This is a genomic window from Streptomyces sp. MUSC 14 (assembly GCF_001866675.1).
Taxonomy (GTDB): Bacteria; Actinomycetota; Actinomycetes; order Streptomycetales; family Streptomycetaceae; genus Streptomyces.
Genome location: NZ_MLYN01000042.1, coordinates 57,672 through 115,342, shown reverse-complemented (window position 1 = coordinate 115,342; position 57,671 = coordinate 57,672). Strand labels below are relative to the sequence as shown.

Sequence of the window (57,671 nt, the reverse complement as noted above, 5' to 3'; positions counted from 1 at the left end):
AAGATCACCCTCACCGGTGACAACACCGCCAAGAAGGCCGGCACACTGATCGTGGTCGCGCTGATCTTCGGTCTGGTCAACTGGCTGGTCAAGCCCATCGTGAAGGTGCTCACCTTCCCGCTGTTCATCCTCACCCTGGGCCTGATCACCCTGGTCGTGAACGCGCTGATGCTGCTGTTGACCTCGTGGGTGTGCGGCAAGCTCTCGCTGAGCTTCCATGTGGAGGGCTTCTGGACGGCCGTTCTCGGCGGCCTGATCATCTCCGTCGTCTCCTGGGCCCTGCACATGGTCCTGCCGGACGAGGACTGAGCACACCATGACCTACCGCGTCTGCTTCGTGTGCACCGGCAACATCTGCCGCTCCCCGATGGCCGAATCCGTCTTCCGAGCACGGGTGGCCGAGGCCGGGCTGGAGGACCGGGTCGAGGTCGACAGCGCCGGTACCGGCGGCTGGCACGAGGGCGATCCCGCCGACCCGCGCACCGTCTCGGTGCTCGAGGAGCACGGCTACGACGGCGAGCACGTCGCGCGGCAGTTCCAGCCGTCGTGGTTCGCCCGCCTCGACCTCGTGATCGCCCTCGACAGCGGCCACCTCAAGGCCCTGCGCCGCCTCGCCCCCACCGAGGAGGACGCCCTGAAGGTGCGCCTGCTGCGCTCGTACGACCCCGTCGCGGGCGATGACCTCGACGTACCCGATCCGTACTACGGACACGGCGACGGCTTCGAGGAATGTCTTGACATGGTGGAGGCGGCGAGCACCGGGCTGCTCGCCGCGGTACGGGAGCGCCTGGAAGGGCGAGCCGCATGAGTGAGGCCGCCGAGGACCTGGGCCGGGCCGGCGAGAGCACACGCGCGGTGCGCGCGGGACTGCCCGAGCCGGTCAAGCACGAACCGACCCTGCCCGGGCCGGTGTTCGCGGCGCACTTCCACCTGCCCGGCGAGGCGACGGGCCCGTACCGGTACGGCCGTGACGAGAACCCGACGTGGACGCTGCTGGAGCGGGCCGTCGGCGAGCTGGAGGCGCCCGGGCGGGACGACGTCGAGACGCTCGTCTTCGCCTCCGGCATGGCGGCGATCTCCTCCGTGCTGTTCTCCCAGCTGCGCGCCGGGGACGCGGTGGTGCTGCCCTCCGACGGCTACCAGGTGCTGCCGCTGGTCCGCGCCCAGCTGGAGGCGTACGGCATCGAGGTGCGCACGGCGCCCACCGGCGGGGACCGCCAGCTGGAGGTGCTCGACGGCGCCCGGCTGCTGTGGATCGAGTCCCCGTCGAACCCGGGGCTGGACGTGTGCGACATCCGGCGGCTGGTGGCGGCGGCCCACGCACAGGGCACCCTGGTGGCCGTCGACAACACCCTCGCCACCCCCCTCGGCCAGCGCCCGCTGGAGCTGGGCGCCGACTTCTCCGTGGCCAGCGGCACCAAGCAGCTCACCGGGCACGGTGACGTGCTGCTCGGCTACGTCGCCGGCCGGGACGCCGGGGCCATGGCTGCCGTACGCCGCTGGCGCAAGATCGTCGGGGCGATCTCCGGGCCCATGGAGGCCTGGCTCGCGCACCGGTCCATCGCCACGCTGGCCTTGCGTGTCGAGCGGCAGAACACCACCGCCCTCGCGCTCGCCGAGGCTCTGAAGCAGCGAGCCGAGGTGTCCGGCCTGCGCCATCCCGGGCTGGCCGACGACCCGGCGCACGAGGTCGCCGCGCGACAGATGCGCCGCTACGGCTGCGTGGTCTCCTTCACGCTGCCCACGCGCACGCGTGCCGAGCGTTTCCTCGAATCCCTGCGGCTGGTGGAGGACGCGACGAGCTTCGGCGGGGTGCGCTCGACGGCCGAGCGGCGGCGCCGCTGGGGCGGAGACGACGTGCCGGAGGGCTTCATCCGGATGTCCGTCGGCGCCGAGGACCCCGAGGACCTGATCGCGGACGTGCTGCGGGCCCTGGACGAGTCCGCCGAGTGAGGCGCCCGCCCCGCATCCCCTGGACCGCACGACGGTCCGAGCCTCCCCCCTCGTGGCTCGGACCGTCTACGGTTCTCCGCGCGAAGAACCGCGCGAACAAGGCTAGTTGACTCTCTGTCAGTGTCCAATCACGCTAGCGACAGCGGCGTATCGACATATTTATAGTTGGTGCCTGCCTGGGCGCCGGAGGAGGGCAGGGACAGGAGAGGGGAAACCGTGGATCTGGCCTTGCTGCGCACCTTCGTCACCGTGCACCGAGCCGGCTCCTTCACCCGCGCCGCGGCACTGCTCGGCCTCTCCCAGCCCGCCGTCACCTCACAGATCCGCACGCTGGAACGCCAGCTGGGCAAGCCGCTCTTCCTGCGGCAGGCCCGCGGGGTGACCCCGACGACCATCGGCGAGGAACTCGCGCACAAGGCCGCGCCCCACCTCGACGCCCTGGTGGAGATAGCCGAGAGCGGCCTGGACGACGACTCCTCGCTGAGAACCCTGCATCTCGCCGGCCCGCCCGAGTTCACCGCTGAACGCGCTCTGCCCGCCCTCACCGAGCTGACCGGCGACGACGGCCAGGGCTTCGCGCTGCGCGCCTCCTTCGGCACGGCCGAGGAAACCCTGGAGGGGCTGGCCGCGGGGCACCATGATCTGGCCATCAGCACGGCCCGGCCGCGCGGCGCTCTGCTCACCGCGACTCCGCTCTGCGACGAGGAACACGTGCTGGTCGCCGCTCCTCGCTGGGCGGAGCGGATCGGTGCGGAGGAGCTGCGCCTGAAGGGGTCGGCGGCGCTGGAGGATCTGCCCGTCGTCGAGGTCCATGAGTCGCTGCCCCTGGTCTCGCGCTACTGGGCCACTGTCTTCGACTCCCGCCCCGCCGCCTCGGGCGCGGTCGTCGTCCCGGATCTGCGGGCCGTGCTCGCCTGCGCGGTCGCCGGTGCCGGGCTGGCGGTGCTGCCCCTCTATCTGTGCGCACCAGCGCTGGCCGAGGGCACGATCGTGACACTTTACGACCCGGCGGTGCCGCCCCTGCGCACGTACTTCCTGGCAGCGCGCACCGGGACCCTCGCCCTGCCCCATGTGGCACGAGCCCACGAGTGGCTCCAGCGGGCGGCAACGCGCTGGGGCTGACCTGTGCGCCAAGGCTTTCGCGCGGTCAGAGGTTTCACGTGGAAGCCGGATGTTTCACGTGGAACCAGCTGGGCCACATTTCTCCCATGACCGTCCGACCCGTGGTCAAGCGCACCGCCCGTGCCGTCCTCCTCGACGGTGACGACCTGATCCTGATCAAGCGCACCAAGCCCGGTATCGATCCCTACTGGGTCACTCCCGGTGGCGGCGTCGAGCCCGGGGATCCGACCGTCGTGGACGCCTTGCACCGCGAGGTGTACGAGGAACTCGGCGCCAAGATCGCCGATGTCGTGCCGTGTTTCGTGGACACGGTGGAACACATCGGCGAGGACGGCGGCGCGACCGGCGTGAAGGTGCAGCACTTCTTCGTCTGCCGCCTGGAGTCCATGGATCCGTCCCTGCGGCACGGCCCCGAAGTGGACGAGCCCGCCGGCGAGTACGAGATCGTGCGCGTCCCGTTCACCCGCGTCGGCATCGCCTCCGTCCATCTCGTCCCGCTGTCGCTGCGCCACTACCTGGACGGCAATATCGAGGGCGTACGGGCCATGCACGCTCCCGACCTCGGCTAGCGCACCCGACTCCTCAGCTCCCGGCGGTGAGTAGTTCCTCGACGGAGTCGTACCGTATGCGGCTCGACGGGACGCCGATGTCCCGCAGTACGTCGACGCCGCTGCGGATCATTCCGGGCGGTCCCGAGAGATAGGCCTCGTACCCGTTCCAGGGTCCGTAATCCCGGACGGCGTCGGGGAACCGAAGAGGGGTCTGCTGGTCGGTGACGGTCCGGACAGCGAGCCAGGGGTGGGTCTGCCGGAGGCCGAGCAGGGTGTCGACGGCGTACAGGTCGTGGCCGGTGCGGGCGCCGTAGAACACTTCCACCGGCCGCCGCACCCCGTGCTCGACGACGTCCTCGACCAGAGCTTTGATGGGCGCAATGCCGGTGCCGCCGCCCAGGCAGAGCAGTCCACTGTCGGTCGTGTGGTCGACAGTCATCGAGCCGACCGGGGCGCCGAGCCGTAGGACGTCTCCGGGCCGGGCGCGGTGCACCAGCGCGTTGGAGACCCAGCCGGCCGGCACGGCCTTCACATGAAACGTCAGCAGTCCGTCCGAACGGGGCGCCGAGGCGAAGGAGTAGTGCCGCCATACCCGCGGCCACCAAGGTGTCTCCACGCTCGTGTACTGGCCCGCCAGGAAAGGGTAGGGCTGGTCGGGGCGGACGGTGAGGACCGCGACGTCGGAGGTCCTGAGGTCGTGTGACACCACCTCGGCATGCCACCAGGCCGGGGCCCGCAGCTCGTCCATCGCGGCTGCGTCGATCATGGCCTGGGAAATCTTCGTGTACGCCCGCACCCAGGCAGCCTCGGTCTCGGGGTTCCAGACGGGGGCGGCGTACGCGCTCAGCGCACCGAGGAGGCATTCCCCCAGGGCCGGGTAGTGCTCCGCGCGCGTCCCGTACTTGCGGTGGCCTAGGCCCAGGTTCCGCAGATAGCCGGTGAGGATCGCGGTGTCGTCCACGTGATCGGCCACCTTGAGCAGGGACTTCAGCAGGCGTTCCCGCTGGACGTCCATCGCGGCCGGGAACATCTCACGGAGCTCGGGGTGGCGGACGAAGAGCAGAGCGTAGAAGTAGGAGGTGACCTCGTCGGCGATCGGGGCTATCTCGGCCATCGTGCGCCGTATGAGCAGGGCGTCCGGAGAACCCTGCTCCGCCGTTGGCCCCGACCTCCGCACCGGCGCCCGCTCGGCGTCCGTCGACGGCCAGGCGCGTACGTCCGCATCCGGCATGGCCGCTGCCGGCCCGACAAGTGGCTCCGCGGCTCGCCCGGCCGGTACCTCCGCCGAGCCTCGGGCAAGGCCGTCCCCGATGTTGCCGTCAGCGACCGGATCCCGGGCGCCGTCCTGCGGCTGAGCCGAGGATATCTTGCGCGGCGTGAACCAGCCGTCCCCGTCCGACGTGCCATTCTCCCCCGGCGTGGTGGTCGGAGCGTCCATGGTGTGCCCTCGCCTCGAACGTCTTGCGGTCGGTCTGCGCACCTCCCCTGGGAAGATGCATGTTCCCCCGGCGGGCGGCCAGCCGTAGCACCCGCCCCGACCCTACCGGCCGACGTCCCCCAGACAAATCCCCCCTTCCGCCCGCACGTACCAGGCAGGACGGGAGATCCAGTGGGGCCGACAACTACCGTGCGGCAGCGACCAGTTCATAGGCGTCCCACAGATCCCGCCCCGTGTAGCGGTGGGTCGCGAGGCCGGCCAGGCAGGCGTCGGCGTTGACCGCCACGGAGACCGGTACGGCGGCGAACAGGTCTCTGTCCGAGGATGAGTCGCCGTATGCCACGCAGTCCGTCCTCGCCAGCCCGAACTCCGCACAGAGCCGGTCCGCGACGGTGACCTTGGCCGCCGCACTGAGTACCCCGGCCGGGTCGACCGGCTCGGTGAACGGCACGGCGGGGAAACGCGACCCGTGAGCCGCATGAGCGCCCCAGTCGAGCAGGCGCTCCACGAAGAAGGACGGCGAGAGGGACACCACCGCGCAGTACTCGCCCGCGTTTCGGATCTCCGCCCAGACCTCGCGGATCCGGGTCAGCCAAGGCGCCGCCCGGAACGCGGCATCGACATGCGCGTCGGTCAGATCACCCCACAGCTCGTACACCCGCGCCGCATACTCCGGCGGGCCGATCCGCCCCGCGGAGATTGCCCGGTCCAGCGCCACCGTCTCCGCCTCCCACCCCAGCTGGCGGGAAATCTCCACCGGGGCGGTCGTGCCGTGTAGCAACGTGCCGTCAAGATCGAAGAGATGCAGTCTCGCCATGGCCCGAGGCTAACGGGCTGCCGATGTTTCACGTGAAACACTCCCTGGCCGCCCACCAGCGGTACGCGGGCTCGTGCCATGGCCAAAAGCACGTACGTCTCCGTCGAAACGGGTGGACGTCAGGGGTGCCCGTCGGACAGCCTGACCTGCGTGCCGACTCCTTCCCTCGCCGCTCTGCCCATTCGCCGTCTGACGCTTCGCGATCTCACCGCCTGCGCCGACTTGTCCGAAGACCGGGGGTGGCCACGCGAGGAACACAAGTGGGGTTTTCTCCTCACGGCCGGAAACGGCTTCGGCATCGACGACCCACAGGGCGGTCTCGTCGCCGCGTGCGTCGTCACGCAGTACGGCTCGTGGGGGCGTCCGGACCTCGGCGCCATCGGCATGGTCCTGGTCGCCCAACGGCATGCGCGCCGGGGCGTCGGGCGCCGCTTGATGCGCCATGTCGTGTCGACCATGGGGGCCACTCCGCTGACTCTGCACGCCACGGAGAACGGTCGTCCCCTGTACGAGGAACTGGGCTTCAAGGTGACGGGCCGGGCCGAGATGCTGAGAGGCCGCTTCGCTCCCGACGGGCTGGAGTCCGGGGTCCTCACCCGGGCCGCCACTGCGGAAGACCTCCCCTCGATCCTGCGGCTCGACGAGGAGGTGTTCGGCAGCGACCGCACTCCTCTCCTCGCCCGGCTGCCCGCCTTCGCCGACCAGCTCCGGGTGGCGGAGGAGGACGGCACGCTCACCGGTTACGCGGCCGCGTGGCCCAACATGGATACGCATGTGGTCGGCCCGCTGATCGCCCGCGACACCGAGACTGCCAAGGCACTCATCGCCTCACTGGCGGATGGTACCGACCGGCCGCTGCGTACTGACATCGACGTACGCCACGAAGAGCTACTGGCCTGGGCGAAGACGCACGGGCTGACCCCCGTGGCGTTCAACTCCGTGATGACGTACGGCATCCCGGACCTCCCGGGTGACTGGACCCGGCGGTTCGCCCCGCTGACCGTGGCGGCGGGCTGAGACCCATAGCTCGGGCAGGTCTGAAGCTCGGTCGTGGAACACGCCGACACACGGCGGACGCCGGCCCCGCCGATGATGTGGCGGGGCCGGCGTCCGTGTGTCGGGGGACGGTGCGTGCGGGCCGTGATCAGACGAGCGTCCGCGCAGCTTCCGTGGCGAAACCGTGGTCCTGCTCCGGGGCGCCACCACCGACACCGATGGCACCGATCAACCGGCCGTCCCGGTGCACGGGCACACCGCCTGCGATGAACAGCAGCGGCCGGTCGAGGGCGGTGGGAAGGGTGTGGAAGAGGGCGCCCGGCTGGACGGCGTCGACCAGGTCGGCGGTGGGCGCGTTCAGCTGAAGCGCGGTGTAGGCCTTGCGCGTACTGGTCTCACCGGAGATCAGCACGGCCCGGTCGTCCCGGCGGAAGGCGAGCAGGTGCCCGCCGGCGTCCAGAACGGACACGCTGACCGTTACTCCGGCCGCCTCGGCCGCACGACGGGCCGTGGCGACGAGCAGCTCGGCGTCCTCGATGGACAGAGGGGCGACGGAGGTGGTGCTCATGGACGTTCTCCTCGGGGGTGCTGGGACCTCGGGACGTACTGAGGTCCTGGATGTAGCTGCGGTTCTTGGTGGTCATGGGTCCGGCCGCCGGTGCGGTCCGGCAGGCGGGCCCATGGTCCGGGGTGCTCAGTGACGGACGGGGGTCTGCTGCCCGGCGGACGTTCCGGAGGCGATCACGATGCTCTGCGTGCCGCCGCGGCGCTCCAGGGCCGACGAGAGGACGGCGAGGACCAGGGCGGCCGCGGCAAGGGTGGCGCCGACCCAGTTCGGGGCCGTGTAGCCGAAGCCGGCCGCGATCACGATGCCGCCGAGCCAGGCGGACAGGGCGTTGCCCAGGTTGAAGGCGCCGATGTTCACGGCCGACGCCAGGGTCGGGGCGCCGTGGGCCTGGTCGAGGACGCGCTTCTGCAGCGGCGGGACGGTCGCGAAGCCGAGGGCACCGATCAGGGCGATGGTCACGGCTGCCGCGATCTTGTTGTGCGCGGTGAGCGTGAAGAGAGCCAGGACGACGGCCAGGGCGCCGAGGGAGACATACAGCATCGGCATCAGGGCGCGGTCGGCGAACTTGCCGCCGATGAGGTTGCCCCCGACCATGCCGAGGCCGAACAGGACCAGCAGCCAGGTGACCGAGCCGTCGGCGAAGCCCGCGATGTGGGTCATCATCGGTGCGATATAGGTGATGGCCGCGAAGACACCACCGAAACCGAGCACCGTCATCGCCATGGCGAGGAGGACCTGGGCGTTCTTGAAGGCGGCCAGTTCGTGCCGCAGGTGCACTCCCTCCGGCTTCGGCAGCTCGGGCACCAGCTTCGCGATGCCCGCGAGGCCGACGACACCGAGGGCGGCGACGACACCGAAGGTGACGCGCCAGCCGACGTGCTGGCCGATGAGGGTACCCAGCGGGACGCCGACGACATTGGCGACGGTCAGGCCGGTGAACATCATGGCGATGGCCCCGGCCTTCTTGTGGGGCGCCACCAGTTCGGCCGCGACGACGGAGCCGATGCCGAAGAAGGCACCGTGGGCGAGCGAGGCGATCACCCGCCCGATCACCATGACGGCGAAGACGGGGGCCATCGCAGAGACCAGGTTTCCGACGATGAAGAGGCCCATCAGCAGCATCAGCATCCGCTTGCGCGGGATCTTGGTGCCGAGCACGGTCATCAGCGGCGCGCCGATGACCACGCCGAGAGCGTAGCCGGTCACGAGCAGGCCCGCCGTGGGGATGGAGACCCCGAAGTCGCTCGCGACCTCGGGCAACAGTCCCATGATCACGAACTCGGTCGTTCCGATTCCGAAGGCCCCGATCGCGAGGGCCAGAAGCGCGAGAGGCATGAGGAGGTGAACCTTCCCAGACGATTGCAGGAGCGCTTTGCGTGCGTTCACAATAATTGCAGACGCGGGTTAATTGCAACCGCAGACTATTGCGATGCTGCTCTATCCTTGACGCAGCTGCTCCGGGACGGAGGAAACCCCAATGACAGCGACGGATCCCGCGCTCACCGCTCTTGCCCAGGGCTGGTGCGCCCTCTCTGCTCTGCACGGCAGGATCGAGGCGCACATCGAACGCGCCCTCCAGGCAGAGCACGATCTGAGCGTGCGCGAGTACTCCCTGCTGGATGTACTCAGCCGACAGCACGACGGAGAGGGCGGCCATCTTCAGATGAAGCAGGTCGCCGACGCGGTCGTCCTCAGCCAGAGCGCCACCACCCGCCTGGTGACCCGGCTTGAGGACCGCGGGCTGCTGGAGCGCTATCTGTGCCCCACCGACCGACGCGGCATCTACACCAACGTCACCGAGGCAGGCCTGCGCCTGCTGGAGGAGGCGCGGCCCACCAACGACGCCGCCCTGCGCGAGGCTCTGGACGACGCCGCCAAGAACCCCGAACTGACACCCCTGGTCCAGGTCGTGGAGTCCCTGAACGTGCCCGCATAGGGTGCGGACATGGGAGATCTTGAGATACGCCACGCGACCGCCGAGGACCTTCCGGCGATCGTCGCAATGCTCGCCGACGACCCGCTGGGTGCCCAGCGGGAATCACCGGACGACCTGACCCCGTATCTGGCTGCGCTGGAACGCCTCACGGCCGATCCGAACCAGCACCTGGTCGTCGCCGTACGTGACGACCGCGTGATCGGCACTCTCCAGCTCACGGTCGTCCCCGGTCTCTCCCACAAAGGGTCGACCCGCGCGCTCATCGAGGCCGTACGCATCCACGCCGACGAGCGGGGCAGCGGGCTGGGCACCGTCCTGATCCAGTGGGCGATCGACACCTCCCGGCAACTCGGGTGCGCGATGGTGCAGCTGACGTCCGACAAGAGCCGCACCGACGCCCACCGCTTCTACGCCCGGCTGGGCTTCAGCGCCTCGCACGAAGGCTTCAAGCTGAAGCTCTGACAGCAGAGGACGACCAGACGGGGCGGGGGGTGTGTTTCACGTGAAACACACCCCCCGCCCCGTCTGGTCGCCTAGCCGATGCCCCGCCAGCCGTCGGGGTCCACTCCGCCCGGCACCGGTGCCTCCGTGTCGTACGGCTGCCGTGTGAAGACGAACGATCCGAGGTCGAGGTGGCTCACGGATCCGTCCGGGCGTCGCACGGGCCGCAATAGCTCTCCGGCGAAGTAGCCTTCCAGGCCCGTCCAGGTGCCGTCACCATTGGACCGGAAGCGAGCTCGGCGCCCGGTGCCGGTCAGCGGACCCAGGGCGATTCGGCCGTCGGCGGTCACCCGCAGGCCGTAGGCGTAGGTTCCCCAGTACCACTGCCCCGCGAGGTCCAAGAGCGCCGGATCGACCTCGCGCAGCGGCCGCCAGGGCTCGGGGATCCGCGGTTCCGCCTCGGCGACGATACGGACGAGATCGGCTCCTACCGCTCCCAGCAGCGGCCCACTGGTGCAGTTCGCCAGCACCACTGCGGCCACATCGTCCTCCACGCCGATGGTGAGGTTCGCCAAGAAGCCCGGGAGCGATCCGGAGTGACCGACGAGGAACCGACCGTCTCGGGACTGGAGCTGCATCCCGAGGCCGTAGGTGACCCTGTCCAGTACGTCCGAGACCTCTGCGGGCGCCGCCGGGGTCCGCATCTCGCGAACCGACTCCGCGCTCAGGACCCGGTCGTCCCCTACGGTCAGAAACGCGGCGAACCGCGCGAGGTCCCCCGTGGTCGACCACAGCTGCCCGGCCGGCGCCATCCGGCCCAGGTCCTCCATCGGCTCCGGCAGCAGCGCGTCCACCCACGGATGCACCGCCCATCCGCCCGCGTGCGGGGGCTGCGGTTGTGCGGACGTGCGGTGCAGGCCGAGCGGCTCGAGGATCTCGCCACGCAGCACCTCCTCCCACGCAGCGCCGCGCAACTCCTCCACCAGCGCACCGAGCAGGGTGTAGCCGGGGTTGGAGTAGTGGTGCCGACGGCCCGCAGGGTGCAGCAGCGGGCGCTCGCCCAGCACATCGCTCAGCTCGGGACGCAGCGACCCACGAGTCCGCTCCCACCAGGGCGCGGGTGACTCGGCCGCCAACCCGGCACTGTGCGCGAGCAGTTCCGCGATCGTCGCCTCGCCCACCCCGGTACCCGGCAGATGCTTCTCCAGCGGATCACCGAGACCGAGCAAACCCTCGTCGCGCAGTCGCATCACCAGCACTGCGGTGAAGGTCTTGGTGATGGACCCGATCCGGTACTGCACGGTCTCGTCCGGGGCATGCCCGTCCACCGACGTCCGCGTCCCGTGCCACACGGTTCGCCCGCCCCGTACGACGGCCGCGACCAGCGACGGTGCCCGCCCTTCCGCCTGCGCGACGGCGATCCGGTGCAGCAGGGCTCGCCGGGTTGCGGGGAGCAGGTCTTCCTGAGGTGTCGTCATGGGGTCAGTCCACCCGGTCCCGTGGCGGGCGTCGAATCCATTCCCCGCCTTCCCCGCCTACCTGTCTTCCCGGCCTTCGTCCGGACAAGGACCGATGGCCGATGGCCTCACGATGATCGGGCCCGAGAGGCCGGGTCTGAACGACTTCCACCACCCGCGGAGGCCGATGACCTGCTGTGGCCGACACCGGTTGCCAGCAACGCCGTCACCCTGTCCGAGTCCTAGCCGCCCGTTCCGCGATAGCGGCCTGCGTGTTCTTGGTGTGTCGCATCCAGGGACCAGGGCAACTTGCCTCAGGGTCTTGTCCCTTGCTGGCGTCCGCCTCGGCTCGGTTCAGGTATGACTCCAGGGCGTGCGAGCCGGTACGTTGCTCAGGGCAACCGCAATTGCCTGGTCGTAGGTGTGCGCCAGCGTGATTAGGGAGGCGTGAGGAACCGGTTCGCGGGCAGCTGTTCGTCATGCTCGGTGCGGGTGTGGCGGCGGGGTTCTCGGCAAGGGACTCCACGGGGCCTGGGAAGTCCACAGCGCAACGTGCCATCACCTCGATGAGCTCGCTAAAGGCGGACGCCTTCGCCCGGAGGCGGCCCTTCCGCCTTGGCGTGAACCCTCTTCTGCTGCCGGGCTTGTGGCGTCTGCGCGGGCGGGGGCCGAATTGCTCGTCGGGGTGGTGCGAGAAACGGATCGACGGGCCGTTTCGGCGCTCGTGGCCGGCGGCCTACAAGAAGGGCAAGGGTGGGGTGGGATGGGTGAGCACGGTCGGTGGCGGCGTCATCGTACGGTGGACCGGGTCGTGTGGATCCTGGAGGCTGCCGCGCGGGCGCCGGGCGGGGTGAGGGTGGCCGAGTTGGCGCGGACGGTCGGGGCGCCGGCGAGTTCGGTGCAGGATCTGGTCAACGGTCTTGTCGTGACGGGTTTTCTGCTGGAGCAGCAGGGGCGCTTCCGGCTCGGTCCGGCTCCGCACGTCCTCAACCTGATCGCCGGCCGGGTCGTGCCGCGGATCAGTCAGGCCGAGCTCAACGAGCTGAGCCGTGTCGCGGGTACCCCGGTGCTGCTCACGGTGCGGGTCGGGCTCGACGCCGTGCACGTGGCGCGTGGTGGTGAGGACGAGATTCCGCGTCTTGTGCCGCTTGCCGACGAGCACGTGGCCCGGCCGCTGCTGCGGACCGCCGCGGGCCGTCTGCTGCTGGCCTTCACCGACGAGGCGGAGCGCCGTGGGCTGCTCGACGAGCTCGCCCGCCACGATCCCGAGGCCGTCGCGGAGTTCCGTCACGCTCTTGCGGCGATCCGCGCGTCGCGGATCAGCCGCAGCGAGGGTCTGGCCGATCCCGAGGTCAGCGCGCTCGCGATCCCTGTCACCGACGGCTCCCTCGTCACGGGTGCTCTGGTGCTGATGCACCGGCGCCGTGGCCGCTCGGAGCGGCTGTCCCTGGACCGGGCGGCGGCCCGGCTCCTCGCGCACATCCAGGAGACACGGATGTGACGTCCGCATCGATTCACGGATATCCGTGAATCCGGGCGCTCGTGCGGTGCCGGGAACGAGCATCTGGGCATGACCTCGCACACGCTGACCACGACCGAGCCGACACCTCCGATGCCCACCGGCGAGATCGTCTCCCGGCTGCTGCACACCCTCGGCGACCCCGATCCGGCCCGGGGCGCGGAGGACATCACCGTCGTCGGGGCCGATCCCCTGGTGCCCTCGGTGCACCGCCTCGCCGATGCCATGTCCGCCGCGATCGGTGTCTTCGGACGCCAGACGGCGGCGGTCGGCGAACAGCGCGGCCACCCGCACCAGAGGGTGGAGGTGCCGGCCGGGGCCGCGATCGACCAGCTCATGGCCACGTACCACACGACGCTGTCGGGGCGCCCGCTCGGCGCGCTCCTCGACGATCCGACGCTGCTCGGCAACAACGACTTCTACCGGGCTCAGGGCGGCCGGTGGATCTTCATCATCACCACCTATCCGCATCTGCGCGACGCGGTCTGCTCCGTGCTGGGGTGCGGGCCCGACAAGGTGGGGATCGCGCGGGCCGCCGCCGGCTGGGACGCCTTCACGCTGGAGGAGGCCATCTGCGCGCGCGGCGGCGTCGCCTGCGCGGTGCGCAGCCGCGACGAGTGGCTCGCACACCCCGCCGGGCGACACGTGGCGCGGCGTCCGGTCGTCGAGATCGAACGCGTCGGTGACGGACCGGCCCGGCCTCTGGAGCCGATCAGCGAGGCCGACGAGGCCCTCACGGGCGTACGGGTGCTCGATCTGACCCATGTCGTCGCAGGCCCCGTCGGGGCGCGGCTCCTCGCCCAGTTCGGCGCCGACGTGCTGCACCTGTCGCGTCCCGACCGCCCCGACCCGATCCCGATGATCGCGATGACCGGCGGCGGCAAGCGCAACGCCTACTGCGACCTGCGCGACGCCCACGACCGCGCGGCCTTCCACGACGCGCTCCACGACGCGGACGTCTTCGTGCACTCCTACCGGGGACTCGCCCGGCACGGCGCGTCGACCGAGGAACTCGTCCGGCGCCGCCCCGGACTCATCACCCTCGAATACCACGCCTGGGGCGCCGACGGACCCTGGGGCGAACGCGGCGGATTCGACCAACTCGCCTGCTCCGCCACCGGATTCGCCGTCGAGGAATGGACCGACCGGCCATCACTGCCGCCGACATACCTGCTCAACGACTACCTCGCCGCCTACCTCGGAGCCGCCGCCGTCGCAACCGTCCTGCGCCGGCGCGCGACCCAGGGCGGCTCATGGCGGATCCGCGTGACCCTGGCCGGGGTGTGCCACTGGGTACAGGAACTCGGACTGCTGGCACAGGAGAACGTCATCGGCCTGCCCCGCCCCGGACACACACCCCTCGCCGCGCTGTCGACCACCGACACCGACTTCGGCCCGCTCACCGAACCGGCGACACCGTTCACCTACAGCGAGCGCCACGTCCCCCAGCCCGGCCCGCGTTCCCCACTCGGCTCCGCCCCGCTCCAGTGGCGCTGAGCACTCCACGCAAATGCCGTACGCCATCCGCGAGCCGCCCGGGGGGCTGGCCGCACCCCCCGGCGGAACCGCATATCGACACAACCCCCCCATCCCTTCGAAGCACGACCCCGTAACACATCACCCCGTTCACCCACCCCACCCCACCACCCAGGAGGCACCGGAAGATGTCCGACAAGCCGAGCGGCCCGCCCAGCCGGGGACTCCTCGCCGGAGTCCGCGTCGTCGAACTGGCCAGCGTGATCATGGGTCCGTACGCAGCACAACAGCTCGGCGACTTGGGCGCGGACGTGATCAAGGTCGAGCCGCCCACCGGTGACATGACGCGCCACTACCCGCCGCTGCGCCACCCCGGCATGGGCGGCCCGACCCTCAACCTGAACCGCAACAAGCGCAGCGCCTCCATCGACCTCAAGGCCCCGCACGGCCGCGACGCCCTGCTCGCCCTGCTGCGCACCGCCGACGTCTTCATCACCAACCTGCGCCCGCAGGCCCTGGAGAAGCTCCGCCTCGGCTACGGCGACGTCGCGGTCGTCAGCCCGGGCCTGATCTACGCGAGCGCCCACGGCTTCCGCAGCGACAGCCGCTACGGCACCCACGCCGCCTATGACGACATCATCCAGGCGGCCAGCGGCCTGGTCTGGCTCAACCACCAGGTCTCCGGCCAACCGCACTACGTTCCCACCGTACTGGCCGACAAGATCTGCGGCATGCAGATCGCCCAGTCGGTCCTGGCCGCGCTGCACTACCGGGAGCACGGCGGCACCGGACAGCACATCGAGGTCCCGATGGCCGACACCATGCTCGCCTTCAACCTGGTCGAGCACCTGGGAGCGGCCGCTCTGGAGGCCGACGGGAAGTTCGGCTCGGCCCGCTCGCTCAGCCCGCAGCGCCGCGCCCTGCGCACCGCCGACGGCTGGATGTGCATCCTGCCGCACAGCGACCGCAACTGGCGGGACTTCACCGACTTCGTGGGCCGCCCCGAACTGGCCGCCGACCCGCGCTTTGTCACCGGCCCCGACCGGGCTCGTAACGCCGACGCGTTCTATCCACTGCTCGCGGAGCTGACCCCGCGGCACAGCAGCGCCGAGTGGCAGGAGTTCTGCGACCGGGCGGGCATCGCCGCCGCCCCGGTGTTCGACCTGGAAGCCGCCGCCACCACCGCCTACGCCCAAGAGGGCGGCCTGCTGCACGAGGCCGAACACCCCACCGAGGGCCGCTACCGGGTCATCGGCCGCCCGGTGCGCTACTCGGCCGACCCGGAGCCGGAGCTACGGCCCTGCCCGGGCATCGGCCAGCACACCGACGAGGTGCTCCGCGAAGCCGGCTTCGACCCCTCCCTGCTGCACCCCGCGAACTGACCGCGAATTCTCGTACCGAAAAGAAATGCACCGCCCATTCACCAACCCCGGGAGCGAATGAGCCATGTCTCCTTCGACGCTTTCGCCGATCGCATTTCCCGACGTCGTCCTGCCCGAATCAGCCCGTCGGCTCCGCGCCGAGGTCCGAGCCTTCCTCGACGAGGAACGCGCTCGCGGCACCGTGCTCGGCCGCCCCGACTCCTGGCTGGCCGGCTGGGACGACGGCTTCAGCCGCCGCCTCGCCGAGCGCGGCTGGGTCGGCATGGCCCTGCCCACCGAGTACGGCGGTGCCGGCCGCGGCTTCCTGGAGCGCTATGTGGTGATCGAGGAACTGCTCGCCGCCGGCGCCCCGGTCAGCGCCCACTGGGTCTCCGACCGGCAGGCAGGACCGTCCATCCTCCAGCACGGCACCGAGGAGCAGCGCCGCTTCTTCCTGCCCGAGATCGCCGCCGGGCAGTGTTTCTTCTCCATCGGCATGAGCGAGAAGAGCAGCGGCTCCGACCTCGCCTCGGTCTCCACCCGCGCCCAACGCACCACCCATGGCTGGCGGTTGACCGGTACCAAGATGTGGACCGGCGGCGCCCACGTCAACGACTACGCCATCGTGCTGGCCCGCACCGACGACGCCGAGGACAGGCACGCGGGCCTGAGCCAGTTCATCGTCGACCTGCGCGCCCCGGGCGTACGGATCGAACCGATCCACTTGATGAGCGGCGAGCACCGCTTCAACGCCGTCCACCTCGAAGGCGTCGACGTCCCCGACGGCATGCTGCTCGGACGGCAGGGCGATGGCTGGAAGCAGGTCACCGGCGAACTCGCCTTCGAACGCAGCGGCCCGGAACGCTACCTCTCCACCTTCCCCCTGCTCATCTCCCTGCTACGCGAACTGGAGCAGCGCCCGCCCACGGCCGAACAGCTCACCCGGCTCGGCGTCCTGACGGCCCGCCTGCACAGCATCCGCCGACTGTCCCTCGGCGTGGCCGCGGCGCTGGACGCCGGAGCCGCCCCCGACACCCAGGCCGCCCTGGTCAAGGACCTCGGCACCCGCCTTGAGGGCACGCTGACCGACACCGTCCGCAGCATCCTGCCGACCCCGGCCGACCCGCACGCCACCCCCGGAACCCACCCCGAACTGCTCGCCTTCGCCCTGCTGCACAGCCCCGGCTACACCCTGCGCGGCGGCACCAACGAAATCCTTCGCGGCATCATCACTCGCGGTCTGGAGCAGTACCGATGAACACCCACACGATCGACACCAGCACCCCGGTCATCCCCGCCGACGTCTACGACACCACCGTCTTCTACGCCGATGCGGACACCATCGCCACCGTCACCAACACCACCGCCCCCGACGCCGTCGCCCTCCCCTCCCAGGACGCCTCCACCGCCGAACTCCTGGCCGCCGCCAAGGAAGCAGGACACCGCCCCGTCCCCGCCCCCCTCGCGGAGACCGCACTGGTCGCCCGCCCGCTGCTGCGCCGCGCCGGGCTCCCCGTCCCCGACGGCCCGCTCAGCTACGCCATCGCCCCCGAGCTGACGATCCGCTACGCCCACCCGGCCGCCTCCGCCGTCGGCTCGGCCGGCTGCCTGGGCGACGACGACACCCTGCTGGTCACCGGCACCCTGCGCCGCGTCCCGTGGGCCCGCGCCGCCACCGCGGTGGTCGTCCTGGCCACCGCCCCCTCCGGCCCCGTCCTGTTCACCCTCACCCCCGACCAGGCCGTCCTCACTCCCGGCGGCAACCTCGCCGAGGAGCCCCGCGACGACCTCCACCTCGCCGCCCTCGAGATCCCCGCCGCACAGGTCCGCCGGATCTCCCCCGAACTGCTCGACGAGGCCCGTCTCCGCGCGGCCCTGGCCCGCTCCGCCCTGATCGCCGGTGCCGCCGAACGCTGCGTCGAGCTGACGGTCGCCCACACCACCGCCCGCACCCAGTTCGGCCGTCCACTCAGCCGCTTCCAGGCCGTCAAGCAGGAAGAGGCACGGCTGATCGAGGAGGCCGCCCTGGTCCGCGCCGCCGTCCAGGCCGCCGCCGCGCCGCTGGACACCGGCGGCGCGGCCGCCCACTTCGCCGTCGCCGCCGCCAAGACCCAGGCATCCGCTTCGGCCACCGAGGTCACCCGCATCGCCCACCAACTCCACGGCGCCATCGGCATCACCCGGCTCAACCCCCTCCACCTCGCCACCACCCGCCTGTGGTCCTGGCGCGACGAAGACGGCGACGAAACCTACTGGGCGCACCGCCTGGCCCGCCCCCTCACCGCCACCGTCCTCTGGCCCACCCTCACCACCACACCCTGACCCCTCGCCCCCGCCCTGCCCCGCCGCCGACCGGCCCAGCCCGGTCGGCGGCTCAGCAGCTCTCCCCTGGCTTGGGGTGGTGTCACCGGGTTCGGAGACATCGGCGGACCGCTGATCAGGGCATAACCAACCCACTCTTTTTGATACCCCCCAGGGCTCTGGCGGGCTTACCGTCCGCACGACAGAGGCTCGTCGGGACTTCGCCGACCACACGCGACATACCCCACCCCCGAGCGGCAAGAACTGGGAGCAGAAACCCAGGTCTCGATCAGCTGCGGCGTTTCCACCATCAGGTTGGAGAGAGCCGCTGCATGGATCGAGACCGGGATCAGCGCTATCACGAACCAACGATCAGACGGGAGTTCGTCTCATCCCGCCATCCCTTGGGCCGGACAAAGGCCACGGTCAATGAGAAAGGGACAGGAGAAATGCGAGCCTTCAACATCGCTGATCAGGTCTGGGCCATGTCCACGAAGCGGGAGTAGTGGCCCTGGAAAGCGACCGTGATCGTGGCCGTCGGGCCGTTTCGGTGCTTGGCCACGATCAGGTCGGCCTCGCCCGCGCGCGGGGACTCCTTCTCGTAGGCGTCCTCGCGATGGAGCAGGATGACCATGTCGGCGTCCTGCTCGATGGAGCCGGACTCACGCAGGTCGGAGACCATCGGCTTCTTGTCGGTGCGCTGCTCGGGACCACGGTTCAGCTGCGACAACGCGATGACCGGGATCTCCAGCTCCTTGGCGAGCAGCTTGAGGTTACGGGACATGTCCGAGACCTCCTGCTGACGGCTCTCGGCACGCTTGGAACCTCCGGACTGCATCAGCTGGAGGTAGTCGATGACGACCAGTCGGATGTCGTTGCGCTGTTTGAGACGGCGGCACTTGGCACGGATCTCCATCATCGACAGGTTCGGCGAGTCGTCGATGAACAGCGGCGCGGCCGAGACGTCCGGCATGCGGCGGGCGAGCCGGGTCCAGTCCTCGTCGGTCATCGTGCCGGAGCGCATGTGGTGCAGCGCGACGCGCGCCTCTGCGGACAGCAGACGCATCGCGATCTCGTTGCGGCCCATTTCGAGGGAGAAGATGACGCTCGGCAGATTGTGCTTGATCGAGGCTGCCCGCGCGAAGTCCAGCGCGAGCGTCGACTTACCCATGGCGGGGCGAGCCGCGATGACGATCATCTGGCCCGGGTGCAGGCCGTTCGTCAGCGAGTCGAAGTCGGTGAACCCGGTCGGCACGCCGGTCATCTCGCCGCTGCGCGAGCCGATCGCCTCGATCTCGTCGAGGGCGCCCTCCATGATGTCGCCGAGCGGCAGGTAGTCCTCGCTGGTGCGCTGCTCGGTGACGGCGTAGATCTCGGCCTGGGCGCGGTTGACGATCTCGTCGACGTCGTCGTCGGCCGCATATCCCATCTGCGTGATACGGGTGCCGGCCTCGACCAGGCGGCGCAGGACCGCGCGCTCATGGACGATCTCCGCGTAGTACTCGGCGTTCGCCGCCGTCGGTACCGTCTGGACGAGCGTGTGCAGATACGACGCCCCGCCGACCTTGTTGATCTCGCCACGCTTGGTGAGCTCGGCGGCGATGGTGATCGGGTCCGCCGGCTCGCCCTTGGCGTAGATGTCCAGGATCGCCTGGTAGATCGTCTCGTGCGCGGGCTTGTAGAAGTCGTGGCCCTTGAGGATCTCGACGACATCGGCGATGGCGTCCTTGGACAGCAGCATGCCGCCCAGCACCGACTGCTCGGCGTCCAGATCCTGCGGCGGCACCCGCTCGAAGGACGATCCGCCACCGTCCCAGTCGCCGTTCTCCCGGCCCCGGTCGTGTTGTTCGCCACGACCCCGGCCTCCGTCGCCGCGGCGGCGCGAGGCAGGCAGACGATCACTGGGCCCGCTGTCGGCCCACGGATCGTCCAAGGGCTCGGAAATGCTCACCGAGCCACCTCCTCCCGTCCGCAGGGCGGACCTCGCCGTGTCCTCTTTTGTACGGCACGACACTGACAAATGAGAGGCCCAACTCCGGTTCTGATGCGTCGGGTTTGTGACGATTCCAAGGCCGCGGGAAAGACGCTTCCCAGGCCGAGAGAAGGAGCGGGCGCCGGACCACGGTAGGCCCCTCGGCACCGTCAGCCAATCTGGTTATCCACAGGCCATGTGGACGACAGCCCCGATGCTGTGGAGAACTCCCCGAAACCTGTGCACGACACGGTGGACAGCTCTGTGAAAAAGCCCTCTAGCCTCTCGGACACAGGGCTGTGACCTGCTCGTTTAGCGTCCACCGGCTGTGCAGAAGAAAAACTTCCCCGGTCGGACCAAGATCGCTTCGAACACCGCACGAAAGGACACGCCCCACCACGACAAGTAAGGGGCATAACTAGATTGCATCTCTTACCTGTGGACGATTAGATTGGTGCTCATGACACAGGCTCTCCCGATACCCCGGGCCACCCGCCGCCGGCACGACCGAGAGATCGTCGCGCTGGCCGTACCGGCCTTCGGTGCACTCGTCGCCGAGCCTCTGTTCGTCATGGCGGACAGTACGATCGTCGGCCACCTCGGCACCGCCCAGCTCGCCGGTCTCGGCGTCGCCTCCGCCCTCCTCACCACCGCCGTGAGCGTTTTCGTCTTCCTCGCGTACGCCACCACAGCCGCCGTGTCCCGACGCGTCGGCTCGGGCGATCTGCCGGCGGCCATCCGGCAGGGCATGGACGGCATCTGGCTGGCACTGCTGCTCGGCATCGGCGTCATCGTCGTCGTCCTTCCCCTGGCACCCGGCATCGTGGACCTTTTCGGCGCTTCCGCTACGGCGGCCCCGTACGCCACGACATATCTGCGTATCTCCGCACTGGGCATACCGGCCATGCTCATCGTCCTCGCCGCCACGGGTGTGCTCCGCGGCCTCCAGGACACCAGGACCCCGCTCTACGTCGCCGTCTCCGGCTTCGTCGCCAACGGCGGCCTCAACGCGGGGCTCGTCTATGGCGCCGGGCTCGGCATCGCCGGTTCGGCCTGGGGAACCGTCATCGCCCAGTGTGGGATGGCGGCCGTCTATCTGACCGTCGTCGTACGCGGGGCTCACCGGCAGGGCGCATCTCTCCGCCCGGACACCGCCGGTATCCGGGCCTCGGCCCAGGCCGGCGTTCCTCTCCTCGTCCGCACGCTGTCCCTGCGGGCGATTCTCATGATCGCCACGGCGGTCGCAGCGCGCCTGGGCGACGCCGACATCGCCGCGCATCAGATCGTCCTGTCCCTGTGGAGCCTGCTCGCCTTCGCTCTGGACGCGATAGCGATCGCGGGGCAGGCGATCATCGGCCGCTATCTCGGCGCGGACGATGCCCAAGGAGCGCGTGAGGCCTGTCGCCGCATGATGCAGTGGGGCATCGCGACCGGTGTCGTGCTCGGTGCCCTCGTGGTGGCCGCCCGTCCGCTCTTCCTCCCGCTGTTCACCGGCGACTCCGTGGTCAAGGACGCGGCACTGCCCGCGCTGTTGATGGTGGCGCTCTCGCAGCCGATCTGCGGGCTGGTCTTCGTCCTGGACGGTGTCCTGATGGGCGCGGGCGATGGGCCGTATCTGGCAGGGGCCATGGTCGTCACCCTCACCGTGTTCGCTCCGGTGGCCCTGCTGGTCCCGGTGTTCGGCGGCGGTCTCACCGCGCTGTGGACGGCGATGACGCTGATGATGACGATCCGCCTACTGACCCTGTGGCTGCGCTCTCGTTCCGGCCGCTGGATCGTGACGGGCGCAACCCGCTGACCTCGGGCCGCTGGCCTCGAAGCAGCGGTGGTTTCACGTGAAACATGACCCGGTGAACGTTCCGGACAGCGGAAAGGGGCCGCACCCTTGCGGGGGTGCGGCCCCTTTCACCGGCTCGAACGAGCGCGGCGATCACTCGGCGATCAGGCCGAGACGACCTCGATGTTGACCTTGGCGGCAACCTCGGGGTGCAGACGCACGGACGTCTCGTGAGCGCCCAGGGTCTTGATCGGGGTGGTCAGCTCGATGCGACGCTTGTCGACCTCGGGGCCACCGGACGCCTTGATCGCGGAAGCGATGTCGGCCGGGGTGACGGAACCGAAGAGACGACCGGAGTCGCCGGAGCGGACGGCCAGGCGGACCTTGACGCCCTCGAGCTGGCCCTTGACCTGGTTGGCCTGCTCGATGGTCTGGATCTCGTGGATCTTGCGGGCGCGGCGGATCTGCTCGACGTCCTTCTCGCCACCCTTGGTCCAGCGGATCGCGAAGTTCCGCGGGATCAGGTAGTTGCGAGCGTAACCGTCCTTGACGTCGACGACGTCGCCGGCGGCACCGAGGCCAGAGACCTCGTGGGTGAGGATGATCTTCATGTGTCGGTCACCCTTCCCTTAGCGCGCGGTGGACGTGTAGGGCAGCAGCGCCATCTCACGGCTGTTCTTCACGGCCGTGGCGACGTCACGCTGGTGCTGAGTGCAGTTGCCGGTCACGCGGCGGGCACGGATCTTGCCGCGGTCGGAAATGAACTTCCGCAGCATGTTCGTGTCCTTGTAGTCCACGTACGTGACCTTGTCCTTGCAGAAAGCGCAGACCTTCTTCTTCGGCTTGCGCACAGGCGGCTTCGCCATGGTGTTTCTCCTGTGTGATCAAGAAGTGTGGATACGAGCCCTTTAGAAGGGGGGCTCGTCCGAGTAGCCGCCACCGCCGCCGGAGCCGGAGCCGGAGCCACCGCCCCAGCCGCTGCCACCCTGCTGGTTGCCACCAGCGGGAGCGCCGGACGCCCACGGGTCGTCGGCCGGAGCGCCGCCGCCCTGCTGAGCGCCACCGGAGCCACCGCCCCAGCCGCCGCCCTGCTGGCCGCCACCGCCGCCGTAACCGCCCTGGCCACCGCGCCCGCCACCGCCGGAGGTCTTGGTGACCTTGGCCGTCGCGTTGCGCAGGCTGGGGCCGACTTCCTCGACGTCCAGCTCGTAGACCGTGCGCTTGACGCCGTCCCGGTCCTCGTAGGACCGCTGCTTCAGCCGGCCCTGCACGAGCACGCGCATGCCTCGCTGGAGCGACTCGGCGACGTTCTCCGCCGCCTGACGCCAGACCGAGCAGGTCAGGAAGAGGCTCTCGCCGTCCTTCCACTCGTTCGTCTGGCGGTCGAAGGTGCGGGGAGTGGACGCGACACGGAACTTCGCGACGGCCGCACCGGACGGGGTGAAGCGCAGCTCGGGGTCGTCGACAAGATTGCCGATGACCGTGATGACGGTCTCGCCTGCCATGGGGGAACCTCTCGGCGGGTTTGCTGCTCTGGCTGCTTGCTTGCTACTCGGATCCCGAGATCAGCTGAGCGGAAGGGCTCAGTGGGTCTCGGGGCGGAGGACCTTGGTCCGGAGGACCGACTCGTTCAGGTTCATCTGGCGGTCGAGCTCCTTGACGACCGCAGGCTCGGCCTGAAGGTCGATGACCGAGTAGATGCCCTCGGGCTTCTTCTTGATCTCGTACGAGAGACGACGACGGCCCCAGGTGTCGACCTTCTCCACCTTGCCGTTGCCCTCACGGACGACGGAGAGGAAGTTCTCGATCAGGGGGGCGACAGCGCGCTCCTCCAGATCGGGGTCGAGGATGACCATCACCTCGTAGTGACGCATGTGGAACCCACCTCCTTTGGACTCAGCGGCCACGGTCGTTCCGTGGCAGGAGGGTTGTGATGCGTACGCAACGGTATCGGCGGCCACTGACAATCGGAGGCGCTGAGGCTTCCGCAGTGTTACCTGAACAGGCAGTGGGCAGACACCGGTGCAGACGGTACAGACTACCCGCACACCCGCTTCCGGTTGAAATCCGGGCGTGGAGGCCGTCACTCTGTACACGTCGGGTGTGTACGGCGCTACTATGCGCCGCCTTCCGCAGGAGGTGCCCATGGCACAGGTAATGCATCCCAACGTCGCCGGTTCCCTCTTCGCCACGGACGGCAAGGCCCGTCCGCTCCAGGACGCACTGGCGGCGACCACGCTCGTCCTGGGTCTGCTGTCCTTCATCACGTCCTTCTTCCACAGCCTCCATCTGCTGACGTCGTGGGCGGGTCTCGTGGGCCTGCTCGTCGGCATCTACGGACAGTGGATCTCCGTGACCACGCGTGAGCGCTTCGCCCTGATCCTGGGACTCGGCGCCTCCGGGATCGGCTTCCTGATCGGCATGGCACACGGCGGTCTCTTCGGCGGAGTCATCGGCAGCTGAGGCGGCCCGCCGGGATTAAGGCCCGTACGCCCAGTCGGGGCGCTCGCACGGCGCAGTAGGCTTCGGCGCGAGAGCCGGAGCCCCTGTACCCATGGGGACACACCAGCCCGAGGAGCGCCCCGAATGAGCCTGACCCTGAGGACCATCAGCCGCGAGCAGCATCTGGCATACATCCAGAGCCTGCCGGCGGCGAGCCACATGCAGGTCCCGGCCTGGGCCGACGTCAAGGCGGAGTGGCGCTCGGAGAACCTCGGCTGGTTCGACGAGCGCACGGGCGAGATGGTCGGCGCGGGCCTGGTCCTGTACCGACAGCTCCCCAAGATCAAGCGCTACCTCGCCTACCTGCCCGAGGGTCCGGTCATCAACTGGTTCGCGCCGAATCTGGACGACTGGATCCAGCCGATGCTGGCGCATCTGAAGCAGCAGGGCGCGTTCTCGGTGAAGATGGGCCCGCCGGTGATCATCCGCCGCTGGAACGCGGAGACCATCAAGAAGGGCATCCAGGACCAGGACGTCAAGCGGCTGCGCGACATGGAGGCCGACTTCATCGAGCCGCGCGCCTTCGAGGTGGCCGACAAGCTGCGCCGTATGGGCTGGCAGCAGGGCGAGGACGGCGGCGCCGGCTTCGGTGACGTCCAGCCCCGCTACGTCTTCCAGGTGCCGCTGGCGAATCGTTCCCTGGAGGAGGTCCACAAGAACTTCAACCAGCTGTGGCGCCGCAACATCAAGAAGGCCGAGAAGGCCGGTGTCGAGGTGGTCCAGGGCGGCTACCAGGACCTGGCCGAGTGGCAGCGGCTGTACGAGATCACGGCCGTGCGCGACCACTTCCGGCCGCGCCCGCTGTCGTACTTCCAGCGCATGTGGTCGGCCCTCAACACCGAGGACCCGAACCGGATGCGGCTGTACTTCGCCCGGCACAACGGCGTGAACCTCTCCGCCGCGACGATGCTGATCGTCGGCGGGCACGTCTGGTACTCCTACGGTGCCTCCGACAACATCGGCCGTGAGGTCCGGCCCTCGAACGCGATGCAGTGGACGATGCTGCGCGACGCCTACGCGCTCGGCGCCACCGTCTACGACCTGCGCGGCATCTCGGACTCGCTGGACGAGACGGACCACCTGTTCGGCCTGATCCAGTTCAAGGTCGGCACGGGCGGGCAGGCCGCCGAGTACCTCGGCGAGTGGGACTTCCCGCTGAACAAGCTGCTTCACAAGGCGCTCGACATCTACATGTCGCGCCGTTGAGCCGCGGCCGTCTGATTCCATAGCCTTCACAGCTCAGACACCTCTGATCCACCGCAGCCACGAGAAAGGTCCCAGGTCCGGCCATGGCGCTCACGCTCTACGTCGACACCGCGCGCTGGCGGGCGCACCACAAGCACGTGCAGGAGCAGTTCCCGGGACTCGTCCCGGTCTGCAAGGGCAACGGCTACGGCTTCGGGCACGAGCGGCTGTCCGAGGAGGCCACGCGGCTGGGCTCCGACCTGCTCGCGGTCGGCACGACCTACGAGGCCGCACGCATCAAGGACTTCTTCGGCGGGGACCTGCTGGTGCTGACGCCGTACCGGCGCGGCGAGGAGCCGGTGCCGCTGCCCGACCGGGTGGTGCGCTCGGTGTCGTCGATCGACGGCGTGTACGGCCTCGTCGGCGCCCGTGTCGTCATCGAGGTGATGTCCTCGATGAAACGGCACGGCATCAGCGAGCAGGACCTGCCGCAGCTGCACCAGGCCATAGAGAACGTCCGGCTGGAGGGCTTCGCCATCCATCTGCCGCTGGACCGCACCGACGGCTCGGACGCCGTCGAGGAGGTCATCGGCTGGATGGACCGGCTGCGCGCGGCCCGGCTGCCGTTGCACACGATGTTCGTCAGCCACCTGAAGGCCGACGAACTCGTCCGGCTCCAGCAGCAGTTCCCGCAGACCCGGTTCCGCGCCCGTATCGGCACGCGGCTGTGGCTGGGGGACCACGAGGCCACCGAGTACCGCGGTGCCGTCCTGGACGTCACGCGCGTGGCCAAGGGCGACCGGTTCGGCTACCGCCAGCAGAAGGCGGCCTCGGACGGCTACCTGGTGGTCGTGGCGGGCGGTACGTCGCACGGGGTGGGCCTGGAGGCCCCGAAGGCGCTGCACGGCGTCATGCCACGCGCCAAGGGCGTCGCACGGGCCGGCCTCGCCACCGTCAACCGGAACCTTTCTCCGTTCGTCTGGGGCGGCAAGCAGCGCTGGTTCGCCGAGCCGCCGCACATGCAGGTGTCGATCCTGTTCGTGCCCTCGGACGCCCCGGAGCCGAAGGTCGGGGACGAACTGGTGGCCCATCTGCGGCACACCACGACCCAGTTCGACCGCATCATGGACCGCTGAGCCCGGTCCCGGGGCACCGGGTCCCTTCCAGGACAGCGAGAAGGCCGTACCCGAAGCACTCGGGTACGGCCTTCTGCGTCAGCTCTGACGGGAGTTCGCTCAGAGCGAACGGCTCTCGGGGGAGGGCCGCACCGGCCTTCCCCAGTCCACCTGGGGCCCCTCGAAGTGAGCGGCGTGACGTGGCTCGTAGGCCGCCGCTCCGAGCACGAAGACGTCCTCCGCGCCGTCGAGCACACCGCCCGAGGGATCGTCGTCGCCGGACCTGCGCACCACGTCCCGCTCCGGCATGAGGATGTCCCGTACGACGACGGCGCACAGGTACAGCGTGCCCGCCAGGTGCAGCACGATCGCCCAGTGGTAGCCGAGCGTCGGCAGTCCCTTGTGGGCGTCTCCGCTGGTCGTGTACGCGAGGTACATCCAGATGCCCAGGAAGTACGCCATCTCGCACGCCTGCCAGATCAGGAAGTCGCGCCACTTGGGCCGGGCAAGGACCGCCAGCGGCACCAGCCACAGGACGTACTGCGGGGAGTAGACCTTGTTGGTGACGATGAACACCGCCACCACCAGGAAGGCCAGTTGCGCGAAGCGCGGCCGGCGCGGGGCGGTGAACGTCAGCACGGCGATACCGAGGCAGCACAGCACCACCAGCACGGTGGCGGCGGTGTTGACGAAACCCGTGGAGGGCGGGTTGCTGGAGTTCTGCGCCCAGATGAGCCAGAAGGAACCGAAGTCGACGCCCCGTTCCTGGCTGAACGTGTAGAACTTCGACCAGCCCTCGAACGCGAACAGCATCACCGGCAGGTTCACCACGAACCAGGCGAGCACCGTGCTGATCGTGGCCTGGACGAACTCCCGCCACTTGCCGGCCCGCCAGCACAGCACGAACAGGGGGCCGAGCAGGAAGACCGGATAGAGCTTGGCGGCCGTGGCGAGGCCCAGGAGGACACCGAAGGCGACGGGCCGACTGCGGGACCACATCAGCATCGCGGCTGCCGTGAGCGCCACCGCCAGCAGGTCCCAGTTGACGGTGGCGGTCAGCAGGACGGCGGGCGCCAGGGCGACCAGAAGGCCGTCCCAGGGCCGCCGGCGGTGGGTGCGGGTCACGCAGACTGCGATGACGACCGCGCACACCAGCAGCATCCCGGCGTTGACGAACCAGTACCACTGCTCCTGGTACTGGATGGTGCCGCTGTGCGGGGTGAGCCAGGAGGCAACCTCCATGAACACGCCCGTCAGCACCGGGTACTCGAGGTAGCCCATGCCGCCGGACATGTCGTCCGGGAGCTTGTCGAAGTACGGCACGAGATGGTCGGCGAACCCGCGCCCCTGGTAGAGGTGCGGGATGTCCGAGTAGCAGGCCTTCGTGTACTGGCTGCTCGCGCCGAAGAACCAGGCACTGTGGTAGCAGGGCGCCTTCTGGACCAGGCCGAGGGCGAACATGCCGATCGCCACGAGCGCGATGACTCGTACGGGCGTCCACCAGGACGTGCCGAGCAGGGCCCGCCGTCCGATGGGGCCGCCGATCAGCTCGCTGCCGGCCGCGGCGACCTCGTCCTCCCTGGTCGGCGGCACCGGTTCCGCCGTGGCGGGCCGCACGGGGTCGGGCTCGTGCACGCCCGCGGGCGTCATCTCTGCACTGGGCATGGGGCACATCCTGCCGTACCTGCCTAGGAAAAAGCCGAGGGCCGCCGCACCTCGTGGGTGCGGCGGCCCATGTTTCACGTGAAACACCCGTGGTGGACGAAATGGTCGCCAACCGGTCCGGGTCGACTGCTAGCCGTTGGGGCCGGCGAAGATGCCTCCGTTGCCGTTGCCTCGCGTGTTGCCGTTGCCGGTCGTATCGGTGGGTGTGGGGGACGGGGAGGTTCCTCCGGTGGTGCCACCCGTGTCCGTGCCGCCGGTGCCGTTGCCATTGCCGTCACAGGGGTTGCCCCAGTTCCACTGGCAGGTGTCGCTCGCCGACGGGGACGGGGAGGTGTTCGTCGCGCTCGGCGTCGGGCTCGGCGACTGGCTCGCGCTCGGGCTCGGCGTGATGCTCGGGCTCGGGGTGGGAGTCGGGGCGCCCGCCTCGTCCTGGACCTTGCCGATCTCGGTGGCGTTCGGGAAGCCGTTGTCGTTGGCGTTCTTCAGCGCGACCTTCATGTACTCGGTCCACACCGACGTCGGGATGTCACCACCGTGGATCGACTCGACGCCGGCCGTGCCGTTCATGGACAGCAGCTCATGGTCCTTCGGGTTCTCACGGAACATCGCCACCGAGGTGGACAGCTGCTGGGTGTAGCCGACGAACCAGGCCGACTTGTTGCTGTCGGTGGTACCGGTCTTGCCTGCCGCCGTCCGGCCCAGGGCCTTGGCGTTCACACCCGTACCGTTCTGGATCACGTTCTGGAGGACGTCCGTGACGTTGTTCGCCACGTTCTCGGACATCGCCGTGCTGACCTTCGGCTTGCTGAAGCCCTGCAGCTCCTGGCCGTCCTTCTTCACGGCGGTCACCGAGTACGGATCAGCGTGCTGACCCGAGGCGGCGAACGTCGAGTAGGCGTCGGCCATGCGGATCGCACTCGGGGTCGACGTACCGATGGAGAAGGACGGGTTGAGCGTCGAGAAGCTGTCCCTGAGGATGCCGGACGCCTGTGCGACGTCCCGGACATGCGTCAGCCCCACATCCATACCGAGCTGGACGAACGGAGTGTTGACGGACTGCTCCATCGCCTTACGCAGCGAGATGTAGCCCCACTTGTAGTCACTCTCGTTGCGCTGGTAGAAGACCGAGTTGTCCTTTGTCAGCACCGGAGTGCCGTCGTTGTTGAGCACCTTGAGATGGTCGTTGCCGTTGTACTTGCTCAGCGGCGACAGACCCTCCCCACTGGTCCGGTACGTGCCGTACTGCATCGCCGCGGCGAGCACGAACGGCTTCCATGTCGATCCGACCGGGACGCCGGCAGTGTCGGCGTTGTTCGTGAAGTGGCCGTTCTCGTAGCCGTCACCGCCGTACAAAGCGACGATCGCGCCGTCCTTGGGCTTCACCGACGCCGCACCGAACTGGACGTACTTGTCCAGATCACGCTTCTTCGGATCGATGCGCTCCTGCTGGACCTTCTTCACGGCCGCTGCCAGCGCGTTGACCTTGTCCTTCTCGAAGGTCGTCTGGATCTGGTAGCCGCCCTGGTCGAACTGCGTCTCGGTGATGTCGGAGTGCGCGAGGACGTACTTCTTCGCCGTGTCCACCAGATAGCTGATCTGGCCGGTCATGCCCTTGGTCGCCTTGCGGCCGTCGGGCACGGGGTACTGCTTGGTGGCCTGCTGGAACTGCGCGTCGGTGAGGTGGTGGTCGTTGTGCATCTGCTCGAGGATCCACCCCCAGCGGTCCTTCGAGCGCTGCGTGTTCGCCTGCTGGGTCGCCGACGGGTCGAGGTCCGCGTTGCCGGCCGGGTCGAAGTACGTCGGGCCCTTCAGCAGCGCCGCGAGCACCGCGCACTCGCTCGGCGTGAGGTCTTTCGCGTCCTTGCCGTAGTACGTCTGCGCCGCCGCCTGGATGCCGTAGGCGCCACGGCCGAAGTACGAGGTGTTCAGATAGCCCTGAAGGATCTGCTGCTTGGAGAGCTTCGTCCCCACCTTGATGGAGATGAACATCTCCTTGAACTTGCGGGTGAGGGTCTGCTGCTGGCTCAGGTAGGTGTTCTTCACGAACTGCTGGGTGATCGTCGAGCCGCCCTGGGTCTGGCCGCCCCGCGCCATGTTGACCACCGCGCGCAGGAGTCCCTGGGGGTCGACGCCCGAGTCCTGGTAGAAACTCTTGTTCTCGGCTGAGATCACGGCCCACTGCATCGCTTCGGGAATCTGGCCGATGTTGACGTTCTGCCGGTTGACGCCGGTACCCGTGGCCACCATCTGCGTGCCGTCGGCCCAGTAGTAGACGTTGTTCTGGGACTTGGCCGCCGCGTTCTCGTCAGGCACGGAGACCATCGCGTAGCCGACGCCGACCAGCGCGACCAGGCTGCCGACGAAGCCGATGAACATCCCGGTGACAAGCTTCCAGGAGGGCATCCAGCGACGCCATCCGTACTTGCCGGACCGGGGGTAGTCGATGAACCTCTTCTTGCCGGGTGCGGTCGACGCGCGGCCCCTGCCGCGCCCGGGGCCGCTGGGACCGCCGGGGCCGCCGCCCCGGCCGCCCGGACCTGTGTTGTCGGCGCCTCTGCGGCGGCTGCCTCTCTGCGCCGCGCGACGGGCCTCGGCCCGGCCGCCGTAGGAACGCTCCTCGCCTCCCGGGCCGCTGTCCGACCCATGGGAACTGGACTCGTAGGAGTCGGCAGGAGACCCCGTGGCGCCACGCGGTGCCGCACGGCGGCCGGAGGACGAGCCGGACTGACCACGTCGGGCCGCGGCACGTCCGCCTCCCTGCGGCTGCGGCGGTTTGCGACGGTGCTCGCTCATCGAACGATTACTCCTCGGGCAGGCGCACCCGTGCGCGCCTGGAACGGCGGCTGGTTTCCGGTCCCCCCGGAGTACGGATGTGGTCGGTCCTGCATTCACCCGTACCGCACCGGGGACGACGACGCTCCCCAGACGTCACTCGGTTCCCGGCGATGTGCATGCCGCACAGACTACGCACCGCCAAAACGCGCTGAGCCCTGAAGTTCACCCCAAAACAGGCAACCCGCATCGTATGAATCGGCGATGTGATCCCGTTCACCGTCGTCCCTCTTGTCGCCTGCCGAAGGCCGTTCTATCGTGCTGATGTATCGAGTCGATACATCAGCACGAGATAAAGACGCTGAGAGGCACTGAGAGACCCGCGGGAGCGAGCTGCGGGACCGAGAGGAGGCGACGATGAGCCGACGTTCCGGCATCCTCGAGTTCGCCGTGCTCGGCCTGCTGCGTGAGTCCCCCATGCACGGCTACGAGCTGCGCAAACGCCTCAACACGTCCCTGGGGGTGTTCCGTGCGTTCAGCTACGGGACCCTGTATCCGTGCCTCAAGACGCTGGTCGCGAGCGGCTGGTTGATCGAGGAACCGGGCAACACCCATGAGGACGCGCTCGCCGCTCCGCTCGCCGGACGCCGCGCCAAGATCGTCTACCGGCTGACGGCGGAGGGGAAGGAGCACTTCGAGGAGCTGCTCTCGCAGACCGGCCCCGACGCCTACGAGGACGAGCACTTCGCCGCACGGTTCGCCTTCTTCGGGCAGACGTCGCGCGATGTGCGCATGCGCGTGCTGGAGGGCCGGCGCAGCCGCCTGGAGGAGCGCCTGGAGAAGATGCGCGCCTCCCTGGCGCGCACGCGGGAACGCCTCGACGACTACACACTTGAGCTCCAGCGCCACGGGATGGAGTCCGTGGAGCGCGAAGTGCGCTGGCTGAACGAGCTCATCGAGAGCGAGCGGGCGGGGCGGGACCTGAAGGGTTCCACGTCCCGGGGAGCCGCTCCGCAGGACACCACCACTGGATCGACGGGCGGCCTGCCCCGTACCGGGGACATCCCCCGGACGGATACGCCCGGCGACACCGCCACGTGAGTCCCAGTCAGGGCCTCACTCGTACACACAGGGAGCAACCGGAATGGGTTCGGTTCGCGTAGCCGTCGTCGGCGTGGGCAACTGCGCCGCGTCGCTGGTGCAGGGAGTCGAGTACTACAAGGACGCCGACGCGGCGTCCAAGGCGCCCGGCCTGATGCATGTGCAGTTCGGTGACTACCACGTGCGTGACATCGAGTTCGTCGCCGCGTTCGACGTCGACGCCAAGAAGGTCGGCCTCGACCTCGCGGACGCGATCGGCGCCTCCGAGAACAACACCATCAAGATCTGCGACGTGCCCACGTCCGGTGTCACCGTCCAGCGCGGCCACACCCTCGACGGCCTCGGCAAGTACTACCGCCAGACCATCGAGGAGTCCGAGGCTGAGCCGGTCGACGTCGTCCAGATCCTGAAGGACAAGCAGGTCGACGTCCTGGTCTGCTACCTGCCCGTGGGCTCCGAGGACGCGGCGAAGTTCTACGCCCAGTGCGCCATCGACGCCAAGGTCGCCTTCGTCAACGCCCTCCCGGTCTTCATCGCCGGCACCAAGGAGTGGGCGGACAAGTTCACCGAGGCCGGTGTGCCGATCGTCGGTGACGACATCAAGTCCCAGGTCGGCGCCACCATCACGCACCGCGTCATGGCGAAGCTGTTCGAGGACCGCGGTGTCATCCTGGACCGCACCATGCAGCTGAACGTCGGCGGCAACATGGACTTCAAGAACATGCTCGAGCGCGAGCGCCTGGAGTCCAAGAAGATCTCCAAGACGCAGGCCGTCACCTCCCAGATCCCCGACCGGGACCTCGGCGAGAAGAACGTCCACATCGGCCCGTCCGACTACGTGGCCTGGCTGGACGACCGCAAGTGGGCCTACGTCCGCCTCGAAGGCCGCGCCTTCGGTGACGTCCCGCTGAACCTGGAGTACAAGCTCGAGGTCTGGGACTCCCCGAACTCCGCGGGTGTCATCATCGACGCCCTGCGCGCCGCGAAGATCGCCAAGGACCGCGGCATCGGCGGCCCGATCCTGTCGGCGTCCTCGTACTTCATGAAGTCCCCGCCGGTCCAGTACTTCGACGACGAGGCCCGCGAGAACGTCGAGAAGTTCATCCGCGGCGAGGTCGAGCGCTAAAGCGCCGACGCGACCGCTCGTACGCAAACGCTCCTGCCAGGGCTGTGAAGGTCCCCGGGTTTACCGACCCGGGGACCTTCCGCATATGTGAGGCTGGGCAGCATGCCCGTCGTGCGTGACCTGCGCGTCCTGCTGCGTCTTCGGTACTTCCGACGCCTGCTGTACGTCCGCCTGCTCTCCCAGGGTGCCGACGGCGTCTATCAGGTGGCGCTCGCCGCGTACGTCGTCTTCTCGCCGGAGAAACAGACCTCGGCCACGGCGATCGCCTCGGCGATGGCCGTGCTGCTGCTCCCCTATTCGCTGGTCGGCCCGTTCGCGGGTGTCCTGCTGGACCGCTGGCGACGCCGGCAGGTCTTCGCGTACGGCAATCTGCTGCGCTCGCTGCTGGCCGCGGTCACCGCCGTGCTGATGCTCGGCCATGTCCCGGACTGGCTCTTCTACGTCTCCGCGCTGTGCGTCACGGCCGTCAACCGCTTCGTCCTCGCGGGGCTGTCCGCGTCCCTGCCCCGCGTGGTGGACACCGAGCGCCTGGTGCTGGCCAACTCCATCTCCCCGACGGCCGGAACGCTCGCCGCGACGGCAGGCGCCGGCCTGGCCTTCGCCGTACGGCTCGTGGCATCGGACTCCGACGCCGCAGTGGTCCTGCTGGGCGCACTCCTCTATCTGTGTGCGGGCCTGACCTCCCTGAGCCTGCCCAGGGCGCTGCTCGGACCCGACCGGCATCCGGCGCGGCCACGGCTGCGCAGCGCGCTGGCCGACACGGCGCGGGATCTGGTGGCGGCCGTCCGGCACCTCGCCGCACCCCGGCGCAGAGAAGCCGCCTGGGCACTGGCCGCGATGACGCTGATGCGCTTCTGCTACGGCGCCCTGCTGGTCCTGCTGCTCATGCTCTGCCGGTACGCCCTCTCCAGCAGTCCGGAAGAGGGACTGCGGCTGCTCGGGCTGGTGCTCGCGGTTTCCGGGGCGGGATTCTTCGCGGCGGCCGTGGTCACTCCCGTGGCGGCGGGACGACTCGGCCCCGGTCGCTGGATCGTGGCCTGCTCCGCCGCGGCAGCGGTGTTGGTACCCGCCCTCGGCCTCCCCTTCGCCATCGGGCCGCTCCTGGTCGCCGCCTTCATGCTGGGCCTGATCACCCAGGGAGCCAAGATCGCCACGGACACGATCGTGCAGTCCTCGGTGGACGACGGTTTCCGCGGACGCGTGTTCTCCGTGTACGACGTGCTGTTCAACGTGGCCTTCGTCGGGGCGGCCGGAGCGGCCGCCCTGATGCTGCCCCCGGACGGCCGCTCGGCGACGCTGGTCGTCACCGTCGCTCTTCTCTACGGAGCGGTTGCTGTCGCTATGGGGCGCTTTGAGCGCCGGTGAGTGTCACATCAGGGCCACAGAGTTCCCCTGGGCTACAGGAGTGTCAGTGCGGCCCGGTAGCTTACGTGCGTCTTACGCGCCACTTATGTGCGCTGCTCACCCATCTCTTTCTTCACAGGGGGACCCACACGTGACGACTCCGCCGCCCCAGGGCCAGAACCCGTTCGCTCAGGGCCAGCAGGCGTACGGCCAGCCCCAGGCGCCGTACCCCCCGCAGGGCGGCCAGCCTCAGGCGCCGTACCCCCCGCAGGGCGGCTACCCGCAGCAGCCGGGCCAGCCCGGATTCCCTCAGCAGGGCATGGCGCCGTACGCACCGGTGCCTCCTCAGCGGCCGAAGCGAGGCATCCGGCAGTACATCCGCATTATCGGCGCCGTCGTCGGCCTCATCGTCATCGTCGCCGGCTGGTACTACAACAAGACCGACGACACCCAGAAGCTGGCTGTCGGTGACTGCCTGACGAACAACGGAAGCAGCAAGGACCCGAAGATCGAGAAGCTGGGCTGCAGCGACCCGAAGGCGGACTACAAGGTGCTCAAGAAGGACGGCAGCACCAGCATGGCCATGCTCGCCTGCCAGTCGGTTCAGGGGACGACCGCGGCCATCGAGTGGAAGGAAGGCAGCGACTCCTTCGTTCTCTGCCTGGGAAACAACAAGTAGCGCTTGAACATGGGAAGGGGGCGGTGTTTCACGTGAAACACCGCCCCACGTTGTTCTCCGAAGGCCGTACGGGGTCATGTTTCACGTGAAACACGACCCCGCTCCGCTCCCTCAGCCCTGCTCGGCCCACCACCCCTTGAGCGCCGCCACGGCCGCGTCATGTTCCATCGGGCCGTTGTCCAGGCGCAGCTCCAGCAGGTACTTGTACGCCTTGCCGATGGCCGGGCCGGGGCCCACGCCAAGGATCTCCATGATCTGGTTGCCATCGAGGTCCGGGCGGATCGCGTCCAGCTCCTCCTGCTTCTGAAGCTGGGCGATGCGCTCCTCCAGACCGTCGTAGGCCCGGGACAGCGCGGACGCCTTCCGCTTGTTGCGGGTGGTGCAGTCCGAGCGGGTCAGCTTGTGCAGACGGTCCAGCAGCGGCCCGGCGTCACGGACATAGCGGCGGACCGCGGAATCCGTCCACTCGCCGGTGCCGTAGCCGTGGAAGCGCAGGTGCAGCTCGACCAGCCGCGAGACGTCCTTCACCAGCTCATTGGAGTACTTCAGAGCGGTCATGCGCTTCTTGGTCATCTTGGCACCGACCACCTCGTGGTGGTGGAACGAGACCCGGCCGTCCTTCTCGAAGCGGCGAGTGCGCGGCTTGCCGATGTCGTGCAGCAGCGCGGCCAGCCGGAGCGTGAGATCCGGACCCTCCTGCTCCAGCGCGATCGCCTGCTCCAGGACGATCAACGTGTGCTCGTAGACGTCCTTGTGCCGGTGGTGCTCGTCCCGCTCCAGGCGCAGCGCCGGCAGCTCGGGCAGCACATGGTCGGCCAGCCCGGTCTCGACGAGCAGGGCCAGGCCCTCACGGGGGTGCGAGGAGAGGATCAGCTTGTTCAGCTCGTCCCGGACCCGCTCGGCCGAGACGATCTCGATACGCACAGCCATGTCCGTCATCGCGGCGACGACCTCAGGGGCGACCGCGAAGTCCAGTTGGGCGGCGAAGCGGGCGGCCCGCATCATCCGCAGCGGATCGTCCGAGAATGACTCCTCGGGCGTACCCGGCGTCCGCAGCACCCGTGCGGCCAGGTCCTCCAGGCCGCCGTGCGGGTCGACGAACTCCTTCTGCGGCAGCGCCACGGCCATCGCGTTGACTGTGAAGTCCCGGCGGACCAGGTCCTCCTCGATGGAGTCGCCGTACGACACCTCGGGCTTGCGCGAGGTGCGGTCGTACGCCTCCGACCGGTAGGTGGTCACCTCGATCTGGTAACCGTCCTTCTGCGCGCCGACCGTGCCGAAGGCGATGCCCACCTCCCAGACGGCGTCCGCCCAGGGCCGGACGATCTTCAGTACGTCCTCGGGGCGGGCGTCCGTGGTGAAGTCCAGGTCGTTGCCGAGCCGGCCGAGCAGCGCGTCCCGCACCGACCCGCCGACCAGGGCGAGGGAGAAACCCGCCTCCTGGAATCGGCGGGCGAGATCGTCGGCGACGGGGGCCACCCGCAGCAGCTCGGCGACCGCGCGCTGCTGCGCCTGGCTCAGGGCGGAGGGAGTGTCTTCGTTGGGGTTCGGCACAACAGAAGAGGGTACGTGCCCCGGGGACCAGGGGTGTCCCCGATTTCATCCGGGGGCGGCCCGGTGAAGATCGCAGGACCGCCCGGTGAAAGCGGCTCGGGCAGCTTCCGGCATAACCCCGCAAGGACCACTCTTGCGGCGTTCAGCAGCTCTCCACTCGATACTGGATATAGAGGACAGGTCGCCGGAGTTCTTCGATCTTGTGACGGGCACCGCGGCACTTCCGCTCTCCGCGCCTCGTTACCATGCGTGGACGCACATTCCGACGACCACTGACGACGAGGGACGGGCGAGCGTGGCCGAGGCGGCTGACTTCCAGGCAACCAGTGCCTCCCCTGCCCGCCGCTGGGTGCGGCGCGCCGGAGCGCTGCTCGCCGGAGCGCCACTGCTGGCCGGTCTGCTCCAGCTGCCCGCCGCTGCGCCCGCCCAGGCCGCCTCCTCGGGCGCGGTGTCCGTCGCCCTGGACACGCTCACCCCGAGCGCCCCCACCGAAGGCGACACACTGACCGTGTCCGGCACGGTCACCAACAACGGCAAGCAGCCTGTCACCGGTGCCCACGTGGGCCTGCGGGTGGGCCCCATGGTGACCACCCGCTCGGAGATCGACAGCATCGCCCAGCACTCCACCGACCCGCTGAGCGCCACCGGGGCCGAGGTCGGCGGGAAGTACGTGGAGAAGTTCGCCAAGCTGGACCCGGGCGTCGCCGAGCACTTCAGCATCTCCGTCCCGGTGAACAAGCTCGACCTCGGCGCCGACGGTGTCTACGAATTCGGGGTCTCCCTGTCCGGCCAGACCCCCGCCCAGCCCTGGGACCAGGTGCTCGGCATCCAGCAGACGTTCCTGCCGTGGCAGCCGTCCGACGCCGACACCAAGACGAAGACTGCGTTCCTGTGGCCGCTGATCTCCACGGTCCACATGACGGCCAAGACGGGCGCCGGCGAACTGCAGACGCCGGTGTTCCTCAACGACGACCTGGTCAAGGAGCTGGCTCCGGGCGGCCGGCTGGCCCAGATGGTGGATCTCGGCAAGGACCTCGACGTCACCTGGGTGATCGACCCGGACCTGCTGGCCTCCGTGGACGCGATGGCGACCGGCAACTACCGGCTCCCCGGTGACAACGACACGACCACACCCGGCCCGAAGGCACACCAGGCGGTCGCCAAGCAATGGCTGGCGGACCTCCAGAACGCGGTGGCGGGCAAGGAGGTCGTCGCGCTGCCGTTCGGCGACCCGGACCTGGCATCCCTCGCGCACAACGGCACCAGCGTCACCGGCTCGCTCAGCCACCTCAAGGACGCCACCGACGTGGCCGCCATCACCGTCAAGACTGTGCTCCACGTCACCCCGAGCACGGACTTCGCCTGGCCGGTGGAGGGCGCCGTGGACCCGTCGATCATGAAGGTCGCGACGTCCGCGGGAGCCGACCGGGTGATCGCCCGCAGCGACAGCCTCCAGGAGACCGCCGCGCTGTCGTACACGCCCTCCGCCGCCCGCCCGGTCGGCGGGGGCACCACCGCGGTGGTCTCCGACGCGCGGCTGTCCACGGCCTTCGAGGGTGACCTGACCAAGGCCGACACCTCGACGCTCGCCGTGCAGCAGTTCCTGGCCCAGAGCCTTGAGGTGAACGCCCAGACCGACGACCAGCGCAGCATCGTCGTCGCCCCGCAGCGGATGCCCACGGCGAGCCAGGCCCAGGCGATGGCGGCGGCGCTGAAGGCGCTCGACGGTGCGACCTGGTCACAGTCCCAGGACCTCACCTCGGCCGCCAAGGCCAAACCGGACCCGAACGCCACCACGCAGATCCCCTCCACACAGTCCTACCCGTCCTCGCTGCGCAAGCAGGAACTGCCTGTGTCGGCGTTCCAGCAGATCGCGCGCACCCAGGACAAGCTCGACAACTTCCAGGTGATCCTCACTGACCGCTCCCGCGTCGTCACGCCGTTCGGGCGGGCCATAAACCGTGAGATGTCCACGTCGTGGCGTGGCAGGAGCGGAGACGCGGACAGCTTCCGCGACGGCGTGGAGGGGTGGCTCGATGATCTGGCCGCCCAGGTCAAGCTGATCGACAAGTCGGAGACCAAGCTCTCCGGCCGCAGCGCCACGATCCCGGTGACCGTCCAGAACAACCTCGTCCAGCCCGTCGGCCACCTGATCCTGCGCCTCACCTCGTCCAACCCGACGCGTCTGAAGATCGGCGGCAAGGCCTACTCCGAGCAGCCGGTGGAGATCTCCGGCGGGCACAGCCAGTCCGTGAAGTTCGCCACCGCGGCCAACGCCAACGGCCGGGTCACGGTCGTCGCCCAGCTGTACACCGAGGACGGCCAGGAGTACGGCGACGCCGTCAGCTTCGACGTGAAGGTCACCGAGGTCACGCCCACCGTGATGCTGGTCATCGGCGGCGGCGTGCTGCTCCTCGTCCTCGCGGGATTCCGTATGTACACCCAGCGCAAGCGCGCGGCCGCCCGGCAGGCCGACGAGGACGGGCCCGACGCGGCAGGGGAGACCGGCGACGCGCCCGGGAACCCCGACGCACCCGCGGATCGTCTCCCGCAGGAACCCGGTGATTCCGGCCCTGCCACGGGGACGGACGACCCGGAGCAGCCGAGTGACCCTGCGCCGGACACCGCTCCGGAAAACGCCGACCCGTCCGGGACGGGTGAGAGAGTGGACCGTTGAGCGATGTCGTGGCCGGTGGGCCCGGGACGATGAGGTGGGGTAAGCATGAACGCGCCGTACGACGGTGATCGCGGCCAGGGCGCGGCCGGCTCGGGCTACCCCGAGACGCCGCCGGAGCCCGGCCAGGTACCGCCGCAGCACGCGGCGGACATGTACCTCCAGGACGCCTACGACCAGGACCCCTACCGGGCTCAGGACCTGACCGCCCAGGACCCGGTCGCCGAGGCGCTCTACGACCGTGCCGCACACCCGCCGCCCCCGCCGGGCAGCTACGGCCAGCAGCAGATGCACGCCGCGCCCAACCAGTCGCCGCCGGCCCCCGACCCTCGGGTATGGGCGCAGACCCCGGCGCCGGAGCCGGAGGGCGCGGGCCCCTACCTGCCCTACGGCGACGACCCGCGCACGAGCCGGTTCGTGGGGGTGGACGACCTGGTCACGCACTCCGGCGAGCAGTACCACGAGCCGGACGCCTTCGCGCATCTCTTCAAGGACCAGCAGCAGGGCGGCGGCCACGTCCCCGCCGATCCCTCGCCCTATCCCGGGCCGGCCGCGGCGCCGGGCGCCGGGTACGGCCAGGCCGGCCAGTACCCGCAGGGGTACGGGCAGAGCCCGCAGCAGGGCGGCCCGTACGCCGGAACCGCCTACCCGGCCGTGCCCGGGAACCCCGCGCAGCCCCCGGTGCCCGCCCCTGCCGCTGGGCCGCTGGGCGGCGCGGATCCCGAGGCCTCCGCATCCACCATGGCCCTGACCGCCGTCCCCGCTTCCGAGGCGCCCGCCGCGCCCGCGAAGAAGGGCGGCAAGGCGGCCAACCTGATGAAGTCCAGTGCCGTGATGGCGGCGGGCACGTTGGTCTCCCGCCTCACTGGCTTCGTCCGCTCCGCGCTGATCGCCGCGGCGCTGGGACTCGGCTTCCTCGCCGACTCCTTCCAGGTGGCGTACCAACTGCCGACGATGATCTACATCCTGACCGTCGGCGGTGGCCTCAACTCCGTCTTCGTACCCCAACTGGTGCGATCCATGAAGGAGGACGAGGACGGCGGCGAGGCATTCGCCAACCGACTGCTGACCCTGGTGATGGTGGCTCTGGCCGCGCTCACCGGCCTCGCGATGTTCGCGGCGCCGCTGCTGGTGCGACTGCTGTCGCCCACCATCGCGAACAATCCCGACGCCAACCATGTCGCGGTCACCTTCACCCGCTACTTCCTGCCCTCGATCTTCTTCATGGGCATCCACGTGGTGATGGGGCAGATCCTCAACGCGCGCGGGAAGTTCGGCGCGATGATGTGGACTCCGGTCCTGAACAACGTCGTCATCATCGTGTCGCTCGGCATGTTCATCTGGGTCTACGGCACCGCCGACCACTCCCACTTGGCGGTCACAAACATCCCCGTGGAGGGCCAGCGCCTGCTCGGCGTCGGTGTGCTGCTCGGTCTGGTCGTCCAGGCACTGGCGATGATCCCGTACCTGCGCGAGACCGGCTTCCGGATCCGGCTGCGGTTCGACTGGAAGGGCCACGGCCTCGGCAAGGCCGCGATGCTCGCCAAGTGGACAGTCCTGTTCGTACTGGCCAACCAGGCCGGCGCCATGGTCGTGACGCAGCTGTCCACCGCCGCCGGCGAGCACTCCGGCGTCAAGGGCACCGGCTTCGCCGCCTACGCCAACGCCCAGCTGATCTGGGGCCTGCCGCAGGCCATTGTCACGGTGTCCCTGATGGCCGCTCTGCTGCCGCGCATCTCGCGCTCGGCCGCCGAGGGCGACGAGGGAGCCGTCCGCGACGACATCTCCCACGGTCTGCGCACCACGGCCGTCGCCATCGTCCCGATCGCCTTCGGCTTCCTCGCGCTCGGCATCCCGATGTGCACCCTGATCTTCGGTTCCGCAGGCACGGACTCGGCCACCAACATGGGCTACATGCTGATGGCCTTCGCCCTCGGCCTGATCCCGTACTCGGTGCAGTACGTCGTCCTGCGCGCCTTCTACGCCTACGAAGACACCCGCACCCCCTTCTACAACACGGTCATCGTCGCCGTCGTCAACGCGAGCGTCTCGGTGCTGTGCTACTTCCTCCTGCCCGCCCGCTGGGCGGTCGCCGGCATGGCCGCCGCCTACGGCCTGGCCTACGCGATCGGTGTGGGAGTGGCCTGGCGGCGGCTGCGCAAGCGGCTCGGCGGCGACCTGGACGGCTCCCGGGTGCTGCGGACGTACGCGCGGCTGTGCATCGCCTCCGTACCGGCGGCCCTGCTCAGCGGCGCGGCCTGCTACGGCATCGGCCACAGCCTCGGCCAGGGCGTCGTCGGCTCCTTCGCCGCGCTGCTCGTCGGCGGTGCCGTCCTGCTCGGCGTCTTCTTCGTCGCCGCCCGGCGCATGCGCATCGAGGAGCTCAACTCGCTCGTGGGCATGGTCCGCGGACGTCTGGGCCGCTGAAGCGGGGGTAGGCGCACAACCATCGTCCGCCGCCGCGTGTCGTGCATAGCGACGGACTGTGGGCACAATTGGTTTCGGCGTCGGACAGCGTGCAACGGATGGGGAGGCAGGGACGACGGTGGCGGAACGGAGCACGGCTGCCGTCGACGTGGCAGACAACAGCGGCGAGCAGCCGCTGACCGCCAAGGCGGACCAGTCCACGGCCGACGGGGTGGCCAAGAACCCGGAGCGGGACAAGGGCAGCGACAAGTCGCAGGGGAGCAGCGGAATCGACGGTCCTGGAGAGAAGACGTCGTCTCCCGAACTGCACAGCGGTCACAAGCTCGCCAGACGGTACCGACTGGAGGAGTGCGTCACCCGTCTGGACGGATTCAGCAGCTGGCGTGCGGTCGACGAGAAACTCCGCCGTGCCGTCGGCGTCCACATCCTGCCCGCGGAGCACACCCGGGCCCGTTCCGTCCTGGCAGCCGCCCGCTCCTCCGCCCTGCTCGGCGACCCTCGTTTCGTCCAGGTCCTGGACGCCGTCGAGGAGAACGACCTCGTCTACGTCGTGCACGAGTGGCTGCCCGACGCCACCGAACTGACCACGCTGCTGGCGGCCGCACCGCTGGAGCCGCACGACGCCTACCAGATGGTCAGTCAGATCGCCTCCGCCATGGCCGCCGCGCACCGCGAGGGTCTCGCCCATCTGCGGCTGAACCCGAACGCCGTACTGCGTGCCTCGACCGGGCAGTGGCGTATCCGCGGCCTCGCGGTGAACGCCGCGCTGCGCGGCATCAGCTCCGACACCCCGCAGCGCACGGACACCGAGGCGATCGGCGCCCTGCTGTACGCGGCGCTGACCCAGCGCTGGCCGTACGAGAGCGACGCGTACGGCCTGTCCGGGCTGCCCAAGGGCGTCGGTCTCATCGCGCCCGACCAGGTGCGCGCCGGTGTCCACCGGGGCCTCTCGGAGCTGGCCATGCGCGCGCTCGCCAACGACGGGGCCACCGCGTCCCGGCACGAGGCCGCGTGCACCACGCCGGAGGAGCTGGTGAAGGCGATCGGCGAGATGCCTCGCATCCGCCCGCCGGAGCCGGCGTTCGCCGCCCCGCCGGAGTACCAGCGCACGACCTACCAGCAGGGCACCTACGGCCGCCCGGCGTCGCACCCCGGCGCCACCCAGCCGATCGCGGCCCCGCCGCCCCCGCTCCAGAGCCGCACCGGCAAGGCCCTGAAGTGGGCGGTGTCGGCACTGCTCATCGCTGCCCTCGGCCTGGGCAGCTGGCAGCTGGCGGACGCCCTGATGGACCAGGGCGGCAAGTCCGACGACACCAACAAGAGCCAGCAGACGGACGACGGCGACAAGGGCGCCTCGAAGCCGAAGCCGACGCCGATAAAGATCCAGGCCGGCCAGGAGTTCGTCGCCAAGGGTGATCCCCAGCACCCCGACGACGTCCCCAAGACCTACGACGGCGACAAGAACACGTACTGGCGGACCAGGACCTTCAACTCGGGTCCGGCCATCGCCCCGTACAAGCCGGGCGTCGGCATCGTCTACGACCTCGGTTCGGCCAAGCAGCTCAGCACGGCCACGATCGATCTGCGCTACGGCGGTGACCACACGACGGTCGAGCTCTACGCGGCCGACTCGCTGACGCCGGCATCTCTGGACTCGATGACCCAGATCGGCAACGTCACGACGACGGGCAACACCGCTACGGTGAAGGTGACCAAGTCGGTGAAGACGCAGTACGTCCTCGTCTGGCTGACAGCCGTACCGAACTCGGGATACGACCCCACTCTGTACTCCGGTGCCGGCTTCAAGCAGGCCATCGGCGAAGTGCAGTTCGCGGGCTGACGTCACACCCGGACCGGAGGGGGCAGATGGCGGAGGGCGCCGGATACGACGGGGTGAGCGACAAGGACTTGCTCGCCCGCCACGTGGAGGGCGATCCCGACGCCTTCGGCGAGCTCGTGCGGCGGCATCGAGACCGGCTCTGGGCGGTCGCGCTGCGGACGCTCGGGGACCGTGAGGAGGCCGCCGACGCGGTCCAGGACGCCCTGGTGTCGGCCTACCGGGCCGCCCACACCTTTCGGGGGCAGTCGGCCGTCACGACGTGGCTGCACCGGATCACGGTGAACGCCTGCGTGGACCGTACCCGCAAGGCCGCCTCCCGGAAGACATCGCCGGTCGACGACACCGAGCGGCTGGAGCAGCTCCTGGAGCCGCACGAGTCGGCCTCGGCGCCGGCCGAACGCAACGACGTGCAACGCCAGCTGTTCGAAGCGCTCGGCACTCTTCCGCAGGAGCAGCGGGCGGCGCTCGTCCTGGTCGACATGCAGGGCTATCCCGTGGCCGAGGCAGCCCGGATTCTCGACGTGCCCACAGGGACCGTGAAGAGCCGCTGTGCCCGAGGCAGAGCGAGACTCCTGCCGTTGCTCACCCATCTACGGCCCGAAAGCGGCGGAGACGGAAAAGAACCCGGGCCGGGACGGAACCGGGTGCAGGGGACATCCGTCCCACCGGCAACGGAGTCTGTGAACGAGAGCCCCACGGACACGGGACCGACCGATTCAGCCGTAGTGAAGGGCGGAGGTGGGCGAGCGTGACTTCCACGACCGACACGGCCGGACACCCGGACGTCGAGGAGATCTCCGACCTCACCGAAGGCCTGCTCCCTCCGGGCCGCAGCACGGACATACGACAGCACCTGAACACATGCGAACCGTGTGCGGATGTCCACGCCTCGCTGGAGGAGATCCGCGGACTCCTGGGGTCGGTGCCGGACGTCGCGCCGATGCCGGGCGACGTGGCCGCCCGGATCGATGCCGCCCTCGCCGTCGAGGCGCTCCTCGCCCTCTCCGGTCACGACACCGAGTCCTCCGGTATGGAGACCAGCGCTTCTGGTGACGCCATCGACGCGCGTGTTTCACGTGAAACATCGGCCGCCACCGAACGCCCGGCCGACCGCCCCTCTGGGCGCCCGCAAGCAACGACAGGCCCCGGACGGAAGAAGAGCGGCCGCGGCCGACGCCGTAGGACCCTCGTGCTGGGTACGGTGCTCACCGCCGCCGTCCTGGGAGCCGGGACCCTGATGATCCAGTCGTTCACCGGCGGCAGCTCCACGACGGCGCACGGCACGCCGAGCCCGTCCATCAGCTCGTTCTCCGGCGCCAGCGTCCAGAACCAGGTGCACGACCTGCTCGCCGCGAAGAGGCCGGAGCAGCCGGGCTACAAGAGCCAGCACCCGCGGTCCGGGGTCACGGAGAACCAGAGCACGCCGACAGGCACCGAGAGCGCGAACACTCTGCTGCAGACAGAGGTCCCCATCCCCGACTGTGTGCGGCGGGCAATCCCGCGCAGTGATCAGGCTCTGGCGGCGAAGACCGGCAGCTACAGCGGGAAGAGCGCCTATCTGGTCGTCCTGCCGGAACTCGGTGACAGCACCCGTGTCACGGCCTACGTCGTCGACGCATCCTGCATTAGCCAGCAGCCCGGCACAGCCGGGACCGTGCTTCTGAAGGATTCCTTCGCCCGGCCCTGAGTCCGCGCGTGCGGTCCATCAGTCACCCCCACCCGGTATGCGTGTGCCCCGACACACTGGGAATGCGCGCCCCGTAGGATCCGTTGGGTGGGGTGAGAGTTCTGAAAGGTGCTCCCACCGGTCGACTGACACAGACCAGAGACGAGGAATCAAGCCGTGAGCGACGTCCGTAACGTGATCATCATCGGCTCCGGGCCCGCAGGGTACACGGCGGCGCTCTACACCGCGCGCGCGTCGCTGAAGCCCCTGGTGTTCGAGGGCGCCGTCACCGCCGGTGGCGCCCTGATGAACACCACCGAGGTGGAGAACTTCCCCGGCTTCCAGGACGGGATCATGGGCCCCGAGCTCATGGACAACATGCGGGCGCAGGCCGAGCGCTTCGGCGCCGAGTTGATCCCCGACGACATCGTCTCCGTCGATCTGACCGGTGAGATCAAGACCGTCACCGACACCGCCGGCACGGTCCACCAGGCGAAGGCCGTCATCGTCGCCACCGGCTCCCAGCACCGCAAGCTGGGCCTGCCGAACGAGGACGCCCTCTCCGGCCGCGGTGTCTCCTGGTGCGCCACCTGTGACGGGTTCTTCTTCAAGGACCAGGACATCGCTGTGATCGGCGGCGGCGACACCGCGATGGAGGAGGCCACCTTCCTCTCACGTTTCGCCAAGTCCGTGACGATCGTCCACCGCCGGGACAGCCTGCGCGCTTCCAAGGCGATGCAGGAGCGCGCCTTCAACGACCCGAAGATCAAGTTCGTCTGGGACAGCGAGGTCGCCGAGGTGCAGGGCGAGCAGAAGCTCTCCGGCCTGAAGCTGCGCAACGTCAAGACCGGCGAGCTCTCCGACCTGGCCGTGACGGGTCTGTTCATCGCGATCGGCCACGACCCGCGCACGGAGCTGTTCAAGGGCCAGCTGGACCTGGACGAGGAGGGCTACCTGAAGGTGGCAGCGCCCTCCACCCGCACCAATGTCACCGGTGTCTTCGCCGCCGGTGACGTGGTCGACCACACCTACCGCCAGGCGATCACCGCGGCCGGCACCGGCTGCTCCTCCGCCCTGGACGCCGAGCGCTTCCTGTCCGCCCTCGCGGACGAGGACCAGACGGAGTCCGAGACCGCCTCCGTCTGACCTTCCCCTTCCCCCGCCCCACCCCACGAACGAGTTAAGGAGCCCGCCGTGGCCGGCACCCTGAAGAACGTGACCGACGCTTCCTTCGAGCAGGACGTCCTCAAGAGCGACAAGCCCGTCCTGGTGGACTTCTGGGCCGCCTGGTGCGGTCCGTGCCGCCAGATCGCCCCGTCCCTCGAGGCGATCGCCGCTGAGCACGGCGACAAGATCGAGGTTGTCAAGCTCAACATCGACGAGAACCCGGCCACGGCCGCCAAGTACGGCGTCATGTCGATCCCGACCCTGAACGTCTACCAGGGCGGCGAGGTCGCCAAGACCATCGTCGGCGCCAAGCCCAAGGCCGCGATCGTCCGCGACCTCGAGGACTTCATCGCCGAGTGACGTTTCACGTGAAACACGAATGGGCCGTCCCACGAGGGGCGGCCCATTCGTTTATGTTCTGCCGCTGACGCAGCGGCTACAGCGGCCTGAGCGCCGGCTCCTTCTGGACCGCCCCCAGCAGACGATCGAGCGCCATCTCCACGTCTTCCTTCCAGGAGAGCGTCGAGCGCAGCTCCAGCCGCAGTCGGGGATGCGTCGGATGCTGCCGTACCGTCTTGAAGCCCACGGCCAGCAGATGCTCCGCCGGCAGCAGACAGGCGGGTTCCTTCCAGCGGGCGTCACCGAAGGCCTCTATCGCCCTGAAGCCCCGGCGCAGCAGATCCTTGGCAACCGTCTGCACCAGCACTCGCCCCAGCCCTTGGCCTTGGTAGCCCGGCAGGACGTAGGCCGTGATCAATTGAACGGCGTCAGGTGAAACCGGGCTCGTAGGAAAGGCCGTCGAGCGCGGTACATAGGCCGGAGGTGCGTAGAGCACGAAGCCCACCGGCAGGTCGTCGATACACACCACGCGGCCGCACGACCCCCAGTCCAGCAGGACGGCGGAGATCCAGGACTCCTTCTCCAGCGCAGAGGTGCCTGCCTTTACCGCCGCTTCTCCGCTGACGGGGTCCAGCTCCCAGAAGACACAGGAGCGGCAGCGTGGGGGAAGGTCCTGAAGGTTGTCCAGCGTGAGCGGCACGAGCCGACGCCCCATGAAGGCTGATCCTCGCTTCCTTCGCCCGCCGCATCACGTGCGGCTGTCAGAGCGCTTCGTTCCCTGAGCAGGCTGCCGACGAATCCGCCGACCACTCCGAGACCCAGACCCGCGCTCACCAGTCCGGTGCGGCTCATCGATCGCATGGCCCCGTCTCCCCACTCAGAGATGCAGGTGCTGTCCGGTGGATGTGCCATAGCATTTCGCATCGTATCCACGAAGCGATTCACTCGATACCGCCTCAAAGCAAAAGAGCGGGCCGTGTTCCGGTACACACCGGACACGGCCCGCTTCCCGCACGGCCCAGAGGGCCGGACGGGAATCAGTCGTCCTGGTCCTCCGCCTCGCTCTCCTGGAGCTCGTGCTGGAGCACCGGCCCCTCATCCGGGGCAAGAGTGCTCAAGATCCTCTGGAGGTCGACCACGGAGGCGAACTCGACCGTGATCTTGCCCTTCTTCTGACCGAGGTCCACCTTCACCCGGGTCTCGAAGCGGTCCGACAGCCGCGTCGCCAGCTCGTCCAGCGCCGGTGAGAGCCGCGAACCGGCACGCGGGCCCTTGGGACGTTGGGGCTTCTGGGGACGCGAGCCCATGAGGGTCACGATCTCCTCGACGGCACGCACCGACAGCCCTTCGGCGACGATGCGGTGCGCCAGCCGGTCCTGCTCCTCAGGATCCGTCACCGACAGCAGCGCCCGGGCGTGACCGGCGGAGAGCACTCCGGCGGCGACCCGCTTCTGGACCGTCGGCGAGAGCTTCAGCAACCGCAGCGTGTTGGAGACCTGGGGACGGGACCGCCCGATCCGGTCGGCCAGCTGGTCGTGCGTGCAGTTGAAGTCCTTGAGCAACTGGTCGTAGGCGGCCGCCTCTTCCAGCGGGTTCAGCTGTGCGCGGTGCAGGTTCTCCAGCAGGGCGTCGAGGAGGAGCTTCTCGTCGTCGGTGGCCCGGACGATGGCCGGGATGGCCTCCAGGCCGGCCTCACGGCAGGCCCGCCAACGACGCTCACCCATGATCAGCTCATAGCGGGTGGGTCCCAACTGCCGTACCACCACAGGCTGGAGGAGACCGACCTCCTTGATGGAGGTGACCAGCTCCTGGAGGGCATCCTCGTCGAAGACATCACGCGGCTGACGCGGGTTGGGCGAGATGGCGTCGAGGGGAATCTCGGCGAAGTGGGCACCCATCGGGGCGGCCGGCAGCTCCGCGGCCGGGGGCTCCACGACGGTCTCCTGCGCGACGGGCGGCAGCGTGGCCACCTTCGCCGCGGCCACCCCACGGTCGGTCGTCAGCACCGGAACGGCTGTCGGGGAGGCGGAGGCTCCGCCTCCCAGCGCGGCCGGAGTCGGCGTCTTCTCGGTCGGGGCAGCGGGGATCAGTGCGCCAAGACCACGACCCAGCCCCCTCCGTCGTTCACTCACTGGATCCCCTCCACCATGCTCGGGTCGTTCTGAGCGCCGAGGTGGGCCTGGCTCGCGTCGTAGCTGATGCCGATGCCCTTCAGCGCGATTTCTCGGGCCGCCTCAAGATAGGACAGGGCGCCGCTCGATCCGGGATCGTAGGTCAGCACCGTCTGTCCGTAGCTCGGAGCCTCGGAGATACGAACCGAGCGGGGAATGCTCGTCCGCAGCACCTCGTCACCGAAGTGGGTGCGCACCTCGTCCGCGACCTGGGAGGCGAGACGCGTCCGGCCGTCGTACATGGTGAGCAGGATGGTCGACACGTGCAGCGTGGGGTTGAGGTGCCCCCGCACCAGGTCGACGTTGCGGAGCAGCTGGCCCAGCCCCTCCAGCGCGTAGTACTCGCACTGGATCGGGATGAGGACCTCCTGGCCCGCCACCAGTGCGTTGACCGTCAGCAGACCGAGTGAGGGCGGGCAGTCGATAAGGATGTAGTCCAGCGGCTGCTCGTAGGCCTGGATCGCCCGCTGAAGGCGGCTTTCCCGGGCCACGAGGGAAACCAACTCGATCTCCGCACCGGCGAGATCAATGGTGGCGGGAGCGCAGAAGAGACCCTCGACATCCGGGACGGGCTGGACGACTTCAGCGAGCGGCTTGCTCTCCACCAACACGTCGTAGATGGAAGGAACTTCGGCGTGGTGGTCGATCCCGAGAGCGGTCGATGCGTTGCCCTGGGGGTCAAGGTCGATCACCAGGACGCGCCCGCCGTGGAGCGCCAGCGAAGCGGCAAGGTTGACGGTCGTCGTCGTCTTGCCGACGCCGCCCTTCTGGTTGGCGACCACGATGACTCGGGTCTGCTCCGGTCTGGGCAGACCTTCGCCGGCGCGGCCCAGCGCCTCCACCGCCAGTTGGGCCGCACGACCGATCGGGGTGTCGTCCATCGGAGGCGGTGTTTCACGTGAAACATCCGCCCCCATCGACTCGGTACGGGGACCGGGGACCGGATCGGTCATCGGTCCCGCGATGTTGGCGTCGGACCGCAAGGATTCACTCTCCTCGACTTCAGGCTCGCAATGAACAGAGCCTCCCATGCCTTCGGGGTCGCGAACCAGTGAGGCCTGGTGTTCTGTGGAGAAATCCACCTCTGTGGACAACTCCGCTGCCCCTCCGAGTGAACCGAGAGGCTTGCGGTCGCGCGGTTCGGCCGCGGCGCGGCCACGACTGATGATGCCGTGCAGCAGTGAGCGACGTTTCACGTGAAACACGATGCACAGCGGCTGCGACCGGATCTCTGCGACACTCCGGCTTGCGTAGATTGGGCAGCTTGTGTGGAGTACGTCTCGTCGTCAGGACGGACGAGACGTACTCCACGGACGGGATGTCACCGCAGGCGAGATATCACCACAGCGATCTCGTTCGACCGCTCAGCGACGACGGCGCGCCCGGCCGGTCCGCGCCGCCTTTGCCCGCTTCGCCGCGAACCGCACACCGCCCGGGCTTTCGCCGACCTCCACTCGGACCACCGTCGACATCGGGTCCACGATGCCCTCGCCCACATGCAGAATGGACGTCTCCACCGCACCGAGCTTGCTGAGGGCCGTGGCCGATGCCTTCAACTCCTCCTCCGCGGTGTCCCCCTTGAGCGCGAGCATCTCGCCGTAGGGGCGCAGCAGCGGAATGCCCCAGGTGGCCAGCCGGTCCAGCGGGGCCACGGCCCGGGCGGTCACCACGTGAACCGGGGCCAGCTTGCCCAGGACCTCTTCGGCACGGCCACGCACGACCGTGACGTGGTTCAGGCCGAGCAGCTCGACGACCTCGGTGAGGAAGTTGGTGCGCCGCAGCAGGGGCTCCAACAGGGTGATGTTCAGGTCCTCCCTGACCAGGGCCAGAGGAATGCCGGGCAGCCCGGCGCCGGAGCCGACGTCGCAGACCGTCACGCCCTCGGGAACGGCCTCCGAGAGCACCGCGCAGTTGAGGATGTGCCGCTCCCACAGGCGGGGCACTTCGCGCGGGCCGATCAGGCCGCGCTGTACGCCCGCCTCGGCGAGCAGCTCCGCGTAGCGGACCGCATCGGCGAAGCGATCACCAAACACTTCCCGCGCCTGTTCGGGCGCGGGGGGAAGCTCCGCTGCCTCCGTCACGGGGACCGTCCTTCCGTACAGCGCCGGTGCTTCGCGCACCGGCCACCAGAACTACCAGGCTGACAAAGTTCGGCCCCGTCTGCGGGCAGACGGGGCCGGAAAACGCGGGGACCGATCAGGCGGGCAGCACGACGACGAACCGCTGCGGCTCCTCGCCCTCGGACTCGCTGCGCAGTCCCGCGGTCTTGACCGCGTCGTGCACGACCTTGCGCTCGAACGGGGTCATCGGCTTGAGCTTGACGGGCTCGCCGGTGCTCTTCACCTCGGCGGCAGCCTTGGCGCCCAGCTCGGACAGCTCGGCGCGCTTCTTGGCGCGGTAGCCCGCGATGTCCAGCATGAGCCGGCTGCGGTCGCCGGTCTCCCGGTGCACGGCCAGACGCGTCAGCTCCTGAAGCGCCTCCAGCACCTCGCCGTCCCGGCCGACCAGCTTCTGAAGGTCGCGGCCGCTGCTGTCGCTGATGATCGACACGGAGGCGCGATCGGCCTCGACGTCCATGTCGATGTCGCCGTCGAGGTCGGCGATGTCGAGCAGACCCTCCAGGTAGTCCGCCGCGATCTCGCCCTCCTGCTCCAGGCGGGTGAGGGTGTCTGCACCCTCGGCAGCGGCGGAGGTGGTGCCTTCCGTCACGGGATGGGCTCCTTCTTACTTCTTGGACGGGGACTTGGGCCGCTGCGGGCCGCCCTTGCGCTGGCCGGACTGGGCCCTGCTACGGGTACCGCCGGCCTTGGAGGGCTGCTGCTGTGCGGCGGAGGACTCGGCGTCCTCCGGCTCGTCGGCCTTCTCCAGCGACGTGGTGGACTCGCCGGCCGGCTTCGGCCCGCCGGACTGGCGCTGAGACTTGGACTGGCGCTTGGGCTGCTGGCGCTTGCCTGCGGCCGCGGTGCCGGTCGCGGTGACCGTCGCGCCGTCCTCGGTCTGCGCCGCGGCCTGGGCCGCGCTCTGCACCACGGTGCCGTCGGCCTGGGCGGCGAGGCCGGCCTTGTTCAGCCCGTTGATGAACTTGCGCTCGAACTCGTTGCGCTCGCGGCCCTTGGCGACGATCGCCTTGACGATGGTCTTCTCGCTGCGGCGGCTGACCTTGCCGTGGTGCGTGACGTGCTTGGTCAGACGCTCCAGGTAGGCGGCCTGGGCCTTGGAACCCGGCGTCGGGTTGTTGCGGATGACGTACATCTGCTGACCCATGGTCCACACGTTGGTGGTCAGCCAGTAGACGAGGACACCGACCGGGAAGTTGATGCCGAAGACGGCGAACATGACCGGGAAGACGTACATCAGCATCTTCTGCTGCTGCATGAACGGCGTCTTCACCGTCGTGTCGACGTTCTTCGTCATCAGCTGGCGCTGCGTGTAGAACTGCGAGAAGGACATCAGGACGATCATGACCGCGGTCACGACCCGGACGTCGGTCAGCGTGGCGCCCAGCGCCGCGACCTTGTCCGAGCTGTCCATGAACTTCGCGGCGAGCGGCGCCCCGAAGATGTGCGCCTTACGGGCGCTGGCGAGCAGCGGCTCGTTGATGACGCCGATGGTCGAGCCCGTCGCGATGCCGTTGAGCACGTGATACAGGGCGAAGAAGAACGGGGACTGCGCCAGGATGGGAAGGCACGAGGAGAGCGGGTTGGTACCCGTCTCCTTGTACAGCTTCATCATCTCTTCGGACTGACGCTGCTTGTCGTTCTTGTAGCGCTCCTGGATCTTCTTCATCTCCGGCTGGAGCGTCTGCATCGCGCGCGTCGACTTGATCTGCTTCACGAAGAGCGGGATCAGGCAGATGCGGATCAGAATCACCAGGGACACGATGGACAGGCCCCAGGCCCACCCGGTGTCGGCACCGAAGATCGCGCCGTACATCTTGTGGAACTGGACGATGACCCAGGAAACGGGCCAGGTGATGAAACTGAAGAGGCTGGCAATCGTGTCCACTAATCATGCTCCTTGGGCATGGGACGAGGTCTCTGCGGCCGGGCTCGGAGGAAGCTCGGAAGACGGGCTCCCGGGCTCCGCTCCGGTGGCCGGTTCGGCGGCGGAGGTCCCGCCCCTGCGTGCGCGCCAAGCGGTGCGCAGCATTTCGTGCCACCGCGGACGCTTACGCGGCGGAACATGGTCCACACCGCCCAGCGACCACGGATTGCACCGGAGGATGCGCCAGGCGGTGAGTGCCGTTCCCTTGATCGCACCGTGCCGGTCGATGGCCGTGTAGCCGTAGTGGGAGCACGACGGGTAGTACTTGCACACCGGCCCCAGCAGTGGACTGATCGTCCACTGGTACAGCTTGATCAGGGCCAGTAGTGGGTACTTCATCGCGCGCCCCCTCCCAGCAGCCGCTGAACTGCGGCATCCAGGTCTCGGGCCAGCTGTGCATGGTCTGCGTCGCCCGATCCGGGCAGCGCTCGTACGACTACCAGGCTACCGGGGGGAAAAAGGGCGACTCGGTCACGCATCAGATGGCGCAGTCTGCGCTTCACTTTGTTGCGCACAACCGCGCCACCCACGGCCTTGCTCACGACGAAACCCGCACGCGTCGGGGGAGCGCTCTCCCCAGGCGCGTGCGGGTCCGTGGCACCGCTACGAAGGTGGACGACGAGAGTCGGGCGTCCTGCCCGGCGTCCTCGTCGGACCGCGGTCGCGAAGTCCTCGCGCCGCCTCAGCCGGTTCTCGGTGGGCAGCACGACGTCATGACCTGATCGGGATCAGGCGGACAGGCTGGCGCGACCCTTGGCACGACGGTTCGCGAGAATCGCGCGGCCGGCACGGGTACGCATCCGCAGGCGGAAGCCGTGGGTCTTCGCGCGACGACGGTTGTTCGGCTGGAAGGTGCGCTTGCTCACTCGGGGGCTCCAGAAATCAAATCGGTGTGGCGGGTGCCGTCCTGGCTGTCACCGTGCGCCCACGAGTAGCTCGCGTCACGCCCGAGTGCACCGCTTCCCGATCACCTGGAGTGATCTGTGCCCATCGGAGGCAGGCGGCAGCAGCCATCGACAACTCGACCTGGTTACGGTACGCGGGGCTACGCCATCCGGTCAAACCGAGGGTCACGGAGAGACACTGTCCACAGGCTGGGGACAACAACTTGAACCGTACCCGCCGCGCTGACTACCGTGGCTGAACTCCCATTCGTTCTTTTGTCCCCCGCCCCGGCGGGTTTGCCCCACCGAAACACCCGAAGTACACCCCGACCCGTCCCGCGTCACACGTTCGTGGGACCTGTGAGAGAGCGTGCCCTGTGGCTGACGTACCTGCCGATCTTGCCGCAGTGTGGCCGCGAGTACTCGAGCAGCTTCTCGGGGAGGGGCGCGGCCAGGGCGTCGAGGTGAAGGACGAGCACTGGATCCGGCGCTGCCAGCCGCTCGCGCTGGTCGCGGACACCGCTCTGCTCGCCGTACCGAACGAATTCGCGAAGAACGTACTGGAGGGCCGTCTCGCACCGATCGTCAGCGAGACGCTGAGCCGCGAGTGCGGCCGCCCCATCCGCATCGCGATCACCGTGGACGACTCCGCGGGCGAGCCGCAGGCCCCCGCGTCCGTGCAGCAGCCGCCCAAGCCGCGCTACGAGGAGCCGGAGCTGCCCGCCGGCCCGTCCTCGTACGAGGAACGGCCGTACGAGGGCTACGGCCGCCACCGCGCCGTGGACCAGCCCCCGGCCGACGGGCCGCAGTCCCGCGGTGACCGCGGTGACCGCGGTGACCGTGGGGACCGTGGGGACCGTGGGGAACGTGGGGAACGTGGGGAACGCGGTGACCGTGGGGATCAGCTCCCCGTCGTCCGTCCCGCGTACCCCTCCGAGTTCCAGCGCCGCGAGCCGGGCGCCTGGCCGCGGCCCGCTCAGGACGAGTACAGCTGGCAGCAGCCACGGCTCGGCTTTCCCGAGCGCGACCCCTATGCCTCGCCGTCGTCCCAGGACGCCTACGGCTCCGGACCGGACGCGTACGGCCCGCCGTCCCAGGAGTACCGCCCGCAGGGCATGGAACGGCCGAAGTACGAGCAGCAGCGCGGCGAGTACGGCGATTACGACGCCCCGCGCGGGGACCGGGGCGACCGCGGCGACCGTGGTGACTACGAACCGTCCCGCCCGGACTACGACACCCCGCGCTCCGAGTACGACTCGGGACGCGGCGAGTACGACGCGGGGCGCCCGGAGTACGACTCCGCCCGGACCGAGTACGACCAGCGCGACCCCGTCCGCCGGGAGCTGCCCGAGCAGCCGGCCGGCGGCGGCCCGGCGCACCGGGGCGGCCACGGGCGCCCGGACGCGCCCGGGCCCGGCGGGCCCGGCCCGATGGCCGCGAAGCCGGCACCGGCGGGCGGTCCCGCCGAGCCGACGGCGCGGCTGAACCCGAAATACCTCTTCGACACGTTCGTCATCGGCGCCTCCAACCGGTTCGCGCACGCGGCCGCGGTGGCGGTGGCCGAGGCACCGGCGAAGGCCTACAACCCCCTGTTCATCTATGGGGAGTCGGGGCTCGGCAAGACGCACCTGCTGCACGCGATCGGGCACTACGCGCGCAGCCTCTACCCGGGCACGCGCGTGCGGTACGTGAGCTCGGAGGAGTTCACCAACGAGTTCATCAACTCCATCCGCGACGGCAAGGGCGACAGCTTCCGCAAGCGCTACCGCGAGATGGACATCCTGCTCGTCGACGACATCCAGTTCCTCGCGGACAAGGAGTCGACGCAGGAGGAGTTCTTCCACACCTTCAACACGCTCCACAACGCGAACAAGCAGATCGTGCTGTCCAGCGACCGGCCGCCCAAGCAGCTGGTCACGCTGGAGGACCGGCTGCGGAACCGTTTCGAGTGGGGACTGATCACCGACGTCCAGCCGCCGGAGCTGGAGACGCGGATCGCGATCCTGCGCAAGAAGGCCGTGCAGGAGCAGCTGAACGCGCCGCCGGAGGTACTGGAGTTCATCGCCTCGCGGATCTCGCGGAACATCCGTGAGCTGGAGGGCGCGCTGATCCGCGTGACGGCGTTCGCCTCGCTCAACCGGCAGCCGGTGGACCTGGGCCTGACCGAGATCGTCCTCAAGGACCTGATCCCCGGCGGCGAGGACTCGGCCCCGGAGATCACGGCCACGGCGATCATGGCGGCGACCGCGGACTACTTCGGGCTCACGGTGGACGACCTGTGCGGCACCTCGCGCGGGCGGGCGCTGGTCACGGCCCGGCAGATCGCGATGTACCTGTGCCGTGAGCTGACGGATCTGTCGCTGCCGAAGATCGGCGCGCAGTTCGGCGGGCGGGACCACACGACCGTCATGCACGCCGACCGCAAGATCCGTGCGCTGATGGCCGAGCGGCGGTCGATCTACAACCAGGTCACCGAGCTGACGAACCGCATCAAGAACGGCTGAGAACGGCTGCCAGCGCGTGCGCCGGGCTTGAGCCGGAGTTCGAGGGCGCCCTTCGGGATCCACATCCTGGGGGCGCCCTTCTGCGTTCCCACCGGCTGCTGCCCGCCCGGCACCAAGGCCCGCTGCGGACCCCCGTACCGGGGCCCGGAGGCGGACGCGAGGGCTTCGGCGGGCTGGGGAGCGTTGCCCGATTGGCACCTGGTGTTCGATTACGTGCCGGGTTACGGCCACTCTCCACAGATTCGCTGAGTTTCTTCCGTCCACACACTGGGGACCGTGAAGTTGTCCCGAACGGCATCCACAGGGAGCCTGTCTTCTGGGGATTCACCCAGCTCAAGACCCTGTGGAATCGTGGACGAACGATCTCCACAGGCTGTGGAGAAAAGGAAGATCCACAGGCTGTGGACGAGGTTTTCCACCGGCGACCCACAGGCTGGGGGCGGTTGTCCCCAGTGATCGTCGGCTTCTCCACATGGCTGTCCACTGTTCGGCAACGCGACGCACCCTGTCACCGCGTCGAGTGAAAGGCGTCACACGAAGGTGCCGGATTCGGGTGTGGGAAACGTGGGTAAACCTGGGGACGCAGCTGGGGAGAACTGCCTCCGGGCTGTGGGCGGTGTGTGCAGAACTTTCTGTTCTCCACAGAGACACTTGGTTGTCCACCGCCTCCGCCCACAGGGCCAGTGGACAAAATTTCGCCTCTGAGCTGGGCAAACGCGGTTATCCACGGTATCCACAGGCCCTACTACTACTTCCAACTAGAGAGAGCTCGGCAATCGTTTTGAAGCGGGTCCTGTGCACAACTCGCTGTCTCGAGCCCGGCCGCCTCTCGGAGCGACTTGACCCCGACGGGCACCTACTGTCAGTGCGGTGCGTCAGACTGGTCCCCGGTGTCCTGCCCTCCGCAGTGGGCGGGGACACCGAGTCGGAGGACTCAGAAGCAACAGCAGCAGGAGGCGGCTTACGGTGAAGATCCGGGTGGAACGCGACGTACTCGCGGAGGCAGTGGCGTGGGCGGCACGCAGCCTCCCGGCCCGTCCGCCGGCGCCTGTCCTCGCCGGCCTTCTCCTCAAGGCCGAGGACGGCCAGCTGAGCCTGTCGAGCTTCGACTACGAGGTCTCCGCTCGCGTGAGCGTCGAGTCCGAGGTCGAGGAGGAGGGCACGGTCCTCGTCTCCGGCCGTCTGCTCGCCGACATCTCGCGTGCTCTGCCCAACCGCCCCGTGGAG

Annotated in this window: 52 protein-coding genes (2 of these 52 cut by a window edge); 30 read left to right on the top strand and 22 right to left on the bottom strand. The window is 69.1% G+C overall.

Annotated features, from left to right (window positions below):
* From BIV25_RS26605 to BIV25_RS26585, 5 genes are all read left to right on the top strand, one after another.
* On the top strand, window positions 1-309 hold the 3' portion of the coding sequence (locus BIV25_RS26605; protein ID WP_071374949.1) for a phage holin family protein. It extends 69 nt beyond the left edge of the window; 309 of the gene's 378 nt are visible here — the last part of the coding sequence; its start codon lies beyond the left edge, outside the window; the stop codon is at window positions 307-309.
* A 7-nt stretch (window positions 310-316) separates the two neighbouring features.
* Window positions 317-808, top strand: a complete 492-nt coding sequence (locus tag BIV25_RS26600; RefSeq protein ID WP_071374948.1) for a low molecular weight protein-tyrosine-phosphatase — start codon at window positions 317-319, stop codon at window positions 806-808.
* On the top strand, window positions 805-1,953 hold the full coding sequence (locus tag BIV25_RS26595; protein WP_071374947.1) for a cystathionine gamma-lyase: 1,149 nt from the start codon (window positions 805-807) through the stop codon (window positions 1,951-1,953). Before BIV25_RS26600 ends, BIV25_RS26595 begins: the two co-directional genes overlap by 4 nt.
* Before the next feature lie 216 nt (window positions 1,954-2,169).
* Window positions 2,170-3,075: a LysR family transcriptional regulator gene (locus BIV25_RS26590; RefSeq protein ID WP_071374946.1), complete on the top strand. Its 906-nt coding sequence runs from the start codon at window positions 2,170-2,172 to the stop codon at window positions 3,073-3,075.
* Window positions 3,076-3,161: 86 nt separating this feature from the next.
* Complete coding sequence (locus BIV25_RS26585; protein WP_071374945.1) at window positions 3,162-3,644, top strand: NUDIX domain-containing protein; 483 nt, start codon at window positions 3,162-3,164, stop codon at window positions 3,642-3,644.
* A 13-nt stretch (window positions 3,645-3,657) separates the two neighbouring features.
* On the opposite strand, the gene BIV25_RS26580 is transcribed toward BIV25_RS26585, so the two are convergent.
* Together BIV25_RS26580 and BIV25_RS26575 are read right to left on the bottom strand one after the other, a co-directional pair.
* Window positions 3,658-4,857: a globin domain-containing protein gene (locus BIV25_RS26580; protein ID WP_071374996.1), complete on the bottom strand. Its 1,200-nt coding sequence runs from the start codon at window positions 4,855-4,857 to the stop codon at window positions 3,658-3,660.
* Window positions 4,858-5,248: 391 nt separating this feature from the next.
* Window positions 5,249-5,881 (bottom strand): HAD family phosphatase, encoded by a 633-nt coding sequence (locus BIV25_RS26575; RefSeq protein WP_071374944.1) that lies wholly within the window; start codon window positions 5,879-5,881, stop codon window positions 5,249-5,251.
* A 150-nt stretch (window positions 5,882-6,031) separates the two neighbouring features.
* On the opposite strand from BIV25_RS26575, the gene BIV25_RS26570 reads away from it, so the two are divergent.
* Complete coding sequence (locus BIV25_RS26570) at window positions 6,032-6,898, top strand: GNAT family N-acetyltransferase (protein WP_071374943.1); 867 nt, start codon at window positions 6,032-6,034, stop codon at window positions 6,896-6,898.
* A 127-nt stretch (window positions 6,899-7,025) separates the two neighbouring features.
* On the opposite strand, the gene BIV25_RS26565 is transcribed toward BIV25_RS26570, so the two are convergent.
* Both BIV25_RS26565 and BIV25_RS26560 read right to left on the bottom strand, forming a co-directional pair.
* Complete coding sequence (locus BIV25_RS26565) at window positions 7,026-7,445, bottom strand: heme-binding protein (protein WP_071374942.1); 420 nt, start codon at window positions 7,443-7,445, stop codon at window positions 7,026-7,028.
* 126 nt (window positions 7,446-7,571) lie between these two features.
* Window positions 7,572-8,780 carry an MFS transporter gene (locus BIV25_RS26560; RefSeq protein WP_071374941.1) on the bottom strand — a complete coding sequence of 403 codons (1,209 nt, stop codon included), beginning with the start codon at window positions 8,778-8,780 and terminating at the stop codon, window positions 7,572-7,574.
* Window positions 8,781-8,922: 142 nt separating this feature from the next.
* Here BIV25_RS26560 and BIV25_RS26555 point away from each other — a divergent pair, with 142 nt between their 5' ends.
* Window positions 8,923-9,381, top strand: coding sequence for a MarR family winged helix-turn-helix transcriptional regulator (locus tag BIV25_RS26555; RefSeq protein ID WP_071374940.1), 459 nt, complete (start codon window positions 8,923-8,925; stop codon window positions 9,379-9,381).
* Between the two features lie 9 nt (window positions 9,382-9,390).
* Window positions 9,391-9,843, top strand: a complete 453-nt coding sequence (locus BIV25_RS26550; protein WP_071374939.1) for a GNAT family N-acetyltransferase — start codon at window positions 9,391-9,393, stop codon at window positions 9,841-9,843.
* A 71-nt stretch (window positions 9,844-9,914) separates the two neighbouring features.
* Here the strand turns inward: BIV25_RS26550 and BIV25_RS26545 are convergent, their stop codons facing one another.
* Complete coding sequence (locus tag BIV25_RS26545; protein WP_071374938.1) at window positions 9,915-11,300, bottom strand: serine hydrolase; 1,386 nt, start codon at window positions 11,298-11,300, stop codon at window positions 9,915-9,917.
* 742 nt (window positions 11,301-12,042) lie between these two features.
* Between BIV25_RS26545 and BIV25_RS26540 the strand changes: the two genes are divergently transcribed.
* The 5 genes from BIV25_RS26540 to BIV25_RS26520 all read left to right on the top strand — a co-directional run bounded on the left by BIV25_RS26540 (window position 12,043) and on the right by BIV25_RS26520 (window position 17,957).
* Complete coding sequence (locus BIV25_RS26540) at window positions 12,043-12,780, top strand: helix-turn-helix domain-containing protein (RefSeq protein ID WP_071374937.1); 738 nt, start codon at window positions 12,043-12,045, stop codon at window positions 12,778-12,780.
* 69 nt (window positions 12,781-12,849) lie between these two features.
* Window positions 12,850-14,295, top strand: a complete 1,446-nt coding sequence (locus BIV25_RS26535) for a CoA transferase (protein WP_071374936.1) — start codon at window positions 12,850-12,852, stop codon at window positions 14,293-14,295.
* A gap of 167 nt (window positions 14,296-14,462) precedes the next feature.
* Window positions 14,463-15,656, top strand: a complete 1,194-nt coding sequence (locus tag BIV25_RS26530; RefSeq protein ID WP_071374935.1) for a CaiB/BaiF CoA-transferase family protein — start codon at window positions 14,463-14,465, stop codon at window positions 15,654-15,656.
* Between the two features lie 64 nt (window positions 15,657-15,720).
* Window positions 15,721-16,893 (top strand): acyl-CoA dehydrogenase family protein, encoded by a 1,173-nt coding sequence (locus BIV25_RS26525; RefSeq protein ID WP_071374934.1) that lies wholly within the window; start codon window positions 15,721-15,723, stop codon window positions 16,891-16,893.
* Window positions 16,890-17,957 (top strand): acyl-CoA dehydrogenase family protein, encoded by a 1,068-nt coding sequence (locus tag BIV25_RS26520; protein WP_071374933.1) that lies wholly within the window; start codon window positions 16,890-16,892, stop codon window positions 17,955-17,957. Before BIV25_RS26525 ends, BIV25_RS26520 begins: the two co-directional genes overlap by 4 nt.
* A 451-nt stretch (window positions 17,958-18,408) precedes the next feature.
* Here BIV25_RS26520 and dnaB read toward each other — a convergent pair whose 3' ends face one another.
* Window positions 18,409-19,887, bottom strand: a complete 1,479-nt coding sequence (gene dnaB, locus BIV25_RS26515) for a replicative DNA helicase (protein WP_071374932.1) — start codon at window positions 19,885-19,887, stop codon at window positions 18,409-18,411.
* A 481-nt stretch (window positions 19,888-20,368) separates the two neighbouring features.
* Here dnaB and BIV25_RS26510 point away from each other — a divergent pair, with 481 nt between their 5' ends.
* A complete protein-coding gene (locus BIV25_RS26510; protein ID WP_071374995.1) occupies window positions 20,369-21,706 on the top strand; it encodes an MATE family efflux transporter in 1,338 nt (445 codons plus the stop codon).
* A gap of 143 nt (window positions 21,707-21,849) precedes the next feature.
* Here the strand turns inward: BIV25_RS26510 and rplI are convergent, their stop codons facing one another.
* From rplI to rpsF, 4 genes are all read right to left on the bottom strand, one after another.
* The gene (rplI, locus tag BIV25_RS26505) at window positions 21,850-22,296 is read right to left on the bottom strand and encodes a 50S ribosomal protein L9 (protein WP_071374931.1); all 447 of its coding nucleotides are present in this window, start codon (window positions 22,294-22,296) and stop codon (window positions 21,850-21,852) included.
* An 18-nt stretch (window positions 22,297-22,314) separates the two neighbouring features.
* Window positions 22,315-22,551 carry a 30S ribosomal protein S18 gene (gene rpsR, locus BIV25_RS26500; protein ID WP_003949403.1) on the bottom strand — a complete coding sequence of 79 codons (237 nt, stop codon included), beginning with the start codon at window positions 22,549-22,551 and terminating at the stop codon, window positions 22,315-22,317.
* Between the two features lie 42 nt (window positions 22,552-22,593).
* Window positions 22,594-23,190 (bottom strand): single-stranded DNA-binding protein, encoded by a 597-nt coding sequence (locus BIV25_RS26495; protein ID WP_071374930.1) that lies wholly within the window; start codon window positions 23,188-23,190, stop codon window positions 22,594-22,596.
* A gap of 78 nt (window positions 23,191-23,268) precedes the next feature.
* A complete protein-coding gene (gene rpsF / locus BIV25_RS26490; protein WP_005482942.1) occupies window positions 23,269-23,559 on the bottom strand; it encodes a 30S ribosomal protein S6 in 291 nt (96 codons plus the stop codon).
* Window positions 23,560-23,830: 271 nt separating this feature from the next.
* Between rpsF and BIV25_RS26485 the strand changes: the two genes are divergently transcribed.
* The 3 genes from BIV25_RS26485 (at window position 23,831) to BIV25_RS26475 (ending at window position 26,508) form a co-directional block, all read left to right on the top strand.
* Window positions 23,831-24,148, top strand: coding sequence for a hypothetical protein (locus tag BIV25_RS26485; RefSeq protein WP_071374929.1), 318 nt, complete (start codon window positions 23,831-23,833; stop codon window positions 24,146-24,148).
* Between the two features lie 123 nt (window positions 24,149-24,271).
* Window positions 24,272-25,393: a peptidoglycan bridge formation glycyltransferase FemX gene (gene femX, locus BIV25_RS26480; RefSeq protein WP_071374928.1), complete on the top strand. Its 1,122-nt coding sequence runs from the start codon at window positions 24,272-24,274 to the stop codon at window positions 25,391-25,393.
* Between the two features lie 83 nt (window positions 25,394-25,476).
* Window positions 25,477-26,508: an alanine racemase gene (locus BIV25_RS26475; protein ID WP_071374927.1), complete on the top strand. Its 1,032-nt coding sequence runs from the start codon at window positions 25,477-25,479 to the stop codon at window positions 26,506-26,508.
* Window positions 26,509-26,607: 99 nt separating this feature from the next.
* On the opposite strand, the gene BIV25_RS26470 is transcribed toward BIV25_RS26475, so the two are convergent.
* Window positions 26,608-28,152, bottom strand: a complete 1,545-nt coding sequence (locus BIV25_RS26470) for a glycosyltransferase family 87 protein (protein WP_177235423.1) — start codon at window positions 28,150-28,152, stop codon at window positions 26,608-26,610.
* A 129-nt stretch (window positions 28,153-28,281) separates the two neighbouring features.
* On the bottom strand, window positions 28,282-30,555 hold the full coding sequence (locus BIV25_RS26465) for a transglycosylase domain-containing protein (protein ID WP_071374926.1): 2,274 nt from the start codon (window positions 30,553-30,555) through the stop codon (window positions 28,282-28,284).
* 786 nt (window positions 30,556-31,341) lie between these two features.
* Here BIV25_RS26465 and BIV25_RS26460 point away from each other — a divergent pair.
* The 4 genes from BIV25_RS26460 (at window position 31,342) to BIV25_RS26445 (ending at window position 35,174) form a co-directional block, all read left to right on the top strand.
* On the top strand, window positions 31,342-32,025 hold the full coding sequence (locus tag BIV25_RS26460) for a PadR family transcriptional regulator (RefSeq protein ID WP_071374925.1): 684 nt from the start codon (window positions 31,342-31,344) through the stop codon (window positions 32,023-32,025).
* 43 nt (window positions 32,026-32,068) lie between these two features.
* Window positions 32,069-33,151, top strand: coding sequence for an inositol-3-phosphate synthase (locus BIV25_RS26455; protein ID WP_071374924.1), 1,083 nt, complete (start codon window positions 32,069-32,071; stop codon window positions 33,149-33,151).
* Between the two features lie 102 nt (window positions 33,152-33,253).
* On the top strand, window positions 33,254-34,516 hold the full coding sequence (locus BIV25_RS26450) for an MFS transporter (protein ID WP_071374923.1): 1,263 nt from the start codon (window positions 33,254-33,256) through the stop codon (window positions 34,514-34,516).
* A 130-nt stretch (window positions 34,517-34,646) separates the two neighbouring features.
* On the top strand, window positions 34,647-35,174 hold the full coding sequence (locus BIV25_RS26445; protein ID WP_071374922.1) for a hypothetical protein: 528 nt from the start codon (window positions 34,647-34,649) through the stop codon (window positions 35,172-35,174).
* Window positions 35,175-35,285: 111 nt separating this feature from the next.
* Here the strand turns inward: BIV25_RS26445 and BIV25_RS26440 are convergent, their stop codons facing one another.
* Window positions 35,286-36,728: a CCA tRNA nucleotidyltransferase gene (locus BIV25_RS26440; RefSeq protein ID WP_071374921.1), complete on the bottom strand. Its 1,443-nt coding sequence runs from the start codon at window positions 36,726-36,728 to the stop codon at window positions 35,286-35,288.
* A 295-nt stretch (window positions 36,729-37,023) separates the two neighbouring features.
* Here BIV25_RS26440 and BIV25_RS26435 point away from each other — a divergent pair, with 295 nt between their 5' ends.
* From BIV25_RS26435 to trxA, 7 genes are all read left to right on the top strand, one after another.
* Window positions 37,024-39,405 (top strand): DUF6049 family protein, encoded by a 2,382-nt coding sequence (locus BIV25_RS26435; protein WP_071374920.1) that lies wholly within the window; start codon window positions 37,024-37,026, stop codon window positions 39,403-39,405.
* 45 nt (window positions 39,406-39,450) lie between these two features.
* A complete protein-coding gene (murJ, locus tag BIV25_RS26430; RefSeq protein WP_071374919.1) occupies window positions 39,451-41,829 on the top strand; it encodes a murein biosynthesis integral membrane protein MurJ in 2,379 nt (792 codons plus the stop codon).
* A gap of 118 nt (window positions 41,830-41,947) precedes the next feature.
* Window positions 41,948-43,669: a protein kinase family protein gene (locus tag BIV25_RS26425; RefSeq protein ID WP_071374918.1), complete on the top strand. Its 1,722-nt coding sequence runs from the start codon at window positions 41,948-41,950 to the stop codon at window positions 43,667-43,669.
* Between the two features lie 26 nt (window positions 43,670-43,695).
* Window positions 43,696-44,421 carry an RNA polymerase sigma factor SigM gene (gene sigM, locus BIV25_RS26420; RefSeq protein ID WP_071374917.1) on the top strand — a complete coding sequence of 242 codons (726 nt, stop codon included), beginning with the start codon at window positions 43,696-43,698 and terminating at the stop codon, window positions 44,419-44,421.
* Entirely contained in the window at window positions 44,418-45,356 is a 939-nt protein-coding gene (locus tag BIV25_RS26415) for an anti-sigma factor (protein ID WP_071374916.1), read from the top strand. Before sigM ends, BIV25_RS26415 begins: the two co-directional genes overlap by 4 nt.
* Before the next feature lie 156 nt (window positions 45,357-45,512).
* Window positions 45,513-46,481 carry a thioredoxin-disulfide reductase gene (gene trxB / locus BIV25_RS26410; RefSeq protein ID WP_071374915.1) on the top strand — a complete coding sequence of 323 codons (969 nt, stop codon included), beginning with the start codon at window positions 45,513-45,515 and terminating at the stop codon, window positions 46,479-46,481.
* 48 nt (window positions 46,482-46,529) lie between these two features.
* Entirely contained in the window at window positions 46,530-46,862 is a 333-nt protein-coding gene (trxA, locus tag BIV25_RS26405) for a thioredoxin (RefSeq protein WP_071374914.1), read from the top strand.
* Between the two features lie 76 nt (window positions 46,863-46,938).
* On the opposite strand, the gene BIV25_RS26400 is transcribed toward trxA, so the two are convergent.
* The 9 genes from BIV25_RS26400 to rpmH form a co-directional block, all read right to left on the bottom strand.
* Window positions 46,939-47,556 carry a GNAT family N-acetyltransferase gene (locus BIV25_RS26400; RefSeq protein WP_071374913.1) on the bottom strand — a complete coding sequence of 206 codons (618 nt, stop codon included), beginning with the start codon at window positions 47,554-47,556 and terminating at the stop codon, window positions 46,939-46,941.
* A 322-nt stretch (window positions 47,557-47,878) separates the two neighbouring features.
* Window positions 47,879-48,973, bottom strand: coding sequence for a ParB/RepB/Spo0J family partition protein (locus BIV25_RS26395; RefSeq protein WP_071374912.1), 1,095 nt, complete (start codon window positions 48,971-48,973; stop codon window positions 47,879-47,881).
* Window positions 48,970-50,043, bottom strand: coding sequence for a ParA family protein (locus tag BIV25_RS26390; protein ID WP_079176907.1), 1,074 nt, complete (start codon window positions 50,041-50,043; stop codon window positions 48,970-48,972). Before BIV25_RS26390 ends, BIV25_RS26395 begins: the two co-directional genes overlap by 4 nt.
* A 333-nt stretch (window positions 50,044-50,376) precedes the next feature.
* Window positions 50,377-51,093, bottom strand: a complete 717-nt coding sequence (gene rsmG, locus BIV25_RS26385) for a 16S rRNA (guanine(527)-N(7))-methyltransferase RsmG (RefSeq protein WP_071374910.1) — start codon at window positions 51,091-51,093, stop codon at window positions 50,377-50,379.
* A 115-nt stretch (window positions 51,094-51,208) separates the two neighbouring features.
* Window positions 51,209-51,721, bottom strand: coding sequence for a R3H domain-containing nucleic acid-binding protein (locus BIV25_RS26380; protein WP_071374909.1), 513 nt, complete (start codon window positions 51,719-51,721; stop codon window positions 51,209-51,211).
* A gap of 15 nt (window positions 51,722-51,736) precedes the next feature.
* Window positions 51,737-53,017, bottom strand: a complete 1,281-nt coding sequence (yidC, locus tag BIV25_RS26375; RefSeq protein ID WP_071374908.1) for a membrane protein insertase YidC — start codon at window positions 53,015-53,017, stop codon at window positions 51,737-51,739.
* A 3-nt stretch (window positions 53,018-53,020) separates the two neighbouring features.
* Window positions 53,021-53,395, bottom strand: coding sequence for a membrane protein insertion efficiency factor YidD (gene yidD, locus BIV25_RS26370; RefSeq protein ID WP_071374907.1), 375 nt, complete (start codon window positions 53,393-53,395; stop codon window positions 53,021-53,023).
* Complete coding sequence (gene rnpA, locus BIV25_RS47640) at window positions 53,392-53,763, bottom strand: ribonuclease P protein component (RefSeq protein WP_079173071.1); 372 nt, start codon at window positions 53,761-53,763, stop codon at window positions 53,392-53,394. Before rnpA ends, yidD begins: the two co-directional genes overlap by 4 nt.
* Before the next feature lie 21 nt (window positions 53,764-53,784).
* Complete coding sequence (gene rpmH, locus BIV25_RS26360; protein ID WP_015659252.1) at window positions 53,785-53,922, bottom strand: 50S ribosomal protein L34; 138 nt, start codon at window positions 53,920-53,922, stop codon at window positions 53,785-53,787.
* Between the two features lie 395 nt (window positions 53,923-54,317).
* Between rpmH and dnaA the strand changes: the two genes are divergently transcribed.
* Window positions 54,318-56,444 carry a chromosomal replication initiator protein DnaA gene (dnaA, locus tag BIV25_RS26355; protein WP_079176900.1) on the top strand — a complete coding sequence of 709 codons (2,127 nt, stop codon included), beginning with the start codon at window positions 54,318-54,320 and terminating at the stop codon, window positions 56,442-56,444.
* 966 nt (window positions 56,445-57,410) lie between these two features.
* On the top strand, window positions 57,411-57,671 hold the 5' end (the start) of the coding sequence (gene dnaN, locus BIV25_RS26350) for a DNA polymerase III subunit beta (RefSeq protein WP_071374904.1). Its footprint extends 870 nt past the window's final position; the window shows 261 of its 1,131 coding nt (coding positions 1-261); its start codon is at window positions 57,411-57,413; the stop codon falls past the right edge of the window.

Bases quoted from the DNA above. Each gene is read 5' to 3' on its own strand.
- BIV25_RS26600 (WP_071374948.1), top strand. From the start codon at position 317: ATGACCTACCGCGTCTGCTTCGTGTGCACCGGCAACATCTGCCGCTCC.
- BIV25_RS26595 (WP_071374947.1), top strand. From the start codon at position 805: ATGAGTGAGGCCGCCGAGGACCTGGGCCGGGCCGGCGAGAGCACACGC.
- BIV25_RS26585 (WP_071374945.1), top strand. From the start codon at position 3,162: ATGACCGTCCGACCCGTGGTCAAGCGCACCGCCCGTGCCGTCCTCCTC.
- BIV25_RS26580 (WP_071374996.1), bottom strand. From the start codon at position 4,857: ATGCCGGATGCGGACGTACGCGCCTGGCCGTCGACGGACGCCGAGCGG.
- BIV25_RS26575 (WP_071374944.1), bottom strand. From the start codon at position 5,881: ATGGCGAGACTGCATCTCTTCGATCTTGACGGCACGTTGCTACACGGC.
- BIV25_RS26565 (WP_071374942.1), bottom strand. From the start codon at position 7,445: ATGAGCACCACCTCCGTCGCCCCTCTGTCCATCGAGGACGCCGAGCTG.
- BIV25_RS26560 (WP_071374941.1), bottom strand. From the start codon at position 8,780: ATGCCTCTCGCGCTTCTGGCCCTCGCGATCGGGGCCTTCGGAATCGGA.
- BIV25_RS26555 (WP_071374940.1), top strand. From the start codon at position 8,923: ATGACAGCGACGGATCCCGCGCTCACCGCTCTTGCCCAGGGCTGGTGC.
- BIV25_RS26550 (WP_071374939.1), top strand. From the start codon at position 9,391: ATGGGAGATCTTGAGATACGCCACGCGACCGCCGAGGACCTTCCGGCG.
- BIV25_RS26545 (WP_071374938.1), bottom strand. From the start codon at position 11,300: ATGACGACACCTCAGGAAGACCTGCTCCCCGCAACCCGGCGAGCCCTG.
- BIV25_RS26540 (WP_071374937.1), top strand. From the start codon at position 12,043: ATGGGTGAGCACGGTCGGTGGCGGCGTCATCGTACGGTGGACCGGGTC.
- BIV25_RS26535 (WP_071374936.1), top strand. From the start codon at position 12,850: ATGACCTCGCACACGCTGACCACGACCGAGCCGACACCTCCGATGCCC.
- BIV25_RS26530 (WP_071374935.1), top strand. From the start codon at position 14,463: ATGTCCGACAAGCCGAGCGGCCCGCCCAGCCGGGGACTCCTCGCCGGA.
- BIV25_RS26525 (WP_071374934.1), top strand. From the start codon at position 15,721: ATGTCTCCTTCGACGCTTTCGCCGATCGCATTTCCCGACGTCGTCCTG.
- BIV25_RS26520 (WP_071374933.1), top strand. From the start codon at position 16,890: ATGAACACCCACACGATCGACACCAGCACCCCGGTCATCCCCGCCGAC.
- BIV25_RS26510 (WP_071374995.1), top strand. From the start codon at position 20,369: ATGACACAGGCTCTCCCGATACCCCGGGCCACCCGCCGCCGGCACGAC.
- rplI (WP_071374931.1), bottom strand. From the start codon at position 22,296: ATGAAGATCATCCTCACCCACGAGGTCTCTGGCCTCGGTGCCGCCGGC.
- rpsR (WP_003949403.1), bottom strand. From the start codon at position 22,551: ATGGCGAAGCCGCCTGTGCGCAAGCCGAAGAAGAAGGTCTGCGCTTTC.
- BIV25_RS26495 (WP_071374930.1), bottom strand. From the start codon at position 23,190: ATGGCAGGCGAGACCGTCATCACGGTCATCGGCAATCTTGTCGACGAC.
- rpsF (WP_005482942.1), bottom strand. From the start codon at position 23,559: ATGCGTCACTACGAGGTGATGGTCATCCTCGACCCCGATCTGGAGGAG.
- BIV25_RS26485 (WP_071374929.1), top strand. From the start codon at position 23,831: ATGGCACAGGTAATGCATCCCAACGTCGCCGGTTCCCTCTTCGCCACG.
- femX (WP_071374928.1), top strand. From the start codon at position 24,272: ATGAGCCTGACCCTGAGGACCATCAGCCGCGAGCAGCATCTGGCATAC.
- BIV25_RS26475 (WP_071374927.1), top strand. From the start codon at position 25,477: ATGGCGCTCACGCTCTACGTCGACACCGCGCGCTGGCGGGCGCACCAC.
- BIV25_RS26470 (WP_177235423.1), bottom strand. From the start codon at position 28,152: ATGCCCAGTGCAGAGATGACGCCCGCGGGCGTGCACGAGCCCGACCCC.
- BIV25_RS26465 (WP_071374926.1), bottom strand. From the start codon at position 30,555: ATGCCCTCCTGGAAGCTTGTCACCGGGATGTTCATCGGCTTCGTCGGC.
- BIV25_RS26460 (WP_071374925.1), top strand. From the start codon at position 31,342: ATGAGCCGACGTTCCGGCATCCTCGAGTTCGCCGTGCTCGGCCTGCTG.
- BIV25_RS26455 (WP_071374924.1), top strand. From the start codon at position 32,069: ATGGGTTCGGTTCGCGTAGCCGTCGTCGGCGTGGGCAACTGCGCCGCG.
- BIV25_RS26450 (WP_071374923.1), top strand. From the start codon at position 33,254: ATGCCCGTCGTGCGTGACCTGCGCGTCCTGCTGCGTCTTCGGTACTTC.
- murJ (WP_071374919.1), top strand. From the start codon at position 39,451: ATGAACGCGCCGTACGACGGTGATCGCGGCCAGGGCGCGGCCGGCTCG.
- sigM (WP_071374917.1), top strand. From the start codon at position 43,696: ATGGCGGAGGGCGCCGGATACGACGGGGTGAGCGACAAGGACTTGCTC.
- BIV25_RS26400 (WP_071374913.1), bottom strand. From the start codon at position 47,556: ATGGGGCGTCGGCTCGTGCCGCTCACGCTGGACAACCTTCAGGACCTT.
- BIV25_RS26390 (WP_079176907.1), bottom strand. From the start codon at position 50,043: ATGGGAGGCTCTGTTCATTGCGAGCCTGAAGTCGAGGAGAGTGAATCC.
- yidD (WP_071374907.1), bottom strand. From the start codon at position 53,395: ATGAAGTACCCACTACTGGCCCTGATCAAGCTGTACCAGTGGACGATC.